The sequence below is a fragment of the Sphingomonas aerophila genome (assembly GCF_014199305.1).
GTDB lineage: Bacteria > Pseudomonadota > Alphaproteobacteria > Sphingomonadales > Sphingomonadaceae > Sphingomonas > Sphingomonas aerophila.
Genome location: NZ_JACIJK010000002.1, coordinates 113,486 through 171,156, shown reverse-complemented (window position 1 = coordinate 171,156; position 57,671 = coordinate 113,486). Strand labels below are relative to the sequence as shown.

General features: G+C 66.1%; 48 protein-coding genes and 3 tRNA genes (2 of these 51 running past the window's edge). 20 read left to right on the top strand and 31 right to left on the bottom strand.

All coding sequences use genetic code 11. The features are described from left to right. Positions 1–1,375: the 5' portion of a pseudouridine synthase gene (locus FHS94_RS03560; RefSeq protein WP_246348337.1), read on the bottom strand. Its footprint begins 92 nt before the window's first position; only the first 1,375 of its 1,467 coding nucleotides appear in the window; the start codon lies at positions 1,373–1,375; its stop codon lies off the left edge, out of view. A gap of 120 nt (positions 1,376–1,495) precedes the next feature. Here FHS94_RS03560 and FHS94_RS03555 point away from each other — a divergent pair, with 120 nt between their 5' ends. Together FHS94_RS03555 and FHS94_RS03550 are read left to right on the top strand one after the other, a co-directional pair. Beyond that, positions 1,496–1,927 carry a response regulator gene (locus tag FHS94_RS03555; protein WP_184054740.1) on the top strand — a complete coding sequence of 144 codons (432 nt, stop codon included), beginning with the start codon at positions 1,496–1,498 and terminating at the stop codon, positions 1,925–1,927. Positions 1,928–1,999: 72 nt separating this feature from the next. Further along, positions 2,000–3,349, top strand: a complete 1,350-nt coding sequence (locus tag FHS94_RS03550; RefSeq protein WP_184054738.1) for an AmpG family muropeptide MFS transporter — start codon at positions 2,000–2,002, stop codon at positions 3,347–3,349. Here FHS94_RS03550 and FHS94_RS03545 read toward each other — a convergent pair. The 14 genes from FHS94_RS03545 to FHS94_RS03480 all read right to left on the bottom strand — a co-directional run bounded on the left by FHS94_RS03545 (position 3,342) and on the right by FHS94_RS03480 (position 15,554). Further along, positions 3,342–3,776, bottom strand: a complete 435-nt coding sequence (locus tag FHS94_RS03545) for a DUF6628 family protein (protein ID WP_184054736.1) — start codon at positions 3,774–3,776, stop codon at positions 3,342–3,344. The two genes, FHS94_RS03550 and FHS94_RS03545, sit on opposite strands and share 8 nt — an antisense overlap. Positions 3,777–3,844: 68 nt before the next feature. Then, positions 3,845–5,149: a bifunctional folylpolyglutamate synthase/dihydrofolate synthase gene (locus FHS94_RS03540; RefSeq protein WP_184054734.1), complete on the bottom strand. Its 1,305-nt coding sequence runs from the start codon at positions 5,147–5,149 to the stop codon at positions 3,845–3,847. A gap of 17 nt (positions 5,150–5,166) precedes the next feature. Further along, positions 5,167–6,021: an acetyl-CoA carboxylase, carboxyltransferase subunit beta gene (gene accD, locus FHS94_RS03535; RefSeq protein WP_184054732.1), complete on the bottom strand. Its 855-nt coding sequence runs from the start codon at positions 6,019–6,021 to the stop codon at positions 5,167–5,169. Beyond that, a complete protein-coding gene (gene trpA / locus FHS94_RS03530) occupies positions 6,018–6,809 on the bottom strand; it encodes a tryptophan synthase subunit alpha (RefSeq protein ID WP_184054730.1) in 792 nt (263 codons plus the stop codon). Before trpA ends, accD begins: the two co-directional genes overlap by 4 nt. Positions 6,810–6,888: 79 nt before the next feature. After that, entirely contained in the window at positions 6,889–8,118 is a 1,230-nt protein-coding gene (trpB, locus tag FHS94_RS03525) for a tryptophan synthase subunit beta (protein WP_184054728.1), read from the bottom strand. Beyond that, a complete protein-coding gene (locus tag FHS94_RS03520; protein WP_184054726.1) occupies positions 8,115–8,750 on the bottom strand; it encodes a phosphoribosylanthranilate isomerase in 636 nt (211 codons plus the stop codon). Before FHS94_RS03520 ends, trpB begins: the two co-directional genes overlap by 4 nt. Before the next feature lie 59 nt (positions 8,751–8,809). Continuing rightward, positions 8,810–9,052 carry a hypothetical protein gene (locus FHS94_RS03515; protein WP_184054725.1) on the bottom strand — a complete coding sequence of 81 codons (243 nt, stop codon included), beginning with the start codon at positions 9,050–9,052 and terminating at the stop codon, positions 8,810–8,812. Positions 9,053–9,089: 37 nt separating this feature from the next. Beyond that, on the bottom strand, positions 9,090–9,761 hold the full coding sequence (gene pyrF, locus FHS94_RS03510) for an orotidine-5'-phosphate decarboxylase (protein ID WP_184054723.1): 672 nt from the start codon (positions 9,759–9,761) through the stop codon (positions 9,090–9,092). Continuing rightward, complete coding sequence (locus tag FHS94_RS03505; protein ID WP_184054721.1) at positions 9,758–10,108, bottom strand: lipopolysaccharide assembly protein LapA domain-containing protein; 351 nt, start codon at positions 10,106–10,108, stop codon at positions 9,758–9,760. The genes pyrF and FHS94_RS03505 overlap by 4 nt, the downstream gene beginning before the upstream one ends. A gap of 72 nt (positions 10,109–10,180) precedes the next feature. Further along, a complete protein-coding gene (locus tag FHS94_RS03500) occupies positions 10,181–12,442 on the bottom strand; it encodes a patatin-like protein (RefSeq protein ID WP_184054719.1) in 2,262 nt (753 codons plus the stop codon). Further along, on the bottom strand, positions 12,442–13,137 hold the full coding sequence (locus FHS94_RS03495; RefSeq protein ID WP_184054717.1) for an endonuclease/exonuclease/phosphatase family protein: 696 nt from the start codon (positions 13,135–13,137) through the stop codon (positions 12,442–12,444). Before FHS94_RS03495 ends, FHS94_RS03500 begins: the two co-directional genes overlap by 1 nt. Positions 13,138–13,260: 123 nt before the next feature. Further along, positions 13,261–13,336, bottom strand: a tRNA-Thr gene (locus FHS94_RS03490). 18 nt (positions 13,337–13,354) lie between these two features. Next, complete coding sequence (locus FHS94_RS03485) at positions 13,355–14,260, bottom strand: hypothetical protein (RefSeq protein ID WP_184054715.1); 906 nt, start codon at positions 14,258–14,260, stop codon at positions 13,355–13,357. Next, positions 14,232–15,554 carry a replication-associated recombination protein A gene (locus FHS94_RS03480; RefSeq protein WP_184054713.1) on the bottom strand — a complete coding sequence of 441 codons (1,323 nt, stop codon included), beginning with the start codon at positions 15,552–15,554 and terminating at the stop codon, positions 14,232–14,234. The genes FHS94_RS03485 and FHS94_RS03480 overlap by 29 nt, the downstream gene beginning before the upstream one ends. A 132-nt stretch (positions 15,555–15,686) precedes the next feature. On the opposite strand from FHS94_RS03480, the gene FHS94_RS03475 reads away from it, so the two are divergent. From FHS94_RS03475 to FHS94_RS03455, 5 genes are all read left to right on the top strand, one after another. Next, positions 15,687–16,271, top strand: coding sequence for a PadR family transcriptional regulator (locus FHS94_RS03475; RefSeq protein WP_184054711.1), 585 nt, complete (start codon positions 15,687–15,689; stop codon positions 16,269–16,271). Between the two features lie 113 nt (positions 16,272–16,384). After that, on the top strand, positions 16,385–17,134 hold the full coding sequence (locus FHS94_RS03470; protein WP_343055143.1) for an ImuA family protein: 750 nt from the start codon (positions 16,385–16,387) through the stop codon (positions 17,132–17,134). Further along, positions 17,049–19,628: a DUF6504 family protein gene (locus FHS94_RS19340; RefSeq protein WP_246348336.1), complete on the top strand. Its 2,580-nt coding sequence runs from the start codon at positions 17,049–17,051 to the stop codon at positions 19,626–19,628. The genes FHS94_RS03470 and FHS94_RS19340 overlap by 86 nt, the downstream gene beginning before the upstream one ends. Before the next feature lie 16 nt (positions 19,629–19,644). Then, positions 19,645–22,944 (top strand): error-prone DNA polymerase, encoded by a 3,300-nt coding sequence (locus FHS94_RS03460; RefSeq protein WP_184054709.1) that lies wholly within the window; start codon positions 19,645–19,647, stop codon positions 22,942–22,944. Between the two features lie 64 nt (positions 22,945–23,008). Further along, complete coding sequence (locus FHS94_RS03455; RefSeq protein WP_184054707.1) at positions 23,009–23,608, top strand: hypothetical protein; 600 nt, start codon at positions 23,009–23,011, stop codon at positions 23,606–23,608. Positions 23,609–23,631: 23 nt separating this feature from the next. On the opposite strand, the gene FHS94_RS03450 is transcribed toward FHS94_RS03455, so the two are convergent. The 4 genes from FHS94_RS03450 to FHS94_RS03435 all read right to left on the bottom strand — a co-directional run bounded on the left by FHS94_RS03450 (position 23,632) and on the right by FHS94_RS03435 (position 29,588). After that, positions 23,632–25,074, bottom strand: a complete 1,443-nt coding sequence (locus tag FHS94_RS03450; protein WP_184054705.1) for a phospholipase D-like domain-containing protein — start codon at positions 25,072–25,074, stop codon at positions 23,632–23,634. 311 nt (positions 25,075–25,385) lie between these two features. Next, a complete protein-coding gene (locus FHS94_RS03445; protein WP_184054703.1) occupies positions 25,386–26,438 on the bottom strand; it encodes a lipocalin-like domain-containing protein in 1,053 nt (350 codons plus the stop codon). Then, the gene (locus FHS94_RS03440) at positions 26,438–28,948 is read right to left on the bottom strand and encodes an ABC transporter permease (RefSeq protein WP_184054701.1); all 2,511 of its coding nucleotides are present in this window, start codon (positions 28,946–28,948) and stop codon (positions 26,438–26,440) included. The genes FHS94_RS03445 and FHS94_RS03440 overlap by 1 nt, the downstream gene beginning before the upstream one ends. Further along, positions 28,941–29,588 (bottom strand): ABC transporter ATP-binding protein, encoded by a 648-nt coding sequence (locus FHS94_RS03435; RefSeq protein ID WP_246348335.1) that lies wholly within the window; start codon positions 29,586–29,588, stop codon positions 28,941–28,943. Before FHS94_RS03435 ends, FHS94_RS03440 begins: the two co-directional genes overlap by 8 nt. 251 nt (positions 29,589–29,839) lie before the next feature. On the opposite strand from FHS94_RS03435, the gene FHS94_RS03430 reads away from it, so the two are divergent. The 6 genes from FHS94_RS03430 to FHS94_RS19335 all read left to right on the top strand — a co-directional run bounded on the left by FHS94_RS03430 (position 29,840) and on the right by FHS94_RS19335 (position 36,828). After that, positions 29,840–32,308 (top strand): TonB-dependent receptor, encoded by a 2,469-nt coding sequence (locus FHS94_RS03430; RefSeq protein WP_184054697.1) that lies wholly within the window; start codon positions 29,840–29,842, stop codon positions 32,306–32,308. Positions 32,309–32,312: 4 nt separating this feature from the next. After that, positions 32,313–33,731, top strand: a complete 1,419-nt coding sequence (locus tag FHS94_RS03425) for a sulfatase-like hydrolase/transferase (RefSeq protein ID WP_184054695.1) — start codon at positions 32,313–32,315, stop codon at positions 33,729–33,731. 119 nt (positions 33,732–33,850) lie between these two features. Next, positions 33,851–35,263 (top strand): sulfatase family protein, encoded by a 1,413-nt coding sequence (locus tag FHS94_RS03420; protein WP_221234523.1) that lies wholly within the window; start codon positions 33,851–33,853, stop codon positions 35,261–35,263. Positions 35,264–35,725: 462 nt separating this feature from the next. Next, positions 35,726–35,799, top strand: a tRNA-Gly gene (locus tag FHS94_RS03415). A gap of 125 nt (positions 35,800–35,924) precedes the next feature. Then, positions 35,925–36,167, top strand: coding sequence for a hypothetical protein (locus tag FHS94_RS03410; protein ID WP_184054693.1), 243 nt, complete (start codon positions 35,925–35,927; stop codon positions 36,165–36,167). A 382-nt stretch (positions 36,168–36,549) separates the two neighbouring features. Further along, positions 36,550–36,828 carry an N-acetyltransferase gene (locus tag FHS94_RS19335; protein ID WP_184054690.1) on the top strand — a complete coding sequence of 93 codons (279 nt, stop codon included), beginning with the start codon at positions 36,550–36,552 and terminating at the stop codon, positions 36,826–36,828. A 9-nt stretch (positions 36,829–36,837) separates the two neighbouring features. On the opposite strand, the gene argJ is transcribed toward FHS94_RS19335, so the two are convergent. Beyond that, positions 36,838–38,058: a bifunctional glutamate N-acetyltransferase/amino-acid acetyltransferase ArgJ gene (argJ, locus tag FHS94_RS03400; protein WP_184054688.1), complete on the bottom strand. Its 1,221-nt coding sequence runs from the start codon at positions 38,056–38,058 to the stop codon at positions 36,838–36,840. Positions 38,059–38,235: 177 nt separating this feature from the next. On the opposite strand from argJ, the gene FHS94_RS03395 reads away from it, so the two are divergent. Together FHS94_RS03395 and secA are read left to right on the top strand one after the other, a co-directional pair. Next, positions 38,236–38,490 carry a hypothetical protein gene (locus FHS94_RS03395; RefSeq protein ID WP_184054686.1) on the top strand — a complete coding sequence of 85 codons (255 nt, stop codon included), beginning with the start codon at positions 38,236–38,238 and terminating at the stop codon, positions 38,488–38,490. Positions 38,491–38,586: 96 nt separating this feature from the next. Beyond that, the gene (gene secA, locus FHS94_RS03390; RefSeq protein ID WP_184054684.1) at positions 38,587–41,328 is read left to right on the top strand and encodes a preprotein translocase subunit SecA; all 2,742 of its coding nucleotides are present in this window, start codon (positions 38,587–38,589) and stop codon (positions 41,326–41,328) included. Positions 41,329–41,406: 78 nt separating this feature from the next. On the opposite strand, the gene FHS94_RS03385 is transcribed toward secA, so the two are convergent. Then, positions 41,407–42,045: a CC0125/CC1285 family lipoprotein gene (locus tag FHS94_RS03385; RefSeq protein WP_184054682.1), complete on the bottom strand. Its 639-nt coding sequence runs from the start codon at positions 42,043–42,045 to the stop codon at positions 41,407–41,409. Positions 42,046–42,144: 99 nt separating this feature from the next. Then, positions 42,145–42,573 (bottom strand): secondary thiamine-phosphate synthase enzyme YjbQ, encoded by a 429-nt coding sequence (locus FHS94_RS03380; RefSeq protein WP_184054680.1) that lies wholly within the window; start codon positions 42,571–42,573, stop codon positions 42,145–42,147. 223 nt (positions 42,574–42,796) lie between these two features. On the opposite strand from FHS94_RS03380, the gene FHS94_RS03375 reads away from it, so the two are divergent. After that, positions 42,797–43,177: a hypothetical protein gene (locus FHS94_RS03375; RefSeq protein ID WP_184054678.1), complete on the top strand. Its 381-nt coding sequence runs from the start codon at positions 42,797–42,799 to the stop codon at positions 43,175–43,177. A 108-nt stretch (positions 43,178–43,285) separates the two neighbouring features. On the opposite strand, the gene FHS94_RS03370 is transcribed toward FHS94_RS03375, so the two are convergent. The 3 genes from FHS94_RS03370 to moaA form a co-directional block, all read right to left on the bottom strand. Beyond that, positions 43,286–43,360 (bottom strand) — tRNA-Asn (locus FHS94_RS03370). 90 nt (positions 43,361–43,450) lie between these two features. Beyond that, complete coding sequence (locus FHS94_RS03365) at positions 43,451–44,233, bottom strand: NAD kinase (protein ID WP_184054676.1); 783 nt, start codon at positions 44,231–44,233, stop codon at positions 43,451–43,453. Then, positions 44,230–45,246 (bottom strand): GTP 3',8-cyclase MoaA, encoded by a 1,017-nt coding sequence (gene moaA / locus FHS94_RS03360; protein ID WP_184054674.1) that lies wholly within the window; start codon positions 45,244–45,246, stop codon positions 44,230–44,232. Before moaA ends, FHS94_RS03365 begins: the two co-directional genes overlap by 4 nt. A gap of 53 nt (positions 45,247–45,299) precedes the next feature. On the opposite strand from moaA, the gene FHS94_RS19590 reads away from it, so the two are divergent. Further along, entirely contained in the window at positions 45,300–46,859 is a 1,560-nt protein-coding gene (locus FHS94_RS19590; protein WP_221234522.1) for an EAL domain-containing protein, read from the top strand. Further along, a complete protein-coding gene (locus FHS94_RS03350; protein ID WP_184054671.1) occupies positions 46,856–47,269 on the top strand; it encodes a YybH family protein in 414 nt (137 codons plus the stop codon). Before FHS94_RS19590 ends, FHS94_RS03350 begins: the two co-directional genes overlap by 4 nt. A gap of 4 nt (positions 47,270–47,273) precedes the next feature. Here the strand turns inward: FHS94_RS03350 and mfd are convergent, their stop codons facing one another. Both mfd and FHS94_RS03340 read right to left on the bottom strand, forming a co-directional pair. Then, a complete protein-coding gene (gene mfd, locus FHS94_RS03345; protein WP_184054669.1) occupies positions 47,274–50,744 on the bottom strand; it encodes a transcription-repair coupling factor in 3,471 nt (1,156 codons plus the stop codon). Between the two features lie 103 nt (positions 50,745–50,847). Continuing rightward, positions 50,848–51,114, bottom strand: a complete 267-nt coding sequence (locus FHS94_RS03340) for an FAD assembly factor SdhE (protein ID WP_184054667.1) — start codon at positions 51,112–51,114, stop codon at positions 50,848–50,850. A gap of 134 nt (positions 51,115–51,248) precedes the next feature. Here FHS94_RS03340 and recG point away from each other — a divergent pair, with 134 nt between their 5' ends. Next, a complete protein-coding gene (gene recG, locus FHS94_RS03335) occupies positions 51,249–53,300 on the top strand; it encodes an ATP-dependent DNA helicase RecG (RefSeq protein ID WP_184054665.1) in 2,052 nt (683 codons plus the stop codon). Here the strand turns inward: recG and FHS94_RS03330 are convergent. The 4 genes from FHS94_RS03330 to serS form a co-directional block, all read right to left on the bottom strand. Beyond that, entirely contained in the window at positions 53,297–53,611 is a 315-nt protein-coding gene (locus FHS94_RS03330; RefSeq protein ID WP_184054662.1) for a PilZ domain-containing protein, read from the bottom strand. The genes recG and FHS94_RS03330 overlap by 4 nt on opposite strands. Positions 53,612–53,706: 95 nt before the next feature. Continuing rightward, on the bottom strand, positions 53,707–54,936 hold the full coding sequence (gene tyrS, locus FHS94_RS03325; protein WP_184054660.1) for a tyrosine--tRNA ligase: 1,230 nt from the start codon (positions 54,934–54,936) through the stop codon (positions 53,707–53,709). Between the two features lie 44 nt (positions 54,937–54,980). After that, positions 54,981–56,102 (bottom strand): peptidoglycan DD-metalloendopeptidase family protein, encoded by a 1,122-nt coding sequence (locus FHS94_RS03320; RefSeq protein WP_343055142.1) that lies wholly within the window; start codon positions 56,100–56,102, stop codon positions 54,981–54,983. A gap of 33 nt (positions 56,103–56,135) precedes the next feature. Continuing rightward, a complete protein-coding gene (serS, locus tag FHS94_RS03315; RefSeq protein WP_184054658.1) occupies positions 56,136–57,413 on the bottom strand; it encodes a serine--tRNA ligase in 1,278 nt (425 codons plus the stop codon). Between the two features lie 90 nt (positions 57,414–57,503). On the opposite strand from serS, the gene FHS94_RS03310 reads away from it, so the two are divergent. Then, positions 57,504–57,671 carry the beginning of a host attachment family protein gene (locus tag FHS94_RS03310; protein WP_184054656.1) on the top strand. Its footprint extends 351 nt past the window's final position, so only the first 168 of its 519 coding nucleotides appear in the window; the start codon lies at positions 57,504–57,506; its stop codon lies beyond the right edge, outside the window.

Below are 57,671 nucleotides of genomic sequence, written 5' to 3'. Positions count from 1 at the left end.
GGTTCTCTCCAGCGCCGTGCGAACGCGTAGACGGCAGCGTGCGGTCGGCGCGACCGGGAGTTGAGGTGCGAGCAGGCCGATCCTCGCCGCCGCGCGCAGGGCGCGAAGGCTGGCCTGTGCGATTGGTCCTCCCGGGAGCCGCTGCTGCACGCGTGAAGCCGCCGCCGTCATTGCGCGACGGACGGTCAGGAGTTTCCTCACGTTCGCGTCGGCCTTGATGTCCAGCAGCGCCGCCGAAGTAAGCGCGATCGCCACCACGTCGCTGCCCCGCAGACGACGAACGTTCACGGTCCGGGCGGCCTGTCGAAGATGCTTCGGCCCGGGTGCGCGAGGCCGGCCGATCCGGTCGCTGTTCGGCAGTGGCGCGCTGCTCCGGGCGACGGCGTGCGGTGTTGGCCCGATCAGCCCCTCGGTCGTCCGTACGGGCCGCGCGGGTTGGCGATCGAGTGCTGCTGGTAGCGCCCGCCGAACGCTGGGTGCGCGCGGTTGGTCGCCGGCCGGGCGCTTCCGAGCGATCCTCCTGCTGGTCGGGCTCCGGCTCACGGCGCGCGGACTTCAGGTTTGCGGGCGCGATCGGCTCGGTCAACTGGGGGCGCTTACCTGCGAGTGCCTGACGAAAGGCGACAAGGTCGTGCTGGCGCACCTCGCCCAATTCGCCGGCGGGCAGGTCGCCGAGCACGAATGGGCCGTAGCGGGTGCGGATCAATCGTCCGACCTGCAGCCCCAAATGCTCCAGAACGCGTCGGACTTCCCGGTTCTTGCCCTCGGTCAGGGTCAGCTCGATCCACTGGTTAGCGCCGGTGCGCCGTTCCATGTTTGCGTCGATCTGGCCATAGCGCACGCCCTCGATCTCAATTCCGTGGATCAAATCTTCAAGCGCTGCCTGGCTCACCTGCCCATAGGCGCGGGCGCGATAGGTGCGCGGCACCCCAGTAGCGGGCAACTCCAATTCCCGCTTCAGCCCACCGTCGGTGGTGAGCAGCAGCAGTCCTTCGGTATTGAGGTCGAGCCGGCCAACCGGCACGACGCGGGGGAGGTCGGCAGGAAGCCGGTCATAGATGGTTGGCCGCCCGCGAGGATCATTCTCGGTGACCAGCAGCCCTACCGGCTTGTGGTACAGGAACAAGCGGGCGGGCGCTGCCGCCGCCACGAGTTGGCCATCGACGGCAACCCCGGCAAGCGACCGCAGAACGGTCGCGGGCGTGTCCACGGGCTCGCCGTTCAGGGTTACGCGACCTTCCGCGATCATGCGCTCCACCTCCCGGCGGGAGGCTACGCCGGCGCGGGCAAGCAGCTTGGCGATACGCTCGCCAGCGGGGGTGGCGCGTGCGGCGTCGGCGGGTTCGGCGCTGTTGGGCGCGGTGCGGCTCGACATGGGGCGGCCATAGCCCGGAAACTCCGGTCGGGGTGCAAATAATTTGCGTCTGGATCGGCTCCGAAACGTTAGGAACAAACGGCAGCCGCTCATGGCGGCCAGGGCAGGGCGGACGTTTTCATGATCTTCGCGCGTAAAAAGCGGCAGATCGCGCGACTCCTCGTCGTGGAGGATGAGCCGTTGGTCGCTTTCGACAACGAACACTTCCTCTCCGAGGCCAGCTTTGAGATCGTCGCAACGGTTGACCGCGTCGCGGACGCAGTGCGCGTGATCGAGGGTGAGGGGGAGGTCGACATGGTGCTGGTCGACGTTAATTTGGCGGACGGGTCAGGCGTGGATGTCGCCCGCGCCGCACATGCCCGGGGAATGGCGGTATTGTTCGTGACCGGCAACTTTCCTGACCATGCGTCGATCTATGCCGATGGCCTGCTCGCGAAGCCCTATGCCCAACGCGACCTGCTTCATGCGATTGCGGCGATCGAAGCGAAACGGGGTGGTCGGCCGGTGAAGAAGCTGCCCGGCGGCTTCCGCCTGTTCGAACGCGACGCCTGATCCGCCCCGACCGGGGCTGTCGTTCACGGCAATTGCCGCTAGGGTCGCCTCCGATCGGGTGGTGGAGGCAGAATGGCACGAGCAGCGGGAAACTGGGCGGGAGGGATCGCTCCTTACCTGGAACGTGCGCCCCTGGCCGCGCTGGCGCTCGGCATCTCCTCCGGCTTTCCTTATGCGATGATCGGCGCCACGCTGACGACCCGCTTGGCGGCGAGCGGCATCGACAAGAAGACGGTCACGGCGTTCAGCCTGGCGTTCCTGGTCTACAATTTGAAATGGCTATGGGCGTGGCTGGTCGACGGCGTGCGCCTGCCGATCATCGGGCACCTTGGCCAGCGCGTGTCCTGGCTTCTGGTGGCGGGCGTGCTGGTGATCGCCGCGGTCGCGAACTTGGCGCTGGTCGATCCCGCGGCCAGCATTGGCGCGACTGCAACGGCCGCAATCCTGGTTGGCGCGGCGGGTGCAACATATGACATCGTGATCGATGCCTATCGGATCGAGATACTGGAGCCGCGCCAACTCGGCGTCGGCTCGGGCATGAGCCAATATGGCTGGCGCATCGGCTCGGCCGGCGCGGGCGCGCTGGCGCTGGTCGTGGCCGAGCGAGCCGGCTGGAGCGCGGCCTATCTTGCCTGTGCCGCTTTTGCTTTGCCCGCGATGGTGGCGGGGCTGGTGCTGGGCGAGCCCGCTCGCCACCGCGATCCCGTGGCGCGGCGTCGCGTGGGTGAAGCGCTCGCGGCGGTGTGGGGGCCCTTTGTCCAGTTTTTCAGCCGTGAGGGTGCCTGGATCGTGCTCGCCTTTATCCTGATCCACAAAGTGGGCGATACGCTTGCCAACCTGACGTTCCGGCTGTTGTTCGACGACCTGGGCTTCACCGGGGACGAGATCGCCTTTTATGACGTGTTCATCGGATTCATTGCGTACCTGATCGGCATCTTCATTGGCGGCGTGCTGTATGCACGTTTCGGGATGAAGCGGTCGGTGCTGCTCGCGCTGGTGCTGATGGCGGTGTCTAACCTGTCGTTCGCCGGGCTGGCGGCGGCTGGCCACTCCAACATTGGCATGGCCGGCGCGATCGGGTTTGAGAACATCGCCAGCGGCTTTGGTGGCGTGGTGGTCATCGCCTACTTCTCGGCGCTCTGCGACCTGCGCTTCACTGCTGCCCAGTTCGCCCTGATCTCCGCCGCGGCAAGCATCGTCGGCCGGGTGGTCACCGGCACCACGGCGGGGGCGCTGATCGAGCGGTTTGGCTATGTCGACTTCTATCTGCTGACCACCGCGATCGCGTTGCCCGGCGTTGCCCTGTTCTGGTGGATGAGCCGAAGCGGACTGGTCGACCGGTCCATCGGCACCGCCGGAGCGATTGGTGAGGGAGATGTTCGGGACGGGTCTGCGAACCGGCGGGGCGACCCGATCAGCTAGGCCGGCCGCCGATCGGGCGGCCCTCGTCAGCGAAGGCGAGGGTCATAGCGGTCGCGCTGGCAAGAACGCCGTCCGCCCGGCGCCGGCCCATCAGATCGGCCAAGAGCAGGTGGGCGCGTGCGGGGTCAGCCTCTGCGCGTGACAGCACGCCGATCAAGGCAGCCTCCGCCGCCGTCATGCGCCTGCAGCAACATGGCGCAATGGCGATCGGGCCCGTCGCCGACGCCGACAGATCGGCCATGAACGCGCGAGTGCAGAGGAGGGGACGGCGGAACTGCTGCCCGAACCCGGCCAGCATCGCCTCGGCAGCATGGGCGTCGTCGAGGCCATGAGCGCCCATCCGCCGAACTGCGAACAGCGCCAGCGCCGCATTGGGGCACGCAGGCGCGAGCCTGGGGAGCGTGATGGCGAGTTGCAGGCTGGTCATGAACGCGACTCCGGCTGATCGCCAAACCTCGCCCCATGCGCTATTGATAGTCAATCGCAAAAGCGGCCCTAGTCGGGAGCCTCGTCATTGGCGGCGAGCACGGACCCTGCAAGGTACAGTGATCCGGCCACCAGAACGGGGCCGGGCCGCTCCACTCGTTGCAGCGCCGTGGCGACGTCTGGCGCGAAGGTCGCGGGAACTCCGAACTGCTCAGCCAGTTCGGCAAGCTTCGCGGGAACATGATGCTCGTGACCGGGTATCGGAACGGCGATCAGGCTATGAGCACCCGGAGCCAGGTGGCGCAGAACGCCTGCCGCGTCCTTGTTCGCGAGCATGCCCAGGATCAGGGTAACCGGCCGGCCCTGTGCGATGGTGCGCAGGGCGCGCGCGACCGGCGCAGCTGCCGACGGATTGTGTGCCCCGTCTAGCCACAACTCTGAGCCGGTGGGTAACAGACGCACTAGCGGACCTTCGGAAAGACGCTGCATTCGTGCGGGCCAGCTTGCCCAATCCGCCGCGGCCCGTAGCGCGGCCTCGGGCACCGAGAGCGCGCCCTGATGCCGCAGCATCGCAACCGCAAGCGCCAGGTTGCGGGACTGGTGAGCCCCGACCAGACGGGGCCGGCGTGTCACGACGGCAAACCCCGCGTCGTGATACCGCATTGTCGTCCGGGCGGTTTCGCTGAACCAGGCGGAGCCGCGCGCCAATACCGGCGCGCTCACAGCAGCCGCGATCTCGGCAATGCGCGCTGTGACCGGTGCAGGATAATCCATCGTCACAACCGGCACGTTGGGCTTGGCGATCCCGGCTTTCTCGGCCGCGATGTCGGTCAGCCGTGTGCCGAGGAATTGCTGGTGGTCGTAGCCGAGCGCGGCAATGCCGGTCACGGCGGGGACGACGAGGTTCGTAGCGTCCAGCCGGCCACCCAGCCCCACCTCCACGATCGTGGCCGCGGCGGGAGTGCGGGCGAACGCCAAAAACGCGGCTGCTGTCGTCACCTCGAAGAAACTGGCGTCGATACCGTCCGCATGGTCGAGCACTTCGGCCAGCAGGGCGGCAAGCAGTTCATCCTCGATCAGTTGCCCAGCCAGCCTGATCCGCTCGTTGAAACGGACGAGATGCGGGCTCGAATAGACGTGCACTGAATGACCTGCGGCCTCGATCGCGGCGCGAAGGAAAGCGCAGGTCGACCCCTTCCCGTTGGTCCCAGCAACATGGAACACCGGCGGCATGCTGAGATGCGGGTCGCCCAACCGCGCCAGCAGGCGCGCGATCCGGTCGAGCCCCAGCGTGTCGACACCCGGCGACAAGCGAGCAAGCCGATCCAGTTGCGCCTGCACGGCGGGATGCGTGGAGATGGCGTGGTCGGGCATGATCGCCCCGGGGGGGGTCAGGCCGCCTTGGACGCGGTGAGATAGCCGATCACCGTCGCCAGCCGCTCGCGCATCTCGCTGCGATGGACGACCATGTCCAGCATGCCGTGTTCCAACAGATATTCGGAGCGCTGGAAGCCTTCGGGCAGCTTTTCACGGATGGTCTGCTCGATAACGCGCTGCCCAGCGAAGCCGATCAGCGCATTGGGCTCGGCAATCTGTACGTCGCCCAGCATCGCATAACTCGCGGTGACGCCGCCGGTGGTGGGGTCAGTCATCACGACCACATAGGGCAGCCCGGCATCGTGCAGCATCTGGATCGCAACGGTGGAGCGCGGCATCTGCATCAGCGACAGGATGCCCTCCTGCATGCGTGCGCCCCCGGCTGCGGTGAAGATGACATAAGGGCAGCCGAGGCGGATCGCTTCCTCGACGCCGCGAACGAAAGCCTCGCCGACGGCGAGACCCATGGATCCGCCCATGAAGCCGAAATCCTGCACGCCCAGCACGACCGGATGGCCCAGGATGGTGCCGCGCGCATTCACCAGCGCGTCGCGTTCACCGTTATCGGCGCGCGCCGTCTTGAGCCGATCCGTATACCGCTTTGTATCCCTGAACTTCAGCGGGTCCTGCGGCACCTCGGGCGGGGGGAGTTCGGCGCACGATCCTTCGTCCAGCGTGAAGCGGATGCGCAGCTTAGGCCCGATCCGCTCGTGGTGATCGCACCGAGGGCAGACGTGGAGGTTCTCCTCCAACTCCTTGGTGAAAACCATCTGCCCGCACCCCTTGCACTTGTGCCAGAGGTTTTCGTCCGTTTGCGGCTTCTTGCCACCGAACGACAATGCGTTGCGGACGGAGTTGAGCCAGGTCATGCTGGAACCTTTCGAGCAGAAGCAATGGCTTCCGACAAGCTGCTGACATAGGACTGGACGTGCTCGGGGGCGTTGATGCCGTGCCGCTCGATCAGTTCGACGATGGCGGAACCCACGACAACGCCGTCGGCAACGCGCGCAATGGCGGCGGCCTGTTCGGGCGTACGAACGCCAAAGCCGACCGCGACCGGAAGGGCAGTTGACGCTTTCAGCCGGGAAACGGCATCCTCGATCGACGCCTGCGCGGCCTGTTGCAGGCCTGTGATCCCGGCGACCGAGACATAGTAAAGGAAGCCATCCGCGCCGTTCAGCACCTGAGGCAAGCGTGCTGAGTCGGTCGTGGGAGTGGCAAGTCGTATCGAGGCGACGCCGCGACTGCGCAGAGCCGGGCCAAGTGCGTCGTCCTCCTCGGGCGGGATGTCGACGCAGATGATGCCGTCGACGCCGGCGTCAGCGACCGCCAGCCCGAACCAGTCCGGACCACGGCGCAGCATGGGATTGGCATAGCCCATCAGGACAAGGGGAACATGCGGGTGCCGCGCCCGAAAATCGCGTGCGAGCAACAGGATGCCGGCGGTTGTTGTGCCCGCGGCGAGGCTGCGAATGTTTGCTGCCTGGATTGCAGGACCGTCCGCCATCGGGTCCGTGAAGGGCATGCCGAGTTCGATGACATCCGCACCGCCCCCAACAAGGGCGTCGAGCAAAGCGGCTGTATCGCCGTCGCCAGCCGTGATGAAGGCGACCAGGGCGGGCCGGTCTGGACGGAAGGCACCGGAAAGGCGGCTCAAGACCGGACCCCCCGCCGATGGACTCCGGTCACGGCGCCGCCTGCAAAGCCAGACGCAGCCCGCTTGACCAAGCGGGCAGTCATATCGCTACCCCGAGTGCGTGGGCGACCGTAAAGATGTCCTTGTCGCCCCGGCCGCATAGATTGGCCAGGATCACCTGATCATGCCGCATCTCCCGCGCCTTACGGGCAACCGCTGCGATGGCATGAGAGGGCTCAAGGGCCGGAATGATCCCCTCGGTACGACACAATAGCTGGAAAGCGTCGAGCGCTTCGGTGTCGGTCACCGCCGTATATTCGACGCGGCCGATGTCCTTCAGCCAGGCATGCTCCGGGCCGATGCCCGGGTAGTCGAGGCCAGCGCTGATCGAGTGCGCTTCCGTGATCTGCCCGTCGTCGTCTTGCAGCAGATAGGTCTTGTTGCCGTGGAGAACGCCGGGTGATCCGCCCGCAAGCGAAGCGGCATGACGCTTGTCGAGCCCTTCGCCAGCGGCCTCGACCCCCAGCATGGCCACCTCGGCATCGTCCAGGAAAGGATGGAACAGGCCGATCGCGTTCGAGCCGCCGCCGATGGCGGCAACCAGCAGGTCAGGCAGTCGGCCGGTTCGCGACAGCATTTGCTCACGCGCCTCGCGGCCGATCACCGACTGAAAGTCGCGGACGAGTTCCGGATAAGGGTGCGGGCCAGCAGCAGTGCCGATGATGTAGAAAGTGTCGTGGACGTTGGCGACCCAGTCGCGCATGCCCTCGTTCATCGCGTCCTTCAGGGTGTGAGCACCGCTCGTCACCGGCCGCACTTCTGCGCCAAGCAGCTTCATCCGGAACACGTTGGGCTGCTGGCGCTCGACGTCCTTGGCACCCATGTAGATGACGCAAGGCAGGCCAAAGCGCGCGCATACGGTGGCGGTTGCTACACCATGCTGGCCGGCGCCGGTCTCCGCGATGATCCGGGTCTTGCCCATGCGCCGGGCAAGCAGGATCTGGCCGATGCAGTTGTTGATCTTGTGCGCGCCAGTGTGGTTCAGCTCGTCACGCTTGAACCAGACCTCGGCACCCATGCCGTCCGGCGCGGACGCGCGCAGCGCTTCGGTGAGCCGTTCCGCATAGTAGAGCGGGCTCGGGCGACCGACATAATGTTCGAGCAGGTCGTCAAACTCGGCCTGGAACGCCGGATCAGCCTTAGCCGCGCGGTATTCGCGGTCGAGGTCGAGGACCAGCGGCATCAGCGTCTCGGCGACATACCGACCGCCATAGTCACCGAAATGGCCGCGTTCATCGGGCAGCGTACGGAAGGAGTTTGGGACGTTCATCGCGCGCTCGCCTGAAGGAAGGCGGCAATCTTGTCCACATCCTTAACGCCGGGCGCGCTCTCCACGCCCGAGGACACGTCAACGAGCGTGGCGCCCGTACGGCGGATTGCCTCTGCAACATTGGCCGAATCAAGCCCGCCCGACATGGCCCAGGGGAGTGGGTGCGACACTCCGTCAAGCAGCGCCCAGTCGAAGCGCACCCCCATGCCACCGGGCAGCGTGGCACCTTCGGGTGTCTTGGCGTCATACAGGATGCGATCTGCCGCACCAGCGAGCGAGCGGGCGGCGCCCAAATCCGCGCGCGTCTTGATCGGCACCGCGGCCCAGGTTTCTAGACCAGTGCGACCGCGCAAGGCTGCGACGCGGGCGGGAGCGGTTCGGTGAAGCTGGATGGCGTCCAGCCGGCCCACCGCGATCGCAGCATCGATCAGCGCGTCGTCCGGATCGACGAATACTCCGACGCGGGCGACCCGCGGCGGGACGCGGGCGGCCAACCCCGCAGTCAAATCGAACGACAGATTGCGCGGTGAAGGGGCAAAGAACACGAAGCCGACATGGCTGGCGCCACCCGCTATCGCCGCGTCGAGCGTCGCGGCGGTGGACAGGCCGCATATCTTGGTTTGAACGGGCATGATGGGCAGGTGGCGGGCGAGGCCCTCTTCGTCAAGAAAGCATCAGGCGGCCAACAGGTTCAGGGCATTGCCAGACTTGCGAGCTCCCGGATCGAAAGGCCGTAAACATGGCAGATATGATCGCGCAGCGCGTGCTTGGCCGCCGCCATCTCCTCATAGGCGCGCTCCTCTTCAGCCTCGGCGGCGAGGTTGACGGTGAACGCGTCGGGCACGAGCGCCTCCCAAGTGCGGTTATGTACGCGGGCGGCGGCGCGAACCGACTCGACCAATTCCCGAGCTTCGTTGAGATCCTGGATCAGCATGGCCCGACAACGCGCGAACGGCGTGTCGGTGGCGTGCTTACAGGGATCGGGCGATCGCGCGTGCGGCCGCGGCGGGATCGCTGGCTTCGGTAATCGGGCGGCCGATGACCAACACGCTGGCACCCGCGGCGAGCGCGGCGGCCGGGGTCACCGCCCGTTTCTGATCCCCGAGCGCGGTGTCGGCCGGGCGCAGGCCCGGGACGACCAAGGTTGCGTCGGGCCAGGATAGGCGCGCCGAGGCAACCTCCTCGCCCGAACAAACAATGCCGTCGACACCGGCCACCCGCGCCAGCGCGGAAAGGCGGAGGACATGATCACCGGGGGTGCCCATCACGCCTGTGTCGGCCAGGTCGCCGGCATCAAGGCTGGTCAGCATTGTTACGGCGATCACGCGCGTTGACGCCGGCGCAGCCGCTCGGGCCGCAGCCAGCATCGCCCGTCCACCTGCGGCGTGAACGGTAAGCAGCGCGGGGGCCAGCGGCGCAAGGGCGGCCACCGCCTTGCCGACGGTATTGGGAATGTCGTGGAGCTTGAGATCGAGGAAGATCGGCAATCCCCTCCCGGCAAGCTGGGCAACGCCGCCAGCACCATGGGCGGCGAAGAACTCGAGGCCCAGCTTCAGTCCACCCACATGATGCGCGACGGCGGCCGCGAGCGCCTGCGCCTGGGCGAGATCAGGAGTGTCGATCGCGACAAAGACGGGGTTCATGCGGGGTCGGGCGGCACGTCCGGCGTTGCCGGCGTAACGTGGAGGGGCGCGATCGCCGGCTCATGTGCGACGATGACCGGAGCAGGCGGGGAAAGGGCAGCTTGGGCCTGAGCCAATGCCCCTTCAGTGGCGGCGAGACGCTGTCGCAGCCGCCACCGACGCCAGCTGCTTCCGACCAATGCCGGCACGAGCCCGGCCAGGAACGTGATCAGAAGTAGCAAGGGCAGGTTGATATCGGCGATCAGCCCGCTCCACAGCCGCACAGGCACCGTGTTCCAATTGCCATAGGTGAACAGGGCGGCGACAAAGGCGAGCAGGCACCAGAACAGGATTTTCAGGAACTGCATCTGTCCTCCGGCAAGTGGGAGGGGGATAGCTCGACATTACCGGGTTGCCTAGGGGGCGAGCGCGCCGCCCATTTAGCCGATTTCCGCCCGGAGTTGCTTGAACAGGTGCGGGATCGCCGACAACCGGCCTTGTTCCTCGTCCAGAATGGCCAGAAACGCCGCCCGTTTCAGCGCCGTGACGCGGCCCGGTTTCCGCGCGACGTTGGCCGGCAGGGTGGACACGACGATGTCGACCAGCCGGTCTGCCCCATGAAGGCGACCCCAAAGATAGTCGTTTTCGCGATAAGCCCGGCTGAAGAACGCGCCAAAGCTGCCGAACTGGATGCCTTTCAGTGTGGCGGCTGCGCCCCCCCTACGGATGGCGACCGCGTCATCGGGAGAGATACGGTCGACAAGGATCGGATCGAACTCGTCCAGCCCTTCGCCCTGGAGCAGGGGCAGCGTCGCGACATCGTAGAACGGAAACCCGAGATAGGTCAGCAGCAACGCACGCCGCGCCATTCGGTCGATCCCGGCAAGCCCTTCGGCAAGTCGGTTGTCGGTTTCTGCGTCCAAGCGTTGCAGCGCGAGTGTCGCCGCAAGCTGATCCACGGCTGCTCCGGCATCATCTTGGGCGGCCCGCGCCTGGCTGCGAAGCTCTGCCAGCGAGGGCGTGCGTTGCAGGTCGAGATAATTTGCGAGCGCGCCGTAGATCGCTTCGCGCGCCGGGGCTAGCGCGGTCGCGTCGTTGTTCTCCATTTCGAGATCGGCGAGACGCCGGGCGAGCAGCCGCAGCCGTCGCAACCGGTAGCCAAGATCGAGCTGGCGCAGAAAGTCGATCTCGGCTGCTCCGCCCCCACCATAACCTCGCTCGATTGCAAGCTTCGCCACCGCGCCGCGCATGTCGGGCAGCCTGACTTCCTGACCTGCAGCCAGGTGCAACAATCGCGTGATCGCGTCGACCACATGGGCGTGTTTCAAGTGGCGATAAGCCGAATAGGCATAGCCTGCCTGCGCGATCGCGCCCTCCAGCGCACGTTTGCGCCAGGATGCAAGCCTGGCCGGGGTAGGCCGGTCGAGAAACAGGGTGCGGCCGAACAGCCGATCGATCTGAGCTTCCACCTCTGGCCGAACCGCCGACAGGACATCACGCATCCGGTCGATCCGGGCCGAGCGGTCGGACAGGGTTTCAAGGTTGTCACGGATTGGCTGCTGCCGGGGAAGTTCGCTGATTGCACCCAGGATGGTCTGGAAGAACCCCGGGTTCTCCCCCGTGCCTCGAAGGCCCAACTTGATGCCTGGCGACGGGTCCACATACACGAAGCGCCGGTCAACCTGTCGCCGCGCAGGGCGCTCGGCGAGCGCTTCGATTGCTGGGCGGAAGGGTGCGTTCGCCAGCACGGACCCGTCGATCAGCGACACCTTGTCCACGGCGTTCGCCGCCGTTGCCCGCGGCAGTACGCGGGAAAGAAAGGCGTCGCGTCCCGGCCATTCGGCGTGCCGCTCCTCGAGAACCCCGTCAAGCTCACGCACTTGAAACGGCGGAAAGGCACCGGGGAAGCTGGACGTCGCCCGCGCGGCAAAGGCGAGCTCTGCCGGGTCGGCGAGCGTGTCCGTGCCGTCGCCTGCATCCGAGAAGCCGACCACGACACGGTGTTCGGTTTCGACCACCTCAGCGGGTGAGTTCAGGCGGAGCCGCTCCGGATGGCCCGAAAAGTCCGTCACGGTCACGAACAGGTCCAGGGGCTGACCCGGCGGCAGCAGCCTGGGGCCGCGCGGGCCGGCCTTCATCGCGCCAAGCGCGTCCAGCAACAGTCGAAGCAGCGCTGCCCCGCCAAATGGCGGTTCGAACCAGCGGGAGCGCACGAAATGGGACAGCTTGGCCCGCACTTCGGCCTGGGTCGTTTCATCAAGGGCTTCGACACTGGGCGCGCTCCGCCCGGCGGCAAGCCAGGCGAGGGGCAGTGCCCATGCCTTCGAGTAGCGTGACGCCGGCGCCGCGTCGGGGTCAATCAGCTGCTCCACATCGGCCGCTTGCAGCCACAGGTCGGTCAGGGGGTCGAGCGACTGGCCGGTGGCTATCGCTTGCCCCAGAAAGATGCCGTTGATGCCGCCCGCACTGGCGCCGGCGATGATGTCCGCCAGAACACGAAGACGCGTCTGCCCCTGTTCCTGCAACTCGGCCAAGAGCTCGCGATACACGGCCGCCGTGGCGCCGATCGCCTGGTCATCGTCGTAGAAGGCCTGGCTGGCGCGGGCAAGGTGCCATACCTCCTTGGTGATGCCATGCATATAGACCGCAAGGCTGATCCCGCCGTAGCAGACCAGCGCGAGCCGCAGTTCCTTTTCACGCATCAGGCCGGCCCGATCACCGCCCAGATCGGCAGGTGATCGGACGCCCGCCGCGATGTGGCGCTAGCGTGCACCCCGCAATCCAGAACACGAAGGTCGCGTGACACCATGATGCGGTCGAGGCGTCCGATCGGCCGGCGGGCATGGAAGCTAGGACCCGTTTCGGCAAAGCGAAACTCCCGGGCGAAGTCCCGCAAACAGCCAGACCCTGCAGTCCAGTCGTTCAGGTCACCCATCATGACCGTGGGCCGTCGCACTGTCTTGTCCGACACATGGGCCAGGATGGTGGCTGCCTGACGGCGGCGCCATAATCCCGACAGGTCCAGATGCATGCCCACAATTCGAAGCGCTTGCTCGCCATCCTGCAGGTCGGCCATCACCGCGCCGCGCGGCTCGAGTGCGGGCAAGTGGATCGGCTCGCACCCGACGACCCTGGCACGCTTGCGGATCAGAATCGCATTGCCATGCCAGCCCATGCTGCCGGGGCGCATGCCGAACTGGACTGATTTCCAGTCGCTCCGCTCGTCAAGAAGGTGGTCGGGGATCACGCAATGGCGCTGCCCGAAGCGTCGATCCGCTTCCTGTAGTGCCACGACGTCGGCGTCGATCTCCGCCAGCACGTCCAGGATCCGTTCGGGACTCCGCCGTCGATCGGCACCTATCCCCTTGCGAATATTGTAGCTCGCGACTTTTATCATTCCGCAAGCGCAACGCCCCGAGCACGCCGGGGTTGCAGTCGGTACGTCGGTTCGTCCGCAAATGAATCAGAAGTGTAGGCCAGGGAGAACGGCATTCGTGCCATCGGGGCTGACCCCGGAAGGTGGTGCCGAGTGCAGGAATCGAACCCGCGACCTTCGGTTTACAAAACCGCTGCTCTACCAGCTGAGCTAACCCGGCGCCTGGATGCTCCCTGCCTCACACAATGCCGAACGTCCAGCCTTCGGTGATGGCCAGCATGGGGGTAAGTGCGGGCGGAGACCACAAATTTGCGTCATTACCGACGATGCTGAGCCAGACGGCGGCAAGAAGCGCGTCGGCCTGATGGTCGTCCAGTCGGGCGAGGGGCGAGTGAGCGGGGCTGCCAAGCGCCGCCAGTGCGGCGTCGAGGGCGACTGCGTCGCGTAGCTTGCTGCGGCCCGGCTGTATGCCCGCGGCGCGCGCCGCCAGCGTGGTATAGATCTCGACCATGACCGACCCGGGGGCTGGAAGCTGATCCATAGGCCACACGGAAAGGTGCCCAGACAGGCGATGAAGGACCCGCATACCGGTCAGGCTCGCCTTGCCGACCTGTGCCGCGCCGACAAGGTTGAGGTTGCTGACCGGGCTCAACCCCGCCGCACGCTGGTGCTCCTCCGTGACGCGGAGGCGTCCTCGGCCGGGCGGGAACAGATCGCCAGCGCGCCCGCCTGGCCGGCGCAGGTGCCGGGCGACTTCTGGATGATCGACGAAGCGGTTGGCAGCGAGGTGCGGTTCGTCCGCGGCGATCCGATCGACCAACGCCCAGAGCGCACGCGCATCTGCAGGGCTTTCCGCCCAGCCCGGGAAGTAGGCGCCCTGATCGTGGAAGGGCAGGGCAGCGCCAAGATCCATCCCGACCAGCGTATCGGTGGGCAGGTCGGTGAGCAGCCAGTGCAGTACCTCAGCTCGCGACCAGATGTGACCCGGACGGACTAGCTGCGGCGCTTCCCCTGCGCCCGACACAAGCGCGACGGCGATGCCGCGCTGCCGCTCTCCAACCGCGCCCGACCAGTCGATTGCGGCGAAATGCCGGAACCTGCGCGGGGAGGTACGGCTAGTCGCGCTCACCGTGCCGCCGCTCATCCCACCAGGCCAGGCGTTCGGCGATGCGCTTCTCGAAGCCGCGCTCCGTGGGCTCGTAGAAGCGCTGTGGCGTCATGCCGTCCGGCCAATAGTCAGCGCCCGAAAAGGCGTTCGGCGCGTCGTGGTCATAGGCGTAACCTTCGCCATAGCCGAGGTCGCGCATCAGCCGCGTCGGGGCACCCAGGATGTGCTTGGGCGGGCTCAGCGAGCCACTCTCCTTGGCGCTCGCCCAGGCGGCCTTTTGCGCCATGTAAACCGCATTCGATTTGGGCGCGGTCGCGAGGTACAAACAAGCCTGCGCGATCGCGAGTTCGCCCTCGGGCGAGCCCAGGAAGTCATAGGCTTCCTTGGCTGCGATGCACTGAGCCAGCGCTTGCGGATCGGCGAGGCCGATGTCCTCCACCGCGGCGCGGGTTAGCCGCCGCAGCACGTAGAGCGGTTCCTCGCCCGCCGTCAGCATGCGGGCAAGGTAGTAGAGCGCGGCCTGAGGATCCGATCCCCGGATGGATTTGTGAAGCGCCGAGATGACGCCATAATGGCCTTCGCGATCCTTGTCGTAGATCGCGACGCGGCGCTGAAGCAGGGCCGAGAGCTCGGCCGGGTCGAGCGGCGCGTCGGGCGCGACGGAGAACAGCGTTTCGACCTGATTGAGCAGGAAGCGGCCGTCGCCATCGGCCGCCGCGACCAGCGCCTCACGCGCGGGTTGAGTCAGGGGAAGCGGGCGACCCTCCGCCGCCTCGGCTCGGGTCAGCAGTTCGTCCAGGGCTTTGGCGCCCAGGCGGTGCAACACCAGCACCTGTGCGCGGCTGAGCAGTGCGGCGTTGAGTTCAAAGGACGGGTTCTCGGTCGTGGCGCCGACCAGCACCACCGTTCCGTCCTCGACATAAGGGAGGAAGCCGTCCTGCTGCGCGCGGTTGAAGCGATGGATCTCATCCACGAACAGCAGGGTGCGCTGGCCCGCGCGGGCGCGATCCCGTGCTTCGGCGAATACTTTTTTCAGGTCAGCGACGCCAGAGAAGACCGCGGAAATCGCGACAAAGCGCAAGCCCACCGCATCGGCAAGGAGGCGGGCGATAGTGGTCTTGCCGGTGCCCGGCGGCCCCCACAGGATAAGCGAGGACAGGCGGCCAGCGGCGACCATGCGGCCGATCGCGCCGGCAGGGCCGGTCAGGTGCTCCTGCCCGATCACCTCGTCGAGCGCGCGCGGCCGAAGACGCTCCGCAAGGGGCGCGTCGAGATCGAAAGCGGCTGGGGTGGGCGGGTCGGGTTCCAGCCCGGCGAACAGGTCGGCCATGGACCCGTTCTAGGCGGTTGAGTGGATCGCGTCACCTCCAGGCAGACTGGGTCAAAACATATCTTGAGGTGTCTTGCGACTCAGGCGATCTAGATATATCTTGGCTGTATCGTGAAACACAGGAGATAGACGATGCGCATTCATTTGGGTGATGATCGCGGACGGGGTTGCGGCCCTCGTGGGCGCGGCTGGAGCTTTGACCCGTTCGCCTTCAGCTTCGACATGGGTGGTCAGCGCCAGGAGCGGGGTCGGGGACGCCGCCAGTTCGATGGTGGAGAATTGCGGCTTATCCTGCTGCAGCTGATCTCAGAGGAGACGCGGCACGGTTATGAGCTGATCCGGTCCATCGAGGAGATGACGGGCGGCAGCTATGCGCCGAGCCCTGGTGTCGTGTACCCGACGCTGACGATGCTCGACGAGATGGGTCTGGTGGACGAGCAGCAATCCGACGACACCAAGAAGCGCTTTGCCGTGACGGAGGCGGGCCGCTCTCATCTTGCGGATCGGCGCGACGAGGTCGATGCCTTGATGGCGAAGCTGCGTGACATGGGAGCGGCTCAGCGAGAGCAAGGCGGCTCGCCCGTGTGGCGCGCGATGCGCAACCTGGGCGTGGCCATCCGCCACAGGGTCGCGGCGGGCGACATCACGTCGGAAACGGTGCACGAAGTCGCGGAACTGATCGACGAGCTCGCTCGGAAGATTGAGCGGTTGCGCTAAGCTATGTGTCGCGTGGGGGTAATCTGCTCCCGCGCGACAAGCCGTGCGGAGTCGGGTTGACCTGACGCGGTGACCGGAACAAAACACGAACGTTCGTCATTACGAGTCGTGCCGTGTCCGAGTCTCCGCCCACCATTGCCGCTTTGCGCGAAGCGTTGCGAGCCATTGAGGGCGACGCGCGGGAGCATCCGGTGCTGCCGTTCGGGGTAGGCGAGCTTGACGAACGGCTGGCCGATGGCGGGGTTAGGCTGGACGCGCTGCATGAGGCATCGTCCTGCGGATCCGGATGGGGCGATGATGCTGCGGCGGTTCTGTTCGTCGCCGGGATCGCAGCGCGAACGAGGGGCGATGTTCTATGGGTCGTGCGTTCCCGCGACCTGTTCGCGCCGGGGCTCTACCAGGCAGGGCTGGACCCCTCCCGCGTAATCTATGCCGAGGCCCGCGACGATGCGGAGCTGTTGGCGCTGGTGGAAGAGGGTTTGCGCCATCGCGGACTGGGCGCGGTGGTGGGAGAAGCGCGGCGTGTGCAAATGGCGCAGGCGCGGCGGCTGCAACTGGCGGCGGAGGGCGGCAGCACACCGGCGCTGCTGCTTCGGCGGCCCGCGCGGGGCGGCGGTGACCCGCTGGATACCCCATCAGCGGCGGTGACCCGTTGGCGGGTAGCGCATGCGCCCTCCGCCCCTGTGCCCTGGGAAGGGCTGGGCAGGGCGCATTGGCGTGTCGAGTGCGTCCGCCAGCGTGGCGGCGATCCGTTTCAACTTACCGTGGAGGGCTCCGATGAAGCGGGTCGCCTCGCTCTACCTGCCGCACTGGTCGATCGACCGGCTGCGCAGGATCGAGCGCCGGCGCGCGCCGTCGGCTGAGGCCGACGCGAGCGCCGCCCTTGATGCGCTGGGCGCCGATGCGGCGGCAGAGCGCGCTCAGCATTGTTCAGTGCCCAACGAGGGCGGCTGGCGCCCTGGCGCACGTTGGGCACGAAGCGACCCCGATGTGGGTGGCAGCGCGCTGGCCGACTCGCGCCGGGAGGTGGAGGCCGCGATCGAGGCGCTGCCCAACCATCGCCGTCCGCCCCAGCGCGAGTTGGGCCGCACCAGCCAGGCAGCGGACAACCCCTTTGCCACAGGGCCGGCCAGAAAGGGCCTGTCACGGCCGCCAGAGGAGCGCGTAGCGGCGCCAGCGCCCCTGCGTGAAATGGCCAGGCGTACCGAAGCCGCCGAACCGCTGTTCAGGCCGGGCACCCGCGGCTGGCACGGCGAGGACCTGCAATCGGCCGTGAGCGCGCTGCCCGTTCACCAGCGCCCATCGATGCAGGAGCTGTCGCGAAAGAGCGAGGTGGTCGACAACCCGTTCCGCCCGGCCCCGGCCGATGAGGTAGGTGCGAGCCTTCGCCGGTATGCGGCCATGCCGTCGCTTCAGTTCCCGGGCGAGGATGCTCCGGCCAAGGCAGGGCGTGGTGCCGCGTTGCAAGGCGAAACCAGGCGTGATCGCTATCGCAACGAAGCGCCGGCTGCGCCCCTGTCGCTTGCCCGTGCAGCTGCCATGCCGCCGGTGCACGGCCCGGGCGAGGATGTGGTGGTACGCCGCGCCATGCGCACACCGCGCCGGTCCGCGCGGGACGGCCATGGCGGGGAAGCGGGTTATGTCACGCCGCCCAGCCTGGCTCAGCTGGCCGCCATGCCCGCTGTCCAGTTTCCGGGCGAGGGGCCGCATCCCGACAATCACGGGCGCAGCGCGCCTACCGCGCCGACCTATGGCCAGGGGCGCTTCTTTCAAACCGGCCGTACGCTGGCTAGCGTGGTGTCACGCGTGTGCCGTGACGACGAACTCAGCACCGCGGCGCCAGCGGACGCAGCGGAAGCGCCGATGGTGACCACGGCACGAACGGGATCGCGCGTGGAGGTGGTTGCCGCCAATGCCACCGCCCGTGCGCTCGGGATCGGGCCCGGCACCGCGCTGACCATGGCGCGTGCTCAGGTGCCCGACCTGGAGGTGCGAACGGCGGATCCGGATGGCGATGCAGCGGACCTGCACTCGCTCGCCGAACTGCTGGCGCGGCGTTGGGCTCCCACCGTGTCGATCTGTGGCACCGATGGCCTGTTCATCGACCTGACCGGTGTCGCGCACCTGCATGGCGGTGAAGCGCGCTTCGCACGGCGGCTGGTCCGCCTGCTCGCCCGTCATGGCGTCACCGCGCGAGTAGCGGTGGCGGACAGCGCGGGGGCGGCCTGGGCACTGGCGCGGTTCGGTTATGCCGAGCCGGTGCAGGTGCTGGGGGCCGGTATGCAGGCAGCGGCGCTGGCGAGCATGCCGGTGGCTGCGCTGCGACTGGAGGCACCCGCGCTCGAGCTGCTGGCGAGGCTGGGCGTCGATACCATCGGGCAGCTGGCGGCTATGCCGCGTGCACCGCTGGTGCGCCGGTTCGGCCGTGTCATCGCCGATCGGCTGGACCAGGCAATCGGCCGCCTGCCCGAGCCGCTGGACCCGGTCATCCCGCCGACGCGGGTGTCGGTGGAACAGCGCTTTGCGGAACCGATCGCGACACCGGAGGCGATCGAGCACTGGTTGCGTGAATTGATGGCCCGACTGGCGATCGAACTCGCCCAGGCCGGGCAGGGCGCGCGTGTCGTGGAGATGGTGGCAGCGCGCGTGGACGGGGTTCCGCAGCGTATGCGGCTCGGCTTTGCGCGCCCGACCAGGGACGCGGGGCACATGCTGCGCCTGACGCTCCGGCGGATGGAGGAGATCGAGCCTGGCTATGGCATCGATGCTATCACGCTGCTGGTTCACCGCGCCGATCCGCTGGGGCCGGAGTCACTGGCACCGGCACTGGCGGACGAGGCCGCGGGGGATCTTGCGCCGCTGATCGACGCACTCGCGAACCGGATCGGCGCCGACCGGCTGTGGCGCGTGGCCCCCGTCGACAGCGACGTGCCGGAGCGTTCCTGCACCAGGGCTTTGCCACTGGAGGCGCCCCGTGCGCAGGCGCGCGCGCTGAAGGCAGATGACGTTCGGCGGCTGGACGGACGCAGTCAGGACCACCCCTGGCACCCGCGCTGGCCCAGGCCCGTGTGGCTGCTGCGCCGGCCCGAGCGGATCGACCATGTCGTGGCGGGTCTGCCCGACCAGCCACCCCGCCGCTTTACCTGGCGGGGCGAAACGCATCGCGTGATCCGGGCAGAGGGGCCGGAGCGCGTGGCGGGCGAATGGTGGCGCCGTAGCCCCGAGCGGCTGGCGGTGCGCGATTATTTCCGGGTGGAAGACGAGGGCGGCCAGCGTTTCTGGCTGTTCCGCCGCGGCGACGGCATGCGCGCGGAAACGGGCGACCTCAGCTGGTTCCTGCACGGGCTCGGCAATTGACGGTGGGACGTTCCCGGTGACCTATAGCGAGCTGCAGGTGTCCACCCACTTCTGCTTTCTGCGCGGCGTGTCGTCGTGTGAGGAGCTGTTCGCGACCGCGTCCACCATGGGCATGCCGGCACTGGGCATCACCGACCGCAATTCGGTTGCCGGCATCATGCGATCGCTGGTCGCCGCCGAGGAGGTGTCGCACCAGCACGCGCCCATCCGCCTGGTCACTGGGTGCCGGCTTGACCTTGTGTCCGGCGCGTCAGTCCTGGTCTGGCCGGAGGACCTGGACGCGTGGAGCCGGCTGACGCGGCTGCTGACGATCGGCAAGGCGCGCGCGCGGCCGCAGCATGGCGAAAAGGGACGATGCTTCCTGCATTGGGAGGATCTGGCCGCGCATGCCGATGGCCTGGTCGCATCGCTGGTGCCGGACACTGACGGGTGTGTCGAGGAGCAGTTGCGCTGGATGGCGGACCTGTTCGGGCGGGATCGCGGCCATGTCTGCCTGACACAGAGCCGACGCCCGGACGATGCGCGCCGGCTGCACCAGGCGGCGGGAGACGCGGCGCGCTATGGCCTGACGCCACTCGTCACGGGCGACGTGCTCTACCACGAACCGGACCGCCGCCTGTTGCAGGACGTGGTGACTGCGATCCGGGAAAAGTGCACGGTCGACGACCTTGGCCTGAAGCGCGAACGCTCCGCCGATCGCTGCCTGCAACCCCCGCACGAGATGGCCCGTCGCTTCGGCCGCTATCCTCAAGCGCTGGCCGCGGTGGAGGCTATCGTGGAGCGTTGCAGCTTTTCACCTCGCAACCTGCGCGACCAGTACCTCTATCCCGAAGAAGCGGTGATGGCCGGGCAAACGCCGCAACAGGCGTTGGAAAAGCTGTCCTCCCGCGCGCTGGAGCAGCGCTTCAGCGGCAACCCGCCGGTCGTGTACCGCGAGCTGCTGGCCAAGGAGCTGGGGCTGGTAGCGAAGCTCAACTACGCGGCGTACTTCCTGACCGTCCATTCGATCGTGGAGTTCGCACGCAGCCAGGAGATCCTGTGCCAGGGGCGTGGCTCCGCCGCCAATTCGGTGATCTGCTTCGTCCTTGGCATCACCTCGATCGATCCGGTCGTGCACCAACTGCTGTTCGAGCGATTTCTGTCCGAGAACCGCGCAGAGCCGCCCGACATCGACATCGATTTCGAGCATGAACGGCGCGAGGAAGTGATCCAATGGATCTATGAAACCTATGGCCATGAACATGCCGCGCTGACCGCGGTGGTCAGCCGCTTTCGCGCGCGGGGCGCCGTGCGGGAAGTCGGCAAGGCGCTTGGCCTGCCCGAAGACATGACGGCAGCGCTCGCCGGACAGGTATGGGGCTGGTCGGAGGAGGGCGTCGCCGACCGGCACGTCGACGCGCTCAACCTCGACCGCGGCGACCCGCGCCTGGCGCTGACGCTGGAACTGGCGCGCGAGCTGATCGGCACGCCCCGCCACCTGTCGCAGCATCCCGGCGGTTTCGTGCTCACCCGCGATCGCCTGGACCGGCTGGTGCCGATCGAGCCTGCCTCCATGACCGACCGACGCGTGGTGGAATGGGAAAAGGAGGACATCGAGGAAGCGGGGATGATGAAGGTCGATATCCTCGGCTTGGGTATGCTCGGCTGCATGCGGCGGGCCTTTAACCTGCTCGCGCTGCACAAGGACGTGCACCTGACGCTGGATCATGAGGCGTTGCAGGTCGACGATCCCCAGACCTTTGCCATGATCCAGCGCGCCGACACGCTGGGCGTCTTCCAGATAGAAAGCCGCGCGCAGATGGCGATGCTGCCACGGATGCGGCCCGAAACCTTCTACGACATTGCCATCCAGGTCGCGATCGTCCGCCCCGGTCCAATCCAGGGCGACATGGTGCACCCGTATCTGAGGCGGCGCGAGCAGAAGCGGCGTAATCCGGACATTGAGTTCGACTATCCCAGCCCTGCGCTGAAGGCGGTGCTGGCCAAAACCTATGGCGTGCCCTTGTTCCAGGAACAGGCGATGAAGGTCGCAATCGAGGGCGCAGGCTTCACGCCCGCCCGCGCCGATGAACTACGCAAGGCCATGGCGACGTTCAAATACACGCAAGGGGTTGGGCAGTTCAAAGCGGAGCTGATCGAGGGCATGGCCGAGAGGGGGATCGGCCCCGAGTTCGCCGAGCGGCTGGTCAAGCAGATCGAGGGGTTTGGCTCCTATGGCTTCCCCGAAAGCCATGCGGCGAGCTTTGCCAAGATCGCCTATGCCTCGTCCTGGATGAAGTGCCATCATCCCGACGTGTTCTGCGCGGCGTTGCTCAATGCGCAGCCGATGGGCTTCTATGCCCCCGCACAGATCGTCCGCGATGCGCGCGAGCATGGCGTCAGGGTGCAGCCGGTCTGCGTGGTCGAGAGCGATTGGGACACGCGGCTGGTAGGAGAGGGTGGCGGCAAAAACGGCCAACTGCCACTCAGGCTGGGGCTGCGCATCGTGCACGGTGTCGCCGTGATCGATGCCGTTCGCATCCTGACGGCGCGGGAAGTGGCGCCGTTCACATCGGTTGAGGACATGTGGCGGCGGTCGGGCGTGCCGCTCGCGACGCTGGAGAAGCTCGCCAAGGCCGATGCTTTCCGCGCGCTGGGGCTGGACCGGCGTCAGGCGCTATGGGCGATCCGCGGCTTGGGCGAAACGCCGCTGCCGTTGCTGGAGGCTGCCGAGCGGCGCGAGGAGCCGGTGTCGCTGGTGGCACTCACGGCAGGGCGGGAAGTGGTCGAAGACTATCGCGCGACCCAGCTGACGCTGCGCCAGCATCCCTTGTTCTTCCTGCGCGGCGAGCTGGCGCGGCAGCGGGTGATTACCTGCGCTGCGCTGCGCGACACACGCGACGGGCGTCGTGTCGAGGTCGCGGGCATCATCCTGGTCCGCCAGAAGCCTGGCAGCGCGAAGGGCGTTCTGTTCATCACGGTCGAGGATGAGACCGGCGTCGCCAACATCATCCTGTGGCCCGATCGGTTTGAGGCCCAGCGCACAACCGTGATGTCCTCCGCGATGATCAGCGTGACGGGCGTGGTGCAGCGCGAGGGAGAAGTGATCCACGTCATCGCGGATCGCATCCATGACCGCACGGCCATGCTGCGCGAGGTCGGTGAAATCGACATGCCGCGCCTAACCAGCCCCGGCGACGGCGCCACCCACGCCGGCTCACCCGACCGCGGTGAGACGGGATGGAAGCCCAAGCCACGCAGCCTCTACCATCCACCCTTTCGCACCGGGTGCGACCCGGAGGAGGTGATCCCGATCCGCAGCCACGACTTCCACTGAACCGGACCTGCCGCCGCGACCCGGCCACCGTACCGACCTTTTCGCCCGCACAAGATGAGACTTCATGGTCGGACAACCCAAGCACCTGTCGGATCTGGCCCGGATCGAGGCGGACGTGCGGATCACCTGCCGCGAGTGCGGCTTCGAAGAGGACTGGCAGCGCGACGCCTTTGCCCGGCATCTGTTCGCGTTGGGCGCGAGCCAGGTCTGGTCGGAGATCACCCGTGCCTTGCGATGTCGGCGCTTTGGCTGTGGTTCAACGAACCTGCGCGCCGCGGCGGTCCCCTTTGCCCGCCGCGCAGCCAATATGCCCAGGCGGGTCGGCCGGCTGGACGCTCACCTGCTCGACACGGCGATGAAGGTGCTGGAGCAGGCGGTTCACACTTCTCGGGGGCGGGCGGTCGCCACCCTGGAACTGCGGCTCGCGCTGCTTGTGGTGTACCGATACTCGCATGATCGCGACGGCGTTCGCCATTTCTGGCAACGCGCTTCCGCCGCTGACCGGACGGTGGACGACGGTTTGGTCGAGCCACTACGCTCGATTCGTCATCGCCTGGTGCAGGCCGGATGGCTGGCGCCTGCGATCCTGGTCGATGTTCCCCGCACCTGGCCCTGGAACTCGCCCCCGCCGTCCGGATGGCTGGTGGCCGAAGAGGATGGCTAGCCAGTCGCACCACCCTGAAGCGGTCACCGCCTGCGTAGTCTCCCGCGAAACAACCCGCGCTCAGCCAAGGGCTCGAACATCTCGTCCGGTCCCTCTGGGTCGAGAAGCTCGTTGTCGGCAAGCCAGGTGAAGGTCGGCCCGAGTTCCGGCAATTCATACTCGCGGAGCGTCTTGCCTGGCTTGCGCAATGCCTCGATGCCCGCGATCAGGCTGCCGTTCTGCTCGACCGCCGCGCTAACATCGTCCAGCTCACAACCCAGGTGCTCGGCCAGCAAGTCATCGCGCAACCGAAGCGCCAGTTCCGCCACCTTTGCCGCGTCGTTATCCCTCGCATCGAGGATCACGTCACATTCCGTGTCGAGCTTCATCGAGCGATTGTTGATGTTGGCGGACCCGATGCGGACCGTGCGATCGTCAACCACCATAATCTTGGCGTGCACATAGATCGGCTCGCCGCCAGCGGTGTACGGGTGATACATTCGAAGGCGGCCATGGGTGTCCAGAGCCCGCAACGCCTTCATCAGCCGCGCCCGGGCGCTGTCCATCGCGATCGGCTGTAACCAGCCTTCGGCCGTTTGCGGGTTGATGATGACGAATTCCGGGCCGTGGGCCTCTTGAAGCCGCCGACCGATCGCCTCCGCAACCCGGCGCGAGGCGAAATACTGGCTTTCTATGTACACGTGCCGGCGCGCATGGGCGATCTGGGACAGGAACAGCTTCTCGATCTCGTCCACCGGTTCCTGGTCGTCCATCACCGGAATCGTTCGCGCAATGCCGATCTGGGCGTCTTCGATGTCTGTGGGCAGATTGTCGGGCCAGCATGAATCGCGGGGTGATGTCGGCGACAGCTGCGTGCCGGTCGCTCGATGCCAACGGTCGCGGCAAAGATCGCCCAGTGCCAACGCCGCCGGGCCTGCAACCGCCGTGGTTGCGTCGTGCCACGGCTTGTACGGGCGACCAGCCGGCGTCCGTCGTCCTGGCTCGCCGTCCCGATGTTTGCGGGTGTCCCAACGCTCGCCCGTCATGTCGATCCCGCCGCAGAAGGCGAAGCAGTCGTCGATCGCCACGATCTTCTGGTGATGCGAGCTGCCGGTCGGGTGATGGGTGTCGAGCTTGGTGTGAATGCGAGGGTGCCGCATCCATTGCAGCATGGTGATCAGGGTCGTGCCCCGGAACAGTGACTTGAACGCGCCCACGTCCCAACGCAACAGGTACAGCTCCAGCCCGGGAGTGCGGTCGACCAGCCAGTACAGGAAGTCGCCGATCTGAGCCGGCTCACCCCGCTCGCGCTCGGTCCGGTTCAATACAATCCGGGCATCGAAATCCCACCCAACCAGCATGATCCGCGAACGGGCCTGAAGCAACGCGACCCGAGCAACTTCGAAGTAGCGATCCGCATCGACGATGACGCTGAAACGGCTGGCATGCTCACGTCGCCACAGCGCCTGTTCGCCCTTGTTCACCATGCCGGTCCCCCTTCTTAGGCGCCGCTGCGGCCCATCTCGGATCGCTTAGCGCCGCGACAGGCGACGTCCAGTACGGGACCGTTACGAATTCTGTCCGCCACACCAGCTTGCGACGGGGCGCTGCCGGGGTCGCCTCCTGGCCAGGACGGCGAAAACAGGCTGCTGAGCGGCGTATCGGAGGCGAGATGCCACAAGACCTGTAGGAAAGGCCGTTCGATGAGCGGATCATGCTCACTCACAATTCCGGCATGACCCGAGGAGTAGGCGTCCGCAACTGTTCGGCACACGATTGCCCCAAAATCGTCGAGGGCTTACAATTTCAGGTCGGCAGCATATCCGGTCAGTTCCAGGTACCCTCTGCCCGTTATGGTGCGAACAGCGCCTTCCCAGTACACGGGCTGTCCGGCCGCACGAGCGTCCACCTCCTGGTCGGAGAACATCGGTTGAAGGGGAAAGCGTCGAACGCCGCCGGGGAGACGGACGCTCAGCATCTGTGCCACCGGATAGAGAGCACCGGTTCGCGCCGAGCGCCACGTCGCCTTTGGCGTGAACGTCACGTCGCCGGGAGCCAAACGTATAACCTGCCCATCAGGTCGGCGGTACGAGCCGCCTGCCCACAGCACCCCTCCGCCTTTGCGGCGGATGCGGAATGCCATCAGCGCGCCGCCATCGTCGAGGTTGAGCCCCGTCCAGTCCCATCCGGATGCGTCAGGGGCGAGGTAGTCGGACGACCACTCGCGGTCGAGCCAGGCCTCTCCGGTCATCCGCTCCGCCTTGCCGGCGCGAGCAACGGTGCCCGCGACCGAAAGGTGCGGAACCGAGTAGTAGTAGCTCGCCTGTTCAGGTTTAGGCCCCTTGCGGCTGTACCCATTCTCGCCCTGGGCAAGCGGCGGCTGAGTGGGTCGAAAGCGAAGGTCGAGGGAGAACTCGCGACCGCTCACCCGGCTCGCGAATCGGCCGTCGGATAGGCGGCGAAAAGTCCAGCCATTCAGCCCCACGGCCGCGGTGCCGGTTGCCGCGCCCGCCAACCCGAAGCCGGTTCGTGCCGCGCGCTCGGCATGAAGGATGCGGCCCAGCGCTGGGTCCGACAGCGCGGCATGGGCGAAGATCACCTGGTGCGGCGCGAAACGGCTCGGGTTGTTCGCGCCGGCATGCGGGTTCACGCGAAAAAAGGTGACCTGAAAGCCGACGTCGCGACCATCCGCGCCCTTTAGCCAGCCGGTTACATACCACCATTCGGTGCGAAACGCGGGGTGCGCGCCATGATCAACCGGGAAGCTGAGGCGGATCCCTGGGCGCACGACGGGGTAGGGTGGAGCGGCGGCGATCCCGGCGACAGCCACGGCGGCGAGGACCGCTCGCATCACCAATCCTCCCGAACAGCCGCGACCGCGTCCGACGCGGTTGCGCGCCGCCCGGCGAGCATCGCTGTCATTGTTGCCGCGCCAACCAGCGCTGCTGTGACGCCGACCATCGTCCCGAACGGCCAGCGCGTGGCCATGGTCCAGTTGAACGACTGCGGGTTGATGACATGGATCAGCACTTGCCCGAGCAGCGCGCCTAGCGCGACGCCCGCAACCGCGCCGATAAGCCCGAGCAGGGCGCCCTCGGTCGCAAGCATCTCGGTTATCTGCCGTCGGGTGAGCCCCAAATGTCGCAGCATGCCGAATTCCTTGCTGCGCGCGATCGTTTGCGCGGACATGGTGGCCGCGACGCCCGCCAGCCCGACCAGGATCGCCACTGCCTCGAGCACATATGTGATCGCGAAACTGCGGTCGAACAATCGTAGCGCGAAACGGCGCAGCGTTGCCGGTTCGGTGACAGCAACCCCGGGCGGCAGCCTTGCCATCAGCGAGCGGCGCACGACGTCAGTTTGGAATCCTGGAGCAACGGTGATCGCCGCTTCGTCGCGCAACTTGTCCCCAGTGAGGCGGGCATAGTCCAAATCGCGTATCACTATCGCACCCTGCTGGCGGGCATAGTCGCGCCAAATCCCGGCAACGCGAAACCGCCTCGAACCGCCGATTGGCAATGCGACGTCGCTGCCCGGCGACCAGCCGTATAGCCATGCCGCAGGTTCCGAAACCCACACCGGCGTGGTGCGTGCGGGCACCGGTGCCTTGTCCAGCAGCACCAGCGACGGATCGCCCGCGTTACTGCTTACCGGCCGCGCGATCAGGATCACCGGCGGGCGGTCCGGTACGATGGTCAGGGGCAGTTGTCGGCTGAATGCGGCCCGGGCAATGCCGGGCGTGGCCGCGATCCGTTGCTGGGCGGCCGGATCAAGGTCGCCGCCGTCCGCACGCATGTACAGGTCCGCGGACAGAACCTGTCCCAGCCAGCTGTCCACGGCGCCACGGAAGCTCGTCACCATGGTGGCCATCGCGATCATCAGGGCGGTGGACGCGACGATGCCGCAGAGCGCTATTGCAGCCTGTCCGGGGGCGCCATGGACATGGCGAAGTGCCAGCAGCCGGGGCGCCGTGCCGAGGTCGCGGTCCTGCCACGGCGACAGCAGCCTCCGAACGAGCCAAGGCACACCGACGACGCCGCCTGCGAGCAGTAGCGCCATGGCGGTGAACCCGAACACCGGGAGACCGTTAATTGCAGGAAGCAGCGCCGCTACACCGCCGCCAAGCAGCAGGAGAAGCGCCGGCCGCCAGGGGACGGGCGCGCGTGGATCAAGGACATCGCCCGCGTTCTTCAGCGCTGCTGCCGGTGCAGCACGAGCCGCAGCGCGCGCTGGCAGGATGCTTCCGAGCAGGGCCGCCGCCAGACCCAACGCAAAAAAGGCCCCAGCAGCTAACGGCTGGAACACGACGCGCGCCGTGCCTCCGGCGAAGTAGCCGCCGCCGAGGTCGCCGCCGAACAGTCGCAGCGCCGCCACTGCCATGGTGTAGCCGACTGCGAGCCCGATCGCCGCGCCGACCACGCCGATGATAGCGCCCTCCAGCGCCACGGCAGCGATGATGCCGCGTTTCGGCAGCCCGAGCGTGCGAACTAGCGCGAAGGCGCGCAATCGTCGGGTCACGGACAATGACTGCGCGGAGAAGACCAGGAACCCTCCCGTGAGCAGCGCCACCAGCGCCAGCATGTCGAGGTTGACCCGATACGCCCGGCTGAGCGCATCGCCCTGCCGCGCCTCCGTCTCTCCCGTCGCCACGACCGCTTCGGCCCCAAGTAGGCGAACCAGTGCCGTATCGGCTGCGGTACGGTCGTCCAGCTTCAGGTCCAGCCTATCGAGCCGGCCGAGCTTTCCGAATGACCATTGCGCCCCGGCGATGTCCATTGCTCCGATCGCCTGCCCGTCGGGCACTCCGGGCAGCGTACCCGCGACAAGGAGGCTGACCGCGCGACGGTTTGCAAGGACCCGGAGCCGCTCGCCGACCCGTGCGCCGGTTGCTGCCAGGGCGGTACGCGACAAAAAGAGCGCGTCGCCGGCGAACACGTCGTCACTGCCCGTATCGGGGCCGCTCGATCGCGCGCCAACCAGGCTCGGCGTCACCGCTGCGGCCCGGATCACGTCGAGGCCGAGAAGCTCGAACCGGGCGCGTCCGGCTTTGGCAGACAAGCGCACAACTGGGCTGGCGTCGGCGACGCCCGGCGCGGTCGCAACCCGCGGGTAGAGCCGCTCGTCGAAGCCGAGTGGGCTTCGTGCGCGGACTTGCAGGTCGGCGGCGCCGTTCACCCCCGTCACCGCCTGCTCGAACGAGGCGAGTGCGGAGCCGTTCACCAGATGAACGGCGAAGCCGAGCGCGACCCCTACGGCGATGGCGACGGCCGTGGCGGCGAAACGGCCCGGGTGCCAGCGCCATTCGCCTGCAACCAGCCAGGCAAGGGCCAGCCTGGACCTAAGCAGCCCAGCCTCAGCCATCGATTGGCGTCAGGCCGCGCGCGGTGAGCATCAGCACCCGATCAGCCACCGCTGCAGTCGCTGCCGAATGGGTGACGATTACTGCGGCCGCCCCGCGGGACTTCACCGCACGCGCAAGCAGGTCGAGAACGCGGCCCGCCGTCTCAGGATCGAGATTGCCGGTCGGCTCGTCGGCCAGGATCACTGCCGGCCGGTGCACCAGCGCCCGCGCGATGGCGACCCGCTGTAATTCGCCGCCGGACAGGTCGCGCGCATAATCACGCCCGCGATCGCCGAGGCCGACCTCCGCCAGCACCACGCCCGCCTGTGCCTTGGCAGCGGCGCTGTCTGGCGAGATCAGCGCAAGCGGCAGCGCCACGTTCTGTTCCAGGGTGAGATAAGGCAGGATGTGGAAAGCCTGGAAGACGAAGCCGATCCGCTCACGTCTGAGCTTGGTGCGTGTCTCATCATTCAGGGGGCCAAGCGCGACGCCTTCGATCCGGATCTCCCCCGCATCGGCGTCGTCCAGCCCGGCCAACATGTTAAGCAGGGTCGACTTGCCAACGCCTGACTCGCCGGTGATCGCGACGAGCTCACCCGGCGTGACGGTTAGCGAAAGGCCGGTGAACAGCTCGCGGTCGATTCCCACCGTCTTGGCCAAGCCGCACGTCTCAATTGCCCGCATGGTCGCTCAACGACCGTGCATGCGCTTCGGTCCGAGCCTGATGTCGTGATCTGAGCAGCGCTGACCGCCATCGTGGCAAGAATGTCGCGGCGGACGCCGGATCGGCACGCACGTATTTTCCCCGTCATGACGGAAGTGCCGCGCAGGCACGATACACCTGCAGCGGACCGGAGGACATGGGTCTCGTCGGCCGTGCGATGCAGGGGGTCGGACATATGCAGAGCAAGATGATCCGCGGATTGACGATCGGCTCGGCGGCAGGAGCGTTGCTGGTCGCGGCTTCCGCCACGGCTCAGACGACGGGCGCCGCACAGGAGGCGGACAGCGCACAGCGTGCGGAGCCGGACAAAGGCCTGGTCGACACGACGGAGCCGCAGGGCGATGACGTCGTGGTGGTGGGTACGGCCGGTGGCGGCACCCGACGCCAGGATGCCGCCTTTGCTGTCACCACGCTCAACAACGATGCGATCGAGCGCGCCGCGCCCAACAGCACGGCCGACCTGCTCCGAACGGTCCCAGGCGTCATGGCGGAAAGTTCAGGCGGCCAGAACGGCGCAAACATCTTTGTGCGCGGCTACCCATCGGGAGGCGACGCGCAGTTCGTCACCTTCCAGTTCGCAGGCACGCCGATTTTCGCGCCGCCGACGCTATCGTTCCTCGAAAACTCGCAGCTGATCCGCCTGGACGAAACGGTGCAGCGCGTGGAGGCGGTGCGCGGCGGCACAGGCGCACTTTTCTCAAACGGCCAGCCCGGCCTGACGGTGAACGTGGTACCGCGGATAGGAGGGTCGGAGTTCAAGGGCTTCGCCAAGGGATCCTACACCGACTACGACGAGATCCGCGGAGACGCCTGGATTTCGGGGCCGCTCGGCGGCGACACCGGCTTCATGGTCGGCGGCTATTACGCCCAGAGCAACGGCATCCGCGATCCGCGCTATCGGGCCGAGAAGGGTGGGCAGATCACCGGCAATATCCACCATGATTTCGACGGCAACAGCTTTGTCGAGGTTTATGCCCGCTACCTCAACGATCGCGGCCAGTGGCTGCTACCGATCCCGGTCGTGTCGAACGACGGCAAGATCAGCGAATACCCCGGCTTCGACGGCGGCAAGGGCACGCTGAACGGGCCGGAGACGCGGCGAACCACCACGCTGGTCGGCCGGGATGTAGATTTGGCGGAAGGGCGCGGGGCCAAGGTGATCAACACCGGCATCACCTTCGACTACGAATTGGCCGAGGGCTTTCGCTTTCGCGAACGGACGAGCTATCTTGGCGGCCACGCCGACACGCTGGGCCTGGTGCCGGTGGCGGCGCCGGTCAGCGCGTCCGCCATGGCGGTGACGTTGGGCGGTGCGGGCTCCACGCTTACCGGGCTCAGCTACGTCAACGGCGGCGGCGCTGTCTCGACCGGCGCGGACACGCAGGTGCTGCGCGCCGGCATCTGGGAAGTGCGCAAGAAGATCTCGTCCTTCGTGTCCGACACCGCGTTGGAATGGAAGGCTGGGCCGAACAAGCTCACCGGCGGCGTGTTCTATACCAATTACACGTCGTATGACGTGTGGGCACTGGGTAATCAGGTGCTGCTGACCGGGACTCCGAACGCGCGGTTGCTCAACCTGACCCTGACCAATGCGGCCGGCACGGCACAACAGGCGACGCTGCGCGGCTTCACCAGCGGCCCGGCGTTCCAGGTGCGTGCGCATTACGATGGCGAAGACACAGCCTTCTACGCGGTCGACGAGCTGGAGATCACGCCGGAGCTGAGGGTCGATGGCGGGGTCCGGTACCAGCGGCACAGCGTCGACGCGACGCTTCAAACCTCGGGGCCCACCGTCAACCTCGATGGCAACGTCAACACGCTGTACGACAACGCCGTCACCTTGTTCGGCAGTCCGCGAACGATTCGCTACCGCGATAACGCGTGGTCATGGACGGCAGGCGCGAACTACGACTTTACCCGATCACTTGGCGTTTACGTCCGCTACAGCCGCGGCAATAGCTTCCCGCAGTTCGACAATCTGCGCGAAGCATCGGCCACCAACATCGCGAACAAGACGGGCCTGGCACAACGAGCCGAGGTCGACACCTATGAAGCGGGGTTGAAGCTTTCGACCCAGATCGCGAACCTGTACGCTACCGTATTCCACAACAAGTTCGACGGGCTGGCGACCACCACGCTGATCGACAACGTGCCGGTCAGTTCCAATGGCGGCGCCAAGGCGACGGGCGTCGAGGTGGAGGGCGCGCTGCGGCCATTCGCGGGCTTCAGCCTGACCGCGGCGGGCACCTGGCTCGACGCGACGTACCGGGGCTTCTTCACCGGCAACGGCACGATCGACAACACCGGCAACCGCGTCCAGCGTCAGCCCAAATGGATGTGGCGGGTGACGCCCGCCTATGAACTGCCGGTCGGCGGCCTGCGTCCCTCGCTGTTCGCGACGCTGCAATATACCGGGAACCGCTTCTCCGACCCTGAGAACCTGCAAACGCTGCCGCACTTCTACCAGCTGGATGCCGGCGTGTCGGTCGATATCGGAGAGCGACTGCGGCTCCAGGTCACCGGCAACAACCTGACCGATAAGCTCGGCCTGACGGAGGGCAATCCGCGGATCATCGGCGGGCAGGGGTCGGGTCCGATCCTAGCGCGTCCCATCCTCGGGCGCTCCTTCCGGTTCAGCGCCGCGGTGAATTTCTGATCGCATGGACCGACGTGATGTTCTGAGGGGGATGGCGGGGGCGGCGGCGGTGTCTGTCGCCTCTGCGTCCATGGCGCAGGGCGGCGCGAAGCGTCGCAACGTCCTGCTGCTCGTTTCCGACGACCAGGGGCTCGACCTCGGCTGTTACGGTGTGCCCATTCGAACGCCCCGGATCGACGCACTGGCGCGCGCCGGCACTCGCTTTACGCAAGGGTTCGCAGCGGTGTCGTCGTGCAGCCCGAGCCGGGCGGTGATCAATACCGGCCTCTACACTCACCAGAACGGGATGTACGGGCTCCAGCACGACGTCCATCACCAGTCGTTGCTACCCGGCATCGAGACGCTGCCCTCGCTGCTGCGCCGCGCAGGCTATGCGACGGCGCTGGTCGGCAAGAAGCATGTCGGGCCGGACAGCGCCTTTCCCTACGAGGTCGAGCTGGTGCCCGAGCGATCGGGCATCCGCGACGTGCGAGAGCTGGCGATCGCGGCATCCAGCTTCATCCGGTCGAGCGATGATCGGCCGTTCTTTGTGACGGTTGCGTATAGCGACCCGCATCGCGCGGCGGTGGACTATGGCAACGACCGTCCATGGCCCGGCGTGAAGCCGGTCGCTTATGATCCCCGTCGTGTCGCTATCCCCTCGCACCTGCCGGACCTGCCCGCGGTCAGGCAGGACCTTGCCGACTATTACGAGTCGTTGAGCCGCCTGGATGCGGGCGTCGGCATGATCCTGGACGACCTCGCCGATATTGGCCGCGACGCCGAGACCCTGGTGATCTTCCTCAGCGACAACGGCCGACCGTTTCCGGGCGCCAAGACCAACCTGTACGATCCTGGGTTGCACCTGCCGCTGATCATTCGCGCGGCCGGCATAGGCGGAGCGGTGAACGACGCCTTGGTAAGCTGGACCGACATTACGCCGACCGTGCTCGACTGGACGGGCGTGGCGCCTCCCGCTGCCTATCGGCTCTCGGGCAAGTCGCTGCTCCCGATCATGGGAAAGAGCGGCGACCCGAGCCGCGATGCGGTGTTCGCGAGCCACGACTTTCACGAGATCAATCAGTATTATCCGATGCGGGCCATCCGCACCCGCACGCACAGCTATATTCTCAATCTCGCCTGGCAACTGCCGTACCCGATCGCGGGCGACGTTGCAGGATCACCATCATGGAAGGCGATCAGCGCGGACCCAGCTATTCGGCTCGGGCGTCGGACCCAGGCGGCGTATCTTCAGCGGCCCGCGGAAGAGCTCTATGATCTCACGCGCGATCCGGACGAGCTAGTGAACGTCGCGGCCGATCCGGCGCTTGCGACGATCAAGGCCGAACTCGCGGAACGGCTGCGAGCGACCCGTGCTGCAACCAAGGATCCGTGGCTGGCCGGGCAAACCGACCCTTATTCCCACATGGGCCAGCATCAGTGACTGTTGATCGCCGGGGCGTGCTCCTGGCCGGCACAGGCGGTGCTTTCGGCCTTTACAGCTGGGCGGCCGGAGCAGCGGCGCCCGCACCGAAGCGGTTAAAGCTCAGGCGTAGACACGGCGTGCGGCCGAAGAACATTCTGGTCGTGCTGACCGACGACCACCGGTACGACGCAATGGGGTTCATGAAGGCGCAAAGCTTTGGCGACACGCCAACGCTCGATCGGCTGGCGCGCGAGGGCGTCCACTTCCGCAACGCTTTCGTGACAACAGCACTTTGCTCGCCCAGCCGCGCATCGATCTTCACCGGCCTGTATGCACACCAGCACCGCGTGGTGGACAACAACCACCCGATCCCGCCCGGCCTGATCTATTACCCAGAATATCTTCGCGCCGCCGGATATGAGACCGCGCTCATCGGCAAGTGGCACATGGGCGTGGAGACCGACACGCCGCAGCCGGGGTTCGATCGCTGGGTCAGTTTCAAAGGGCAGGGGGACTACTTGCCCGGCCCGAACGGGCTCAACGTCGATGGCGCCAAGGTTCCGCAAAGGGGCTACATAACCGACGAACTCACCGATTATGCGCTCGACTGGATCGGGAAACGATCGGGCAAGCGGCCGTGGATGCTGCACCTGGCGCACAAGGCGGTGCATTCCGAGTTCATTCCGGCCGAACGGCACAAGGGCCGCTACACCAACCAGACCTTCCGGTATCCCGATAGCATGAGGCCCAAGGTGCCAGGCCGGCCGATGTGGGTGGAGAACCAACGTAATAGTTGGCACGGCGTCGGCTATCCGTACCACGGTACGCTGGACGTGGGTGATTATTACAAGCGGTACATGGAAACCCTGCTCGCGGTCGACGAAGGGCTGGCGCGGATCATGGACCTGCTGGCCAGGCGCGGCGAACTCGACGACACGCTGATCCTCTACATGGGCGACAACGGCTTCATGTTTGGCGAACATGGCCTGATCGACAAGCGCGCGGCATATGAGGAGTCGATGCGCGTGCCGATGCTGATGCGCTGCCCATCGCTTTTCGGGCCGGGAGAGGTCAGCCAGGTCGTCGCCAACATCGACGTGGCGCCGACGATGCTCGCCGCCGCCGGCTTGGTGGCGCCAGATGGGTTAGCGGGCGCTGATATGCTGCCATTGGCGCGTGGCGAAGAAGCACCTTGGCGCACCGAATTGATCTATGAATATTATTGGGAGCGCAACTTCCCGCAGACGCCAACCGTGCATGCGCTCCGTGAGGACAGGTACAAGTATGTCCACTTTCACGGCATCTGGGACGTGGACGAGTTGTATGACCTCGCTACCGACCCGAACGAAAACAATAACCTTCTCGCGCGCCCTGGGCATGAAGAGTTGGCCGAACGAATGAGTGCCAAGCTATTCCGCTTGCTGGAAGAAACCGGCGGCATGCAGATCCCGCTCAGCGCAGACGCTGGCGAGCGCAATGAGTTACGCGATCCAAAGGGGCCGGCGCAGGCACCGTTTCCGCCGCGCTTCTTTCGTCCGCCGGGGACATAACACACCCTCCTGCCAGGGCACCGCTGCACGCCTGACCAACAGCGCGGGCTGGGACGTAAGCGGCCGGCGGAGTGAGCCGGACATGGGCACACCGGCGGACTTTGGCGGCGTGGTCCGGCCGGACTTTCGCGCTGTTTCTTTAATGACCACTATCGTCGCGACCGGCGTAGTAGCGGCGCTCAGAGCGTGGTGGCCAAGGTGGACAACGGTGCTGTCCGGCCGTTCTGCTAAGTGCACTCAGCCGATATACCTTCTGCGCAGACGTAAGGTACCGACGCCACCATTGCTCATGAGATCGAGCTAGCCATGCGGCGGATCGCCAGGGTTGGGGCTGATGCGTCGTATGTACGTTGACGCCACCGCCGAAAACGTGGCAGTTGGCCGACACATCGCATGCGGACCGTGACCGGGATTGTAGACCGGGAGCCGCAGGCGGCCAAAACAGCGCTGAGCCGTTGTTCAGCGGGTGTAGCTCAATGGTAGAGCAGAAGCTTCCCAAGCTTACGACGAGGGTTCGATTCCCTTCACCCGCTCCAGGTTCGGCTTACCTCGGCCGCTCAGGCCAAGCGGCCTCTATAAACGGAATGCGTGTCGTGTTCCTTCGCACTTGCGGAACGTCGTTTCGTGTGCAAGTTATTAGGCGATACTTGGGAGTGCTTCGATGAAGATCGTTAACATGTTTGCGGCTGCTGCCGCCCTTTCGCTTGCCGCCGCTCCTGCCCTCGCAGCGCCGGCTAATCCCGCTGCTAGCCTGTCGGTTGCGAAGTCGGTTCGCGCCAGCAGCGTCAAGGGCAAGGACCAGCTTGCTGGTGGCGGCCTGATCGTTGCCCTGATCGCGGCGGCTGCCGTGGTTGTCGGAATTGTGGTCGTTGCCGACAACGATGATAACAGCGACAGCAACTAATCGTTTGATCAGCTTGAGGTTGCGAAAGGGGGCCGCCAGGCCCCCTTTTTTTGTGCTATCGACGTGTGCGTCAACGTTTGGGCCGGTCAGCCGGGTTCGTCTGGTCCCGCTTGGTACACTGCTAAAGCCTGGCGGCGTGTGTAGACGATCTCCACCGGGCGGCGGCCTGGCTGGAGCTCACCCAAGCGGGCGCTGAGATCTTCGTTTGTGAGCGGGGCAGGCTTTTCGCACTTTACGTATAGTGTGGAACGTCGGCGCTAATGCCAAGTTGAGTGATCGGTTCCGGAGGCAGCATGTCCGCACAGATCAGCTACATTATCAATTCCCGTTACATGAAGTGTGGCAAAGCTCCTGCCGTTCACGCTGTTGCGGAATTGGCAGCGTGACCGGGGCCGCTGTCCGAAACAACGAGGCCGAGCAGCGCTATGAATTGCCGGTCGACGGTGATGTCGCCATTGCCGCGTACGAGCTGGCCAGTGACCGAGTGGTGTTCACTCACACAGTCGTGCCGGAGCGTCTCGAAGGGCAGGGGATCGGCAGCCGCCTGATCGCAGCAGCCCTGTCCGATGTGCGCAAGCGCGGATTGCGGGTCGTACCGCAATGCCCGTTCGTTGCGGCTTATATCGAACGACATCCCGAGGAGCGCGACCTACTCGGCTGATTGACCTGCTCAGCTGCGATAATCAGCGTTGATCGATATGTAGCCGTGCGTCAGGTCGCAGGTCCACGCCGTTGCGCGACCATCGCCCAGGCCAATGTCGACACCGATCTCGATCTCCTGTCCGCGAAGGTGCTTGGCCACCGGTGCCTCGTCATAGTCCGGCACTGCTAGTCCGTCGCGGGCGACCTGTGTCGCGCCGAATCGAATGGCTAGCCGGTCGCGCTCCGCTGGTTCGCCGGCCTTGCCGACGGCCATTACCACACGGCCCCAATTGGCATCGCCGCCGGCGATGGCCGTCTTGACGAGGGGCGAGTTGGCGATGCTCATCGCGATCCGGTGCGCCGACCGGTCGCTCTCAGCTCCTTGGACGTCGACCTGGATGAACTTGGTCGCTCCCTCCCCATCGCGGACCACTAGATGCGCAAGCTGGAGGCAAAGGTCGGAGAGCGCGGCCCGGAACGCATCGGCGCCGGCGTCTTCGTCTGCCGTGATTGTAGCATTGCCGGCTGCACCCGTGGCGAAGGCAAGCACCGTGTCGCTAGTAGAGGTATCGCTATCCACCGTAATGCGGGAAAAGCTGGCCTCATTCGCGGCGGTCAGCGCCCGTTGGAGGTAAGCTGGCTCGATCGCCGCGTCCGTGAAGACGAAGCCGAGCATCGTCGCCATGTCCGGAGCGATCATTCCCGAACCCTTGATGATCCCGACCAGCGTAATCGTTTTCCCGTCCACGATGGCGCGTGTCACCGCTGCCTTGGGGAAGGTGTCGGTTGTGCCAATCGCGTCGGTGGCGGCGCGCCAATCGCATGGTTGAGCCGTAAAGGCCGCGTCCAACCCGGCTTCCGCCTTGTCGATCGGCAACGGTACGCCGATCACGCCGGTCGACGCGACGAACACGTCTGACGGCTGGCAGCCGAGGTGTCCGGCGGCGCGCGCGGCAATTGCTTCAACAGCGGCGCGCCCGCGATCACCGGTGAAAGCGTTCGAGTTGCCGGCATTGACCACCAGCGCGCGCGCTTGCCCCAGAACCAAGGCCTTGCGGCACCATTCCACCTCGGGCGAGGGGCAGCGGCTCTGCGTCGTGACGCCCGCGACCGACGTGCCCGGGGCCAGTTCCGCAAAGGTCAGGTCGCAACGATCCCATTCCTTGTAACGCGCCCGCGCCACGCGGAGGGTGACACCCTCGATCGCCGGGAGTTCGGGGAAGGCTTGAGCAAGGGGCGAGGTGTTCATACGGTTCCCATAATCCCGGCAGACACGGTGGCAATCGGCGTGTCGCGTGGTTGAATACCGATCGGCGACAGGGCTGCGGCCCATTGCGCAGGTTCGGAACGTGAGAAGGCGTCGCCATCCCTTCGATGGTGGTGGACTGACGCGCCTCAGCTTCCTATGTCCACGAACAGGCCGCCGATGAATCTTCTTCTCCTCCTGTCTGCCTTCCTGACCGCGCTCACCGGCGCGATCACTGGCGTGCGGCCGGCGCAGACTGCCGCAGCGCAGGAGCAGGTGGTTAGTGCCGCCCGTGTGCTGAAGGCATATGCCGAAACAAAGGTGGCAAGGCCCGCACAGGGGTGGCCTGGACTCAGCCTGTTGCCGACCTCCGCGGAGCGGCCCTTTGCTCCGCTCGCTACTGTACCCGCGTTTGGACAGCGCCGCCGCGAATAGCGACTGACGCTATGCTGTCCTGCCGGCCGCTTGTCGGCACTGGTCTATTTTCGCGGGCATCCCATGCCTGCCGCTCATCCATATAGGAATTCAGCCATGCTCGGTGGCCTCGCCAAATCGTTCTTCGGGTCTTCCAACGACCGGTACGTCAAGTCGCTCAACCCGTTGCTCGCCAAGATCGCCTTGTTCGAGCCGTCGCTGCAGGCGATGGACGACGCGACGCTTGCCAATCAGACCGTGCTGTTCCGTGAGCGGCTGGCGAACGGGGAGAAGCTCGACAACCTGCTGCCCGAGGCGTTCGCCACGGTGCGGGAGGCGGCTAGTCGGGTACTTGGCCAGCGCCACTACGACGTGCAGATGGTCGGCGGTATCGTGCTTCACCGAGGCGAGATCGCAGAAATGCGGACGGGCGAGGGCAAGACCCTTGTCGCCACGCTTGCGACCTACCTCAACGCGCTGCCGGGCGATGGCGTCCACGTCATTACTGTCAACGACTACCTCGCCAGCCGCGACGCAGAGTGGATGGGGCAGGTGTACCGCTTCCTGGGCCTTTCGGTCGGTGTGATCGTGCCGAACCTTACGGACCAGCAGCGCCGCGACGCCTATACCGCCGACATCACCTACGGCACGAACAACGAGTTCGGCTTCGACTATCTGCGCGACAACATGAAGTATGCGCGCGCCCAGATGGTGCAGCGTCCGTTCGCGATGGCGATCGTCGACGAGGTCGACTCCGTCCTGATCGACGAGGCGCGTACGCCGCTGATCATCTCAGGCCCGACCGATGACAAGTCCGACCTGTACATGAGCGTCGATGCGATCGTGAAACAGCTCGTCCCCGACGACTACGAGAAGGATGAAAAGCAGCGCTCGATCATCCTGACGGAGGATGGCACCGAGCGGGCCGAGCGGCTGCTGGAGGCCGCCGGGCTGCTACAGGGCGCGAACCTGTATGATTTCGAGAACACGCAGGTGGTGCACCATCTGAACCAGGCGCTGCGCGCGAACCAGATGTTCAAGCGCGACACCGATTACATCGTCAAGGATGGCAAGGTCATCATCATCGACGAGTTCACCGGCCGCATGATGGACGGGCGTCGTTGGTCGGAAGGTCTGCATCAGGCGGTGGAGGCCAAGGAGGGCGTGAACATCGAGCCCGAGAACCAGACCATGGCCTCGATCACCTTCCAGAACTATTTCCGCATGTATCCCAAGCTCAGCGGGATGACGGGCACCGCGGCGACGGAAGCGGCCGAGTTCTACGACATCTACAAGATGAACGTTGTCACCATCCCGACGAACCGGCCCATTAACCGCGTCGACGAAGAGGACGAGTTCTACAAGAACACACAGGACAAGTTCCGCGCGATCGCCAAGAAGATCCGTGAGCATGCCATGAAGGGGCAGCCGGTCCTGGTCGGCACCGTGTCGATCGAAAAGTCCGAGCTGCTGTCCGAGTTCCTGACGCAGGAGGGCGTGGACCACAAGGTGTTGAACGCGCGCTATCACGAGATGGAGGCGCACATTGTCGCGCAGGCCGGTCGCGTCGGTGCCGTGACGATCGCAACCAACATGGCTGGCCGAGGCACTGACATTCAGCTGGGCGGCAACGTCGAGTTCCGCATGTTGGACGAGCACCCTGAGTTGACGGCCGGCACCCCCGAATATGAGGAGCAGGCTGAGACGATCCGAAAGGAGATCGCTGCGGAAAAGGAAGCCGTGCTCGCGGCAGGTGGCCTGTTCGTGCTCGGCACCGAGCGGCACGAGAGCCGGCGCATCGACAACCAGTTGCGCGGCCGTTCGGGACGTCAGGGCGACCCGGGCCTGAGCCGGTTCTACCTGTCCCTTGACGACGACCTGCTGCGCATCTTCGGCCCGGACACGCTGTTCGCCAAGATGATGCGCAACAACATCGAGGACGGCGAGGCAATCGGCTCCAAGTGGCTGACCAAGGCGATCGAGACCGCGCAGAAGAAGGTCGAGGCGCGCAACTACGACATCCGCAAGCAGGTCGTCGAGTATGACGACGTGATGAATGATCAGCGCAAGGTCATCTACGAACAGCGCGCCGACATCATGGACTCCGAAACGGTCGGCGAGATGGTGGAGGACATGCGTCGTGAGACGGTGAACGAAATCGTCGGCGCGGCATGCCCCCCGGGTTCGTATCCGGAGCAATGGGACGTGCAGGGCATGAAGGCCGGCTTGAGCGAGCAGCTAGGGCTCGACCTGCCCGTGGAAGAATGGCTCCAGGAAGACGCGATCGACCCCGAAGTGGTTGAGGAACGTGTTGAGCAGGCGGCTGACGCACTGGTTGCGGAAAAGCAGGCTCAGCTTGATCCTGAAACCTGGACTTCGGTCGAGAAGTCGATCCTGCTCCAGAACCTGGACCATCACTGGAAGGAGCATCTGGCGACGCTCGATGCGCTGCGCCAGGTCGTGCACCTTCGCGCCTATGCGCAGAAGACGCCAATCAACGAGTACAAGCAGGAGGCGTTCAGCCTGTTTCAGCGCATGCTGGATCAGATCCGCCAGGATGTGACGCGCACCATCGCCTACGCGCAATTCCAGCTGGAGCCGCCGCCCTCGCTGCCCGATTTGCCTGACTTCATCACCAGCCACTTCGATCCGTTCACGGGGGATGACGATACCCGTGACATCGATGCTGGCTCGCTGGGCCTGATCCAGACCCAGATGCCGCCCTTGCAGATCGTCAGGCCGGAGGCGCCCGAACTGGGCGACGATCCTGCTTCCTGGGAGGGGCAGGTGAACCGCAATGCGCCGTGCCCGTGCGGGTCGGGGCGTAAGTACAAGCACTGCCACGGGGCGGTTGCCTGAACGAGGTAGCCAGCTGATACGAAAAGGGCCGGGCTCCCCGACGGGAACCCGGCCCTTTCAACGTCAGTCCAGGCCAATTTAGCGGCGGCGATTGCGCTCCTGACCGGGCAACACGACGCTTGGCCCGATCGTCTCGACGACACGGCGTGCGTCGAAAGCGCGCAGGTTGTCGCGCGGGATCGGCCCCTTGCGCATCACGATCTCGGCATTTGCCTCGAACCGGTCGACGGTCTGAATGTCGAAGTCATTGAAGCCGCCAAAGCCGCCACCATACCATGGGCTCCAGCCCAGGCCGCCAAACCCGCGACGATAGCCGAAGCCGCCGAAGCCACGGCCATAATAGCGCCAGGACGGACCCCAATAGCCACCAAGGCCACCATAGCCCCAGCCACCGCCGAAGCCGGGCGTGGCATAGGTGCGGCTCTGACGATCGGTGTCCCGATCGGCCATGACGAAATAGTCATAGCCCTGCTGCAGCGTCAGTTCGGCGGCGCGGAAGAACAGGTACCGTTCGACGGTGTCGCGCGACGTTGACGAGTTGCCGGCGAAGCTGACCAGGAAACGGCCCGGCTCGACCTGCCGCTCGCTAAAACCGGTACGGTAGAAGCCCTGACCGGTAGCAGGGCGGTAGGTGGTTTCGGTCGCACAGCCCGCGACCAGGAGCGCGCTCGACGCGAGCGCGCCGAGGACGACCTTGCGTCCCAACGAGAAAGACATGGATACGATCTCCATTCGCGGCGGAAGCGGCGAACTGCCGCACCATGCCGTACGGAATAAGAACGTGCGATGAACAACTTGGCTCCGTTCCCGCACGGCTCATCGTGTTGAAGAAGTGCCGATGAGATTGACCGCAATCTCACGGCGATGCGGCCGGCGGCGATGCTCAAACAGGAAGATGCCCTGCCACGTCCCGAGAACTGGCCGTCCGTCGGCAACAGGGATCGACAACTGCACGGCGGTCAAGGCGGCACGCAAATGGGCGGGCATATCGTCTGGACCCTCATCGTCATGTTCGTAGTCGCGCGACTCGGGCGCGATGCGGGCGAAGTAGCGTTCCAGGTCCCGTCGGGCGGCAGGCGCCGCGTTTTCCTGGATCAGCAACGATGCCGAGGTATGACGCAGAAACAGGGTCAGGAGGCCGACATCGATGCCTTGGCGGTCTACCCAATCCAGAACCTGATCGGTGACCTCATGCATGCCCTGGCCGGGCGTATCGACGTGGAGAATAGTGCTGGCTTGTTCCATGCCACCTCAACGGTGTTGCGGCGTGCTTGGCTCCAGCCAATATCACATGGTCGGGCCGGGTCGCTGCAAGAGCGACCCGGACCCTTTCAGTAGATGACCACGTCCATAGAGACCCCCGCCTCGTTACCTCACCCTCTCCTGGATGAACGGTCATGATGCTCCCGGGAAAGTTAATGCGCAATTACTGAGCTTGCGGGTACTGGCCGACGGGTTAGGCTCAGGCATGTTCAAGCTTCTGCACAAGGCCGCATGGCCAATCACGGTAGTGGTCCCGCTGACAATGGCTTCCGCCTCTGTTGCGCAGACCGTAGCTGACGACGCGAAGTGCCTTTTGGTCAGCAACACCTATGCGCGCACGTCGACGACTCAGGAAGCTCGCGTGATCGCAGGCTCGACCGCAGCATTCTATCTGGGACGGATCGACGGCCGGGTATCGCCGACGGCATTGAAGGCCGCTTTGGCCGCGCAGCAAAAGCTGCTGACTGCGGCAAACGGGCCTGCGATCATGAAGGCGTGCACGGAACGGCTGGGGCAGGTCGAACGCAGCGTGAGCGCGATGGCGCTTCCTGCCAATCCCCCGGCCCGGTCCCGCGGCGAGCGATGACGTTCGTGCTGCGCGCAGCAGCATATCAGGCGCGCTTATAGAAGGTGATGATCCGGCAATTATTCAGCGCCAATGCCGCCGGCAGCTTGCGACCAAGCGCAGCGCCGGTGGCTCCCTGAGTAGGATTCGAACCTACGGCCGCTCGATTAACAGTCGAGAGCTCTACCGCTGAGCTATCAGGGAATAGCCGGTGGAGGCGGCTCTATACCCGCCGATTTTCGCGATGCAACCCCTGAATGCGACGGAAGCGAGAACCGGCCATCCCGGAGCCGTTCAGGCGATGAACTGTTCCATCGTGATCCGGTCATCGAGCGCGTATTCGGGGTCGAACAACAGCGTCAGTTCACGTGCCCGGTCCATGCAGATGTCGACCTGACGCACGTCCCGAACCTCGAACTGGTCCGCCACCGCGGACACGGGCCGCTTGCCCGCATCAAGAACCCGGATCCCGATCCGCGCCTTGTCCGGCAGGATGGCACCTCGCCAGCGTCGTGGGCGGAACGGACTGATCGGCGTCAGGGCTAGCATGCCCGATCCGAGCGGCAGGATAGGCCCTTGTGCGGACAGGTTATAGGCTGTCGATCCAGCGGGCGTGGCCACCAGAGCGCCGTCACAGGCGAGCTCTGGCATGACCACACGATCATTGACGGTGATCTCCAGATTGGCGGTCTGGCGAGTTTCGCGCAGCAACGACACCTCGTTGATCGCAGCGCGCTGATGAACCCTGCCGTCGATGCCGGTCGCCGTCATGCTGAGGGGGGTGACCACAAACGGCTTGGCGCGGGTGAGCCGCTCGTCCAGCCCATGACGACGCCATTCGTTCATCAGGAAGCCCACCGTGCCCAGGTTCATGCCGAACACGGGAACAGCGGGACGACGGCGTTCGAGCATGGTGTGCAGCGTTTGCAGCATGAAGCCGTCGCCGCCCAATGCCACGATCAAATCGGGATCGTCGTCGGGCGAGACCCAGTCCCATGCATCCGCAATCTCGGCCGCGGCGGTCTGGGCAGCGGGCGTGGGCGAGGCAACAAGCGCCCTCCGCTCAAACCGGCTCATCCGCCGGTGACGCTCATGTGCCGCGCCACGGCTGGGGCTTCGTTGGACCCGATCCGGAAGTCGTGGGCTCGTGGCTTGCTCAGCAACGCCGCATCGACGGCCGCGTCAAGCGCCGCAACCCCGCCGGATCGCAACGCTGACTTCAAATCAACCTGATCGTCATGGCCAAGACACGTATAAAGCTTGCCATCGGTGGTCAGACGCACGCGATTGCAGCCATCGCAGAAATTCGCCGTGAGCGGGGAGATGAGGCCCAAGCGCGTGTTCGTACCCTCGACCCGCCAATAGCGCGCTGGGCCGCCCGTGCGGTGGCTGTCGCGGACCAGCGGAAACTCGGCTGAGAGGGCATCAAAGACGCGGGTCAGCGGTACGAACCGGTCAACACGGTCTTCGTCTATCGCACCAAGTGGCATGGTTTCGATCAGCGACAGATCGAGCCCCTCGTCGATGCACCATTGCAGCAGCGACGGTATCTCAGCCTCATTCAGGCCTGCCAGCGCAACGGTGTTGATCTTCACTCGCAGGCCGGCGTCGCGTGCCGCGAGTATTCCCTGCACCACCTGACCGACATCGCCGTGCCGCGTGATGAAACGGAAATTGGCGGGGTCGCGGCTGTCCAGGCTGACATTGACCCGCTTCATCCCGGCCGCAACCAGGCGCCCGGCATGGGCGGCGAGGCGTGTGCCGTTGGTGGTCATCGTCAGCTCGTCCAGCCCGTGGCCGACATGGCTTCCCAGACGATCAACCAATTCGCCAACGTCACGCCGGACCAGCGGTTCGCCCCCGGACAACCGAATCTTTGATACCCCGCGAGCGATGAAGCGCTCGGCAATGATGGCGATTTCTTCAAGCTGGAGCAAAGCCGAGCGGGGCAGGAACGTCATCTGCTCGGCCATGCAGTAGCGGCAGCGCAGGTCGCAGCGGTCGGTGACGGAGATCCGCAGGTAACGAATCGTGCGCCCGTGCGAATCGACCAGCTGCCGCCGGTCGGAAAGGATAGGGGCGCTGATCATGGTCACGAGCTAAGACCTGGACGCTTGGCGAACAAGTCGGTTCCCGTTTGGATGTGGCGGCGTTACATCGGCTGGCGATGGGGGACGCGGGGCAGCGACGGGGTGTGGTGCGGCTGTGGCCAGCAGCAGCAGCCACGCGACACGAAACGGCACTGGTCCGCGCAGGCTGGATCGTTGGGGACGCGCTGGCAGACATTGACGTTGTGGACCTTTCGGAGGCTCCCGACGAAGCTATCACCCGCTTGCGTGCTCTTGCTGACGCCAACCGTCCCGCAATGGCGCTTCTCGCCGATCCGTCCGACGCCGGACCTGCGGTGGCGGCGGGCGCAACCCACCTTCATTTGTTGGGCGGCGGGATAGAACTTGGCGACAGCTTGTCGGCGGCGGCACGCCTGGTGCGTGCGCGCGAGCGGCGATCCGGCGATGGCGCGCTCGGGCAGTGGCTCGCCCAGCGCCAGGGTGACTCGCAGACGCTGATCCGTGTGCAACTGCTACGGCTGGATCTGGTCAACGCGGCGCACGGACGTGACCTCGGCACGTCGTTGGTCGCAGCAGCCGAGCGACGTGTCGCTTCCGTGCTGGAGGCGCTCGCCGATGAGGACGATACGGCGCTGATTCGAGTCCCGGGCCCCGGCTTTGTTGCGGCCATAGCTGGCCCGGTGGACCTAGCGATCTTGGCTGCCGCGCGGATCGAGGAAGCACTCGATCGGCCATTCCGCTTGGAGGGCGTGGCAGTGACCTTGGGCGCTCGCATCGCGCTTGCAGGAAGTCGGCCTGACGAGCACTCCGCAGCCCTGATCGCGCGGACGGAGCGGGCTCTGGGCGACACAGGCGGGGAAGCGAACGACGAGTTGGAAGAACTCGCACTCGACCTGCATCGCGGGATGAGCGCGGGGCAGGTCACGCTGGTGTTCCAGCCACAGGCGTCTCTTGAAACCGGCCGGATTACCGGGGTGGAGGCGCTGGCCCGCTGGCAGCACCCCCGTCTGGGCGCGCTGGGGGCAGAGCGCTTGTTCGCGGCGGCCGAGCGCGGCGGCATCGCGCTTGCCCTGTCGGACCACATCCAGCGGCTGGTTCTTGCGCAGGTCGCGGCATGGCCGCCTGAGCTGTCGCGTCTGTCCGTGTCACTGAATCTTACGCCCGCTGACCTCGACCGGCCGCGCTTCGCGGAAACCTTCCTTGATCACGTCGATGCCCTCGGCCTCCCCCATGGCAGGCTGACGGTGGAGATCACGGAGACCGGATTGATGGCGGACCTGACCGCCGCGGCGGCGCTGCTGGCGACGCTTCGTGCCGCTGGATGTCGGGTCGCAATCGACGATTTCGGGACGGGCTACTCGAGCCTGGCGTGGCTCAAATCGCTCCCCGTCGACTATCTCAAGCTCGACAAGAGTTTGGCGCAGGACATTGCGGGCACGGAGCGCGACCGGGTCGTCGTGCGCGGCGCGATCGACATGGCACGATCCTTGGGGCTTTCCGTCGTGGCGGAAGGCGTTGAGACCGAGAAGCAGCGCGCGTTGTTGGCGGAGGAGGGGTGCGCGACGTATCAAGGCTTCCTGCTCGCCGAGCCGATGGATGAGCCCGCGCTAGCCGCCTGGATTGCGGGCCGATGATCCGCGCTGGCGGCATTGCCGCTGCGCTACTTACTCCATTGCTGCTGGCCGCTGCCGCCCCGGACCCGATCGGGTCGGCCATGGAGGACAGCGCCGCCGGCTGGAACGCGGGCGACCTCGGTCGTTTCATGCGGGTTTACGCCGAGGACGCCGTTTTCGTAACCTCGCGCGGGCTTGTCCGGGGCAAGGCGGCGGTGGCCGCGCGCTACCGGCCGAGCTTTGCCAAGGGCGGCAATAGCCGGGGTAAGCTAAGCTTCCGCTTCCTGGGCACACGAACCATCGATGCCCGCCATCGCCTGCTCTGGGCCAAATGGACATTGCGGGGCGCTAAGGTCGAAAGCGGGATGACGACGCTGCTGTTCGAGCGCCGCCCGGCCGGATGGCAGATCATCTCCGACCACAGCTCCTGACGCCTCAGCCCGCCGCCTTTGCCAAGCCCTTAGACAGCGACAGCGCCCCGTTCAGGCGTGCTTTGGCATCGGGCCAGGCACGCTGGAGCACCAGTTTCGAGTCCGGACGCAGCTTCGCGACGCCGCCCAGTCGCTCGACATAGGCGAGCAGCCCCGTGACGTTGGGCGGCTTGTCGCCGTGGAACGCGACCAACACGCCCTTTTGTCCGACATCCATTTTGCTGATGCAGGCGCGCTTGGCATTGAGCTTGATCTGGATGACGCTGATCAGGTTTTCGGTCGCGTCCGGCAGCGGCCCGAAGCGGTCGATCAGTTCGGCGGCGAAGGCTTCCACCTCCTGCGCCTGTTCCAGGTCGTTTAGGCGCCGGTACAGGCCCATGCGCAGGTCGAGATCGGGGACATAGTCTTCCGGGATCAGGATGGGCGCGTCGACCGTGATCTGGGGCGAGAAGTCCTTTGGCCGATTGCTGGCGAGCCCGCCCGCCTTGGCCTCCAGAATCGCTTCCTCCAGCATCGACTGGTAGAGTTCGTAGCCGACCTCCTTGATGTGCCCCGACTGTTCGTCGCCCAGCAGGTTGCCCGCGCCGCGAATGTCGAGATCGTGGCTGGCAAGCTGGAACCCGGCGCCGAGCGTGTCGAGGTCTGACAGCACGGTCAGTCGCTTCGCCGCAGCCTCCGTCATCTGCCGCTCTGGCGGGGTGACGAGGTAGCAATAGGCCCGGGTCTTCGACCGGCCGACGCGGCCGCGCAGCTGGTAAAGCTGGGCAAGGCCGAAGCGGTCGGCGCGGTTTACGATCATCGTGTTGGCGCTCGGGATATCGAGGCCGGATTCGACGATGGTGGTGGAAATCAGCACCTCGAACTTCCTGTCGTAGAAGGCGCTCATCCGCTCCTCGACCTCGGTCGGGCTCATCTGGCCGTGTGCGACGACGTAGCGGACCTCCGGCACCTCGTTGCGCAGGTACTCCTCAATGTCCGGCAGGTCGGCAATCCGCGGCGTGACAAGGAAGCTTTGGCCACCGCGATAATGTTCACGAAGCAGTGCCTCGCGCAGGACGACCGGGTCCCAGGGCATGACGTAAGTACGCGTAGCCAGGCGATCGACCGGCGGGGTCTGGATCACCGACAGCTCGCGGATGCCGCTCATCGCCATCTGCAACGTGCGGGGAATGGGCGTCGCGGTGAGCGTCAGCATGTGGACGTCAGCCTTCAGGGCCTTTAGCCGCTCCTTGTGCGTGACGCCGAAGCGCTGTTCCTCGTCCACCACGACGAGGCCCAACCGCTTGAATTCGATGTTCTTGGCGAGGATGGCGTGCGTGCCGACCACAACGTCGATCTTGCCCGCCGCCAGTGCCTCACGCGTTGCCTTGGCCTCCGAAGCCGTGACCAGCCGGGAAAGGCGGCCGATCTCGATCGGGAACCCTTCGAAGCGCGCCTTGAAGTTGTTGTAATGCTGCCGCGCCAGGAGCGTGGTGGGACAGACGATCGCGACCTGCATGCCGCCCATCGCTGCCACGAACGCGGCGCGCAACGCGACCTCCGTCTTGCCGAAGCCCACGTCGCCAACGACCAGCCGGTCCATCGGCTTGCCCGCGCCAAGATCGTCCAGCACCTCGGTGATCGCGCGGTCCTGGTCGTCGGTCTCCTGATACGGGAATCGATCAATGAAGCTCGGGTAGCCTGAGGAGTCGGGTTCTGCCACCTCGCCCGGGCGCAACGCGCGCTCCGCGGCGACCGCGATCAGTTCGCCCGCGATCTCGCGGATACGCTCCTTCATGCGGCTCTTGCGCCGCTGCCATGCCTCGCCGCCTAGGCGGTCGAGCGTGGCGCCATCCTCGCCCGACCCATAGCGGGAGAGGACTTCCAGGTTCTCGACGGGAACATACAGCTTGTCGCCGCCTGCATATTCCAGCGCGACGCAGTCGTGTGGGCTCTTGCCGACGGGTACGGAGGTCAGGCCATTGTAGCGGCCGATACCGTGCTCCGCATGGACGACGAGGTCGCCGGGTGAGAGAGACGCGAGTTCGGCCAGGAACGCATCGGCGGACTTGCGGCGCTTCTGCCGGCGGACCAGCCGATCGCCCAGCATGTCCTGCTCGGTGAGAACCGCCACGCCCGGCGCCGTGAAACCGTGGTCGAGCGGGAGCACCACAAAGGCGACACCGGCGCTCTTGCCCGTGTCCGCAATGCCCAGCGCTTCGTGCCAGGTTTCCGCTGCCTTGCCGCCGAGGAGGCCGTGGTCTTTTAGCAGCCCGGCCAAGCGCTCCCGTGCGCCTGCCGAGTAGCTGGCCAGCACAGGCTTGCGTCCGTCCTTGCGCAGCTTGGCTATATGCTCCGCTACCGCTTCATAGATGTTCTCGTGCGCGGCGCGCTCGGGCGCGAAGTCGCGGGCGTTATCGACGCCAAAGTCGCGCACGGATGCCGACGCGGGCTCGTGAAACGGCGAGGTCAGGTGAGCGCGGCGCGCGTCGAGACCCGCCTGCCATTCGCCCGCGTCAAGGTACAGCTGCTTGGCGGCGAGCGGGCGATAGCTGCCAGGCTGCGCAGCCTCTGCCCGCTTCCTGTTCTCGTAATAGTCGGCAATCGCTTCCAGCCGGCCTTCTGCCGCGCCGGGAACGCCCGAGTCGCGCACCACCACGTCGCCGTCGGACAGATGGTCAAAAAGGGTGGCCAGCCGCTCTTCGAACAAGGGCAGCCAATGCTCCATGCCGGCCAGGCGCCGACCGTCCGACACCGCCTGATAGACCGGATCGCCGGTCGCCGTGGCGCCGAACGCTTCCCGGTAGCGGGCGCGAAAGCGCTTGATCGACTCCTCTTCCAGCAACGCTTCCGAAGCTGGGAGCAGGGTGAAGCCGTCCACGCGGCCCGTGGTGCGCTGGTCGGCGGGGTCGAAGGTGCGGACGCTCTCAATCTCGTCGCCGAAGAAGTCGAGGCGGAGCGCCTGTTCCTCACCGCTGGGGAACAGGTCCACGATGCCGCCGCGTACGGCATATTCACCCGCATCATGGACAGTGTCGGCGCGGACATAACCGTTTGCCTGTAGCAGCGCCGACAGCTTCTCGCGGTCAATCCGCTCGCCGGGGGCGAGCTTGGCGACCAACTGACGGATGCGGAACGGCGTCAGCACGCGCTGGGTTGCCGCATTGGCAGTGGTAAGCAGCAATTGCGGGCCCTTGGCCTTGCCCTGCAGACGATGTAGCGCCGCAATCCGTTCCGCCATCACCCGCAACGTGGGGGAAGCGCGGTCGTAGGGAAGGCAGTCCCAGGCCGGAAAGCTCACAATGTCCAGTTCGGGCGCGAAGAATGGGGCAGTCGCTGCAATCGCGCGCATCGCCGCTTCGTCCGGCGCGATGAACACGGCTCGCCCGGGGGCAGCGCGCGCCAGGTCGGCGAGGAGCGATGGCAGGAAGCCGGTCGGGACGCCCGACAGGGTCAGCGGCCTGGTAGCGGAGAGGATGGTGTTGAGATCGGGCAAAGCTTCAATCCGGCAATGTCGTGCTCCGCGCGGGGGTGGAAGCACTGGGTTGGGCGGTAAGCTTGCCGCCCCTCAGTTCCCGCCTGCGCGGGAGTATGTCGGCTTATCGAGCGACGGGGACGTAGCTGAGCGTCCGCATCCGCTCCATGATCGGGCCCTGCCACTGGTCGGGGCAGGGCTGCGACCCGATCGCCCACGCCATGATGTCAACATCCTGTTCCTCCAGCAGCGCTTCGAACCAGTCGAGCTCCGCCGGGGACAGGCTGGCGCCATGCGCGTCGAAAAAGCCGCCGATCATCAGATCGGCTTCCTTGGTCCCGCGGTGCCAGGCGCGAAAGCGCAGGCGCTTGAGGCGAGTTTCGTAATCCATGACGCTCCAACGGCGAATAGCCGGCGGCGTTCACCGTCAGCTGACGATTCGGTCTAGCCGGTCAGGAGACGATTGTCGAAGGGGCAGGACTTCGACAAGCCGGGCCCGAGCAGCTAAAGGCAATCGCGACCATCATGCGTCCCGACATTCTAAACCCGCTGTTCGCCGAGGCCACCGTGCTGAAAGGTGTCGGACCCGCGCTGGCAAAGCCGCTGGGGCGACTGGGGCTGGAGCGAGTGGTCGACATCGCCTTTCACTTGCCGACCGGCTGGGTCGACCGGCTGACGCGCGACGAACTGATGATGGAGGATGCCGGGCGCATCATCGCGATCACGCTGACCCCGCGCGACTACCGTCAAAGTGCCGGGCGCGGGCCGATGCGGGTGCATGCGACGGACGCGACAGGCAACTACGTCAGCCTGGTTTATTTTGGCGGCAATGCCGGCTGGGTAAAAAAGCTGTTGCCCCTGGGTGAGCCGCGGCGGGTGTCGGGCAAGCTGGAGCGCTATGGCCAGGACTTGCAAATCATTCACCCCGACCTCGCCGACCCGGACGAGGGCTTTCGCGAGCGCGAGCCGATCTATCCATTGTCGGAAGGCCTCACCTCTCGCCGAGTTGCCGCTTTGGTCGATCAGGCCGTGGCCCGCGCTCCGGCGCTGCCAGAATGGATCGAGCCCAGCCTGAAGAGCCGGCGCGGTTGGCCCGATTGGCGCGAGGCGCTTGCCAGGATCCACGCCGATCCAGCCGATACGATCGCGCGCGAGCGGTTGGCCTATGACGAACTGTTCGCAAACCAGCTTGCCATGGCGCTGGTCCGGCAGGACACGCGCCGGCGCAAGGGGCGGGCACTGACAGGCGATGGCCGACTGCGGGACGCCTTGCAGCTGCCTTATACGCCCACGGGTGCCCAGGCGCGGACGGTGCGGGAAATCGAGGGCGACCTGGCACAGGCGAGCCCGATGCTGCGACTGCTCCAGGGTGACGTTGGATCGGGAAAGACGCTGGTTGCCACGATGGCGCTGCTGATCGCGGTGGAGGCGGGCGCGCAGGGCGCCATGCTGGCCCCGACCGAAATCCTGGCCCGCCAACATTACGAAAGCTTGCGCAAGATGCTCGCTGGGCTTCCGTTGACGGTCGCGGTGCTGACCGGGCGGGACAAGGGACGCGTGCGTGAATCGACGCTGATGGGACTCGCGTCCGGAGAGATCGACATCCTGGTGGGGACCCACGCGATTTTCCAGGAGGCGGTGGCCTATAAGGACCTGGGCTTGGTCGTGGTCGACGAACAGCATCGTTTTGGCGTGGCAGAGCGCATGATGTTGTCGGCCAAGGGCCGCGTCACGCCCCACCTGCTCGCCATGACGGCAACGCCGATCCCGCGCACACTGACGCTGGCCCAATATGGCGAGATGGACGTGTCCCGCCTTGACGAGATGCCGCCCGGACGCGAGCCGATCGAGACGCGGGTGGTGTCGGACGAACGGCTGGACGAGGTGGTAAACGCGCTCGGGCGTCACTTGTCGGAGGGCGGACAGGCCTATTGGGTGTGCCCGCTGGTTGAAGAAAGCGAGAAGTCCGACCTCGCGGCCGCAGAGGCGCGGGCCGAGACGCTGCGGGCCCGGTTCGGCGAAGAGGTCGGGCTGGTTCATGGTCGCATGAAGCCGCCCGAAAAAGACGCCGTGATGGAAGCGTTTGCCGGAGCCCGCCTGGGCGTGCTGGTCGCGACCACGGTGATCGAGGTCGGCGTCGACGTTCCCAAGGCGACGCTGATCGTGATCGAGCATGCGGACCGCTTCGGCCTCGCCCAGCTTCACCAGTTGCGCGGGCGGGTAGGGCGGGGCGGCGGCCTGTCCCGATGCCTGCTGATGCGCGGGAATGCGATGAGCGAGACGACACGCGCGCGGCTTGCGCTGATGCGGGAAACCAATGACGGCTTTCGGATCGCCGAGGAGGATCTTCGCCTGCGCGGTGGCGGCGAGCTGCTCGGGACGCGCCAGTCCGGCGAGGAAGGATTCAGGCTTGCCCAGCCAGAGATGCTGGCCGACCTTTTGCCCTGTGCGCAGGACGATGCACGCTTGCTGATCGATCGCGACGGTGGGCTGGAGGGTGCCCGGGGAGACGCGGCGAGGACAGCGCTATACCTGTTCGAGCGGGATGCGGCCGTCCAGCGCCTCCGGTCGGGTTAGAAGCGGCCGACCGCATCCAGCAGCGCGCGGTATCGAACGGCCGGGATGACCCCGTCGAACTGACAGCCGATCCGGCCGCCAAGCGCCCAACGGACCGTGGCGCCGACCGGCCCGACTGCCGGCAGCTGCAGGGTCAGTCGATCGCCGCTTGCGAAAGGCGCTTCGCTACGGGCCATCAGACCGCCCGCCGAAATGTTGACCACCAACACCGTTAGCAGGCGGCCATCGGCACGTGTCGCGCGAGCGCGCTGATGAACTTCGACGCGCGGATCGGCGCGAAGATCCTCCATCGCGATAGCTGTCTGGCCCATCAAGCAACCCTGCCTTTCACAAGTTCGGCTTAGCGGCCCGAACCTGAATCAGCAGCGAAGGCTGGTGGTTAACGCTATGCTTTCCACGTGCGCTTTCAGCCATTTGCGGGCTGGAGCACGCCGATCTTCTTTTTGCCCAGGCTTAGCCGCAGAGGCGCGCTTACGGCGATGCGGTGGGTCGGCTCCCTGACCGTCTCGCCGTCCAGCTTCACGGCACCCTCCGCGATCTTGCGTCGCGCTTCGCCGTTCGATGCCGCGAGGCCGAGGGCGACCAACGCTTCCACTACGCCGATCTCGCCCGTTACCTTCAGGTTCGGCAGGGCGTCGCCCGCGGCACCTTCCTCAAACGTGCGGCGCGCCGTCTCGGCGGCCAGGTTTGCCGCGGCCCGGCCCCGACACATCGCGGTTGCCTCGTTAGCGAGGACCTTCTTCGCTTCGTTGATCTCGGCGCCCGGCAGCGCCTCCAGCCGGGCGATCTCGTCCAACGGCAGATCGGTGAACAGCCGTAGAAAGCGGCCGACGTCGCGGTCGTCGGTGTTTCGCCAGAACTGCCAGTAGTCGAAGTGCGCCAGTTGATCCTCATGCAGCCACACGGCGCCTGCAACTGTCTTGCCCATCTTGCTGCCATCGGCGGTGGTCAGCAGCGGCGTGGTCACGCCGAACACTTCGGTACCATCCATCCTGCGCGCCAGCTCGACGCCGTTGATGATGTTCCCCCACTGGTCCGACCCGCCCATTTGCAGCCGACACGCCGCCCGGCGCGACAGCTCCAGAAAATCATAGGCTTGCAGGATCATGTAGTTGAACTCGAGGAAGCTCAGCGATTGCTCGCGCTCAAGCCGAAGGCGAACCGAGTCGAAGCTCAGCATCCGGTTGACCGAGAAATGCTGCCCGACCTCGCGCAAGAAGGGGATGTATTCCAGCGCGTCCAGCCACTCGGCATTGTCGAGCATCACCGCGTCGGTCGGTCCGTCGCCAAAGGTCAGAAAGCGTTCGAAGATGCGGCGGATCGACGCGACGTTGGCGCGGACACCCTCTTCGCCCAGCAGCTTGCGCGCTTCATCCTTGAAGCTCGGGTCGCCGATCTTGCCGGTCCCGCCGCCCATCAGCACGATGGGCTTATGCCCTGTCTGCTGAAGCCGGCGTAGCAGCATGATCTGGACGAGGCTGCCGACATGAAGCGAAGGGGCGGTCGGATCGAAACCGATATAGCCAGGGATGACCTGTCCGCTTGCCAGCGTGTCCAGCGCGCCGGCGTCGGTCAGCTGGTGGATATAGCCGCGCCGGTCGAGCGTGCGAAGCAGGTCGGATTTGTAGTTGGTCATGACGGCGGGGGACTTACACGCAGCGTGTTCGCCCGTCACCCCGCTCAGATCGGGGGAAGCTGCAACGTCGGGTCCACCGGGGTGCGGCCCTTGCGCAGCTCGAAATGCAGCTCGGGCCGGTCCGCAAAGCCGCTCTCGCCAGACAGAGCGATTGTCTGCCCGCGCTTCACCGCTTGGCCGCGCTGGACCAGCAGCTTGGACGCATGTCCGTAAACGCTGGCCCAGCGATCTCCATGCTTGATGATGACAAGGCCGCCCAGCGCCGCAATGCCGCTGCCGACATATGCGACGACCCCATCTGCGGTGGCGTGGATAGGTGTCGCCAGCGGAGTCGCAATCTTGATCCCGTCATTGCGTTCGCCGCTCGCACCCCGGCCGAAGCGCTTCACGATCCTGCCTTCGACCGGCCATTCGAAACCGCCAGCCAAGCGTGATGGCGCGACGATCGCGGCAGTGGCGGGAAGCACGCGGCGAGGCGTCCTGACCGGCCTTGCCGGAATTTCGTTGCGGGCAAGCGCGGGCTCACCGCCGGTAATGATATCGTCGATGTCGAGTGTGAACGCCGCCGCCCGGTCAGCCAGGCTCGTGCCCGTTACGGCGGCACCGGGGATCAGCACGCGCTGGCCGACCCGCAGCACAAACGGCTCCTCCAGCCCGTTCTCGGCGATGATGCGCGACCATTCAACGCCATACGCACGGGCGATGCCGATGCCTGTCTGTCCGGAACGGACCAGGTGGTATCGGCCGCCGGGTATGCTGAGCCGCTGACCGTTGCGGACCTCATAGGGTGGTTGCAAAGCATTGGCGCGCGCAATCGCCTCGACACCGGCGCCGGTGCGGCTCGACACACGGGTCAGCGTGTCGCCTGCCTGAACGACATAGGTCGACGGCGAAACCTCCCGCGCGTCCGGTACGACCGGTCGCGCTTCCCACGCCGGGCGGGGCGCGGGCGGGGCGTAGATGTCCGGTGCAGGGGGTGCGGGCTCTTCCTTCTGCTGGATCAAGGGCCGACGGGACGCCGGTTCGTAGCCCTCCGCGCGCATGGGCCGGGGCGCGCGCTGGATGACCGGCTGCGGGGCGGGGGAGGCGGCGGCGGGCGGATCAACCTGCGGAATGCAGCCACCCAGCGCCAGTGCCGCTCCTATTACCCCAGCCGATCGCCGCACCCCAGTCTCCCTGACGCTCACTCGCGAGCGGGCCTAGCGAGCGGGCTCGATGACCTCCAGCCCACCTAGATAGGGCCGCAACGCCGTGGGAATGACGACCGATCCATCTGCCTGCTGACTATTCTCGATGACCGCCACCAGCGTGCGCCCCACGGCCAGAGCCGACCCGTTGAGCGTGTGAACAAAGCGGGTCGCCTTCTCACCCTCCGGCCGATAGCGGGCGTTCATGCGCCGGGCCTGGAAGTCGGTGCAGGTCGAGCAGCTGGAGATTTCGCGGTACCGTTCCTGGCCCGGAAGCCAAACCTCGAGGTCAAAGGTCCGCGCCGACGTGAAGCCCATGTCGCCCGTGCACAGCAGCATCCGGCGGTATGGCAGGTCCAACGCCTCCAGCACGCCTTCGGCGCAGCGCGTCATCTGCTCATGCTCCGCATCCGACGCGTCCGGTGTGGTGATCGCGACCATTTCGACCTTGTCGAACTGGTGCTGGCGGATAAGCCCCCGCGTATCCCGACCTGCCGCGCCCGCTTCCGAACGGAAGCACGGTGTCAGGGCTGCGAAGCGCAGCGGCAGCGCGGCTTCCGGCAGGATGCTCTCGCGCACGATGTTGGTCAGGCTGACCTCTGCGGTCGAGATGAGCCAACGGCCGTCCGTGGTATGGAACAGGTCTTCGGCAAACTTTGGCAGCTGCCCGGTGCCGAACATGGCCTCGTCACGGACCAGCAGGGGCGGCACGACTTCTTCGAAGCCTGCCCCGGCCAAACGGTCCAGCATGAATTGGCCTAGCGCGCGGTTCAGGCGCGCGACGCTGCCGCGCAGCAGGGTGAAGCGGGCGCCCGCGATCGAGACGCCGGTATCGAAGTCCATGCCCAGCGCCGGCCCGATCGCATCATGTTCGGCCGCCTGGAACGCAAAGCTTGGGCGCTCGCCATGTTCATGGACAAGGACGTTGGCATCTTCATCGGCGCCCTCCGGCACGCCACCGGCGGGCCGGTTGGGCAGGGCGGCGAGCGCTCCGTCGAGCTCGGCGCCGATTCGCGCTTCTTCTGCTTCCAGTTGGGGCAGCGCGTCCTTCAGTTGCGCGACTTCAGCCATCAGCACTTGTGCGCGCGCTTCGTCCTTCGCAGCCTTTGCCTGGCCGATTTCCTTGGACAGGGCGTTGCGGCGGGTCTGGGCGTCCTGGGCGCGTGCAATGCAGCCACGGCGCGCTTCGTCCAGTGCCAGCAAGGCTGCGGCGCGTGGGTCGACGCCGCGTTTCGCGAGCGCTGCGTCAAAGGCGGCCGGGTCGTCCCGGATCAGGCGGATGTCGTGCATGGCGCCGGGCTATGGCTTTGCGGCGTAACGGGGGCAACCCCCGCGCCGCTCGGGGCGTTGACGGGGAGTAAGTAGAGGAGAACCCCCACCATGCAGGTCCCCCACAACGCTTTTGTCCTCGTCGCCGACGGCCGAAAGATGCTGTTCTTCCGCAACCAGGGCGACGCGGAATATCCCAACCTCCAGGTCGAACACGCCGAAGAGCACCCCAACCCCGCCGACCGCGATCAGAAAACCGACGCGGCTGGCGGCTCGTTC

What these genes read in the sequence shown, in the direction of transcription:
- FHS94_RS03520 (WP_184054726.1), bottom strand. Translation starts at nt 8,750, where the DNA reads ATGCCCGTTCAAACCAAGATATGCGGCCTGTCCACCGCCGCGACGCTC.
- FHS94_RS03350 (WP_184054671.1), top strand. Translation starts at nt 46,856, where the DNA reads ATGATCCGCGCTGGCGGCATTGCCGCTGCGCTACTTACTCCATTGCTG.
- serS (WP_184054658.1), bottom strand. Translation starts at nt 57,413, where the DNA reads ATGCACGACATCCGCCTGATCCGGGACGACCCGGCCGCCTTTGACGCA.
- FHS94_RS03440 (WP_184054701.1), bottom strand. Translation starts at nt 28,948, where the DNA reads ATGGCTGAGGCTGGGCTGCTTAGGTCCAGGCTGGCCCTTGCCTGGCTG.
- recG (WP_184054665.1), top strand. Translation starts at nt 51,249, where the DNA reads ATGCGTCCCGACATTCTAAACCCGCTGTTCGCCGAGGCCACCGTGCTG.
- FHS94_RS03375 (WP_184054678.1), top strand. Translation starts at nt 42,797, where the DNA reads ATGTTCAAGCTTCTGCACAAGGCCGCATGGCCAATCACGGTAGTGGTC.
- FHS94_RS03475 (WP_184054711.1), top strand. Translation starts at nt 15,687, where the DNA reads ATGCGCATTCATTTGGGTGATGATCGCGGACGGGGTTGCGGCCCTCGT.
- FHS94_RS03330 (WP_184054662.1), bottom strand. Translation starts at nt 53,611, where the DNA reads ATGGGCCAGACAGCTATCGCGATGGAGGATCTTCGCGCCGATCCGCGC.
- FHS94_RS03425 (WP_184054695.1), top strand. Translation starts at nt 32,313, where the DNA reads ATGGACCGACGTGATGTTCTGAGGGGGATGGCGGGGGCGGCGGCGGTG.
- FHS94_RS03445 (WP_184054703.1), bottom strand. Translation starts at nt 26,438, where the DNA reads ATGCGAGCGGTCCTCGCCGCCGTGGCTGTCGCCGGGATCGCCGCCGCT.
- FHS94_RS03430 (WP_184054697.1), top strand. Translation starts at nt 29,840, where the DNA reads ATGATCCGCGGATTGACGATCGGCTCGGCGGCAGGAGCGTTGCTGGTC.
- FHS94_RS03385 (WP_184054682.1), bottom strand. Translation starts at nt 42,045, where the DNA reads ATGTCTTTCTCGTTGGGACGCAAGGTCGTCCTCGGCGCGCTCGCGTCG.
- FHS94_RS03340 (WP_184054667.1), bottom strand. Translation starts at nt 51,114, where the DNA reads ATGGATTACGAAACTCGCCTCAAGCGCCTGCGCTTTCGCGCCTGGCAC.
- FHS94_RS03500 (WP_184054719.1), bottom strand. Translation starts at nt 12,442, where the DNA reads ATGCGTGAAAAGGAACTGCGGCTCGCGCTGGTCTGCTACGGCGGGATC.
- FHS94_RS03450 (WP_184054705.1), bottom strand. Translation starts at nt 25,074, where the DNA reads ATGGTGAACAAGGGCGAACAGGCGCTGTGGCGACGTGAGCATGCCAGC.
- trpB (WP_184054728.1), bottom strand. Translation starts at nt 8,118, where the DNA reads ATGAACGTCCCAAACTCCTTCCGTACGCTGCCCGATGAACGCGGCCAT.
- FHS94_RS03480 (WP_184054713.1), bottom strand. Translation starts at nt 15,554, where the DNA reads ATGGCCGACCTGTTCGCCGGGCTGGAACCCGACCCGCCCACCCCAGCC.
- FHS94_RS03515 (WP_184054725.1), bottom strand. Translation starts at nt 9,052, where the DNA reads ATGCTGATCCAGGATCTCAACGAAGCTCGGGAATTGGTCGAGTCGGTT.
- FHS94_RS19340 (WP_246348336.1), top strand. Translation starts at nt 17,049, where the DNA reads ATGAAGCGGGTCGCCTCGCTCTACCTGCCGCACTGGTCGATCGACCGG.
- FHS94_RS03395 (WP_184054686.1), top strand. Translation starts at nt 38,236, where the DNA reads ATGAATCTTCTTCTCCTCCTGTCTGCCTTCCTGACCGCGCTCACCGGC.
- FHS94_RS03545 (WP_184054736.1), bottom strand. Translation starts at nt 3,776, where the DNA reads ATGACCAGCCTGCAACTCGCCATCACGCTCCCCAGGCTCGCGCCTGCG.
- FHS94_RS03365 (WP_184054676.1), bottom strand. Translation starts at nt 44,233, where the DNA reads ATGAGCCGGTTTGAGCGGAGGGCGCTTGTTGCCTCGCCCACGCCCGCT.
- FHS94_RS03410 (WP_184054693.1), top strand. Translation starts at nt 35,925, where the DNA reads ATGAAGATCGTTAACATGTTTGCGGCTGCTGCCGCCCTTTCGCTTGCC.
- FHS94_RS03485 (WP_184054715.1), bottom strand. Translation starts at nt 14,260, where the DNA reads ATGAGCGGCGGCACGGTGAGCGCGACTAGCCGTACCTCCCCGCGCAGG.
- tyrS (WP_184054660.1), bottom strand. Translation starts at nt 54,936, where the DNA reads ATGACCAACTACAAATCCGACCTGCTTCGCACGCTCGACCGGCGCGGC.
- moaA (WP_184054674.1), bottom strand. Translation starts at nt 45,246, where the DNA reads ATGATCAGCGCCCCTATCCTTTCCGACCGGCGGCAGCTGGTCGATTCG.
- pyrF (WP_184054723.1), bottom strand. Translation starts at nt 9,761, where the DNA reads ATGAACCCCGTCTTTGTCGCGATCGACACTCCTGATCTCGCCCAGGCG.
- FHS94_RS03380 (WP_184054680.1), bottom strand. Translation starts at nt 42,573, where the DNA reads ATGGAACAAGCCAGCACTATTCTCCACGTCGATACGCCCGGCCAGGGC.
- argJ (WP_184054688.1), bottom strand. Translation starts at nt 38,058, where the DNA reads ATGAACACCTCGCCCCTTGCTCAAGCCTTCCCCGAACTCCCGGCGATC.
- FHS94_RS03540 (WP_184054734.1), bottom strand. Translation starts at nt 5,149, where the DNA reads ATGCCCGACCACGCCATCTCCACGCATCCCGCCGTGCAGGCGCAACTG.
- accD (WP_184054732.1), bottom strand. Translation starts at nt 6,021, where the DNA reads ATGACCTGGCTCAACTCCGTCCGCAACGCATTGTCGTTCGGTGGCAAG.
- FHS94_RS03455 (WP_184054707.1), top strand. Translation starts at nt 23,009, where the DNA reads ATGGTCGGACAACCCAAGCACCTGTCGGATCTGGCCCGGATCGAGGCG.
- FHS94_RS03505 (WP_184054721.1), bottom strand. Translation starts at nt 10,108, where the DNA reads ATGCAGTTCCTGAAAATCCTGTTCTGGTGCCTGCTCGCCTTTGTCGCC.
- secA (WP_184054684.1), top strand. Translation starts at nt 38,587, where the DNA reads ATGCTCGGTGGCCTCGCCAAATCGTTCTTCGGGTCTTCCAACGACCGG.
- FHS94_RS03555 (WP_184054740.1), top strand. Translation starts at nt 1,496, where the DNA reads ATGATCTTCGCGCGTAAAAAGCGGCAGATCGCGCGACTCCTCGTCGTG.
- FHS94_RS03495 (WP_184054717.1), bottom strand. Translation starts at nt 13,137, where the DNA reads ATGATAAAAGTCGCGAGCTACAATATTCGCAAGGGGATAGGTGCCGAT.
- FHS94_RS03550 (WP_184054738.1), top strand. Translation starts at nt 2,000, where the DNA reads ATGGCACGAGCAGCGGGAAACTGGGCGGGAGGGATCGCTCCTTACCTG.